At 58.9% G+C, this 57,671-nt stretch carries 49 protein-coding genes and 2 tRNA genes (1 of these 51 running past the window's edge); 26 read left to right on the plus strand and 25 right to left on the minus strand.

Going from position 1 to position 57,671, the window contains the following annotated elements; translation table 11 throughout:
• Window positions 1–900: 900 nt before the first annotated feature.
• The 8 genes from BF99_RS0100790 (at window position 901) to BF99_RS19905 (ending at window position 8,406) form a co-directional block, all read left to right on the plus strand.
• Window positions 901–1,755 carry a transporter substrate-binding domain-containing protein gene (locus BF99_RS0100790; protein WP_197018988.1) on the plus strand — a complete coding sequence of 285 codons (855 nt, stop codon included), beginning with the start codon at window positions 901–903 and terminating at the stop codon, window positions 1,753–1,755.
• A 94-nt stretch (window positions 1,756–1,849) separates the two neighbouring features.
• Window positions 1,850–2,602, plus strand: a complete 753-nt coding sequence (locus tag BF99_RS0100795; RefSeq protein ID WP_025769348.1) for an amino acid ABC transporter permease — start codon at window positions 1,850–1,852, stop codon at window positions 2,600–2,602.
• Window positions 2,603–2,648: 46 nt separating this feature from the next.
• Entirely contained in the window at window positions 2,649–3,524 is an 876-nt protein-coding gene (locus tag BF99_RS0100800) for an amino acid ABC transporter permease (protein ID WP_025769349.1), read from the plus strand.
• Window positions 3,525–3,566: 42 nt separating this feature from the next.
• Complete coding sequence (locus BF99_RS0100805) at window positions 3,567–4,316, plus strand: amino acid ABC transporter ATP-binding protein (protein ID WP_025769350.1); 750 nt, start codon at window positions 3,567–3,569, stop codon at window positions 4,314–4,316.
• A 357-nt stretch (window positions 4,317–4,673) separates the two neighbouring features.
• A complete protein-coding gene (locus BF99_RS0100815) occupies window positions 4,674–6,182 on the plus strand; it encodes a YifB family Mg chelatase-like AAA ATPase (protein WP_025769351.1) in 1,509 nt (502 codons plus the stop codon).
• Between the two features lie 187 nt (window positions 6,183–6,369).
• The gene (apaG, locus tag BF99_RS0100820) at window positions 6,370–6,771 is read left to right on the plus strand and encodes a Co2+/Mg2+ efflux protein ApaG (RefSeq protein ID WP_306699419.1); all 402 of its coding nucleotides are present in this window, start codon (window positions 6,370–6,372) and stop codon (window positions 6,769–6,771) included.
• 69 nt (window positions 6,772–6,840) lie between these two features.
• Window positions 6,841–7,665, plus strand: coding sequence for a symmetrical bis(5'-nucleosyl)-tetraphosphatase (locus BF99_RS0100825; protein ID WP_025769353.1), 825 nt, complete (start codon window positions 6,841–6,843; stop codon window positions 7,663–7,665).
• Window positions 7,666–7,713: 48 nt separating this feature from the next.
• On the plus strand, window positions 7,714–8,406 hold the full coding sequence (locus tag BF99_RS19905) for a dihydrofolate reductase (protein ID WP_197018989.1): 693 nt from the start codon (window positions 7,714–7,716) through the stop codon (window positions 8,404–8,406).
• A gap of 179 nt (window positions 8,407–8,585) precedes the next feature.
• Here the strand turns inward: BF99_RS19905 and BF99_RS0100835 are convergent, their stop codons facing one another.
• The 6 genes from BF99_RS0100835 to BF99_RS0100860 form a co-directional block, all read right to left on the minus strand.
• A complete protein-coding gene (locus tag BF99_RS0100835) occupies window positions 8,586–8,984 on the minus strand; it encodes a hypothetical protein (RefSeq protein WP_156013104.1) in 399 nt (132 codons plus the stop codon).
• A 195-nt stretch (window positions 8,985–9,179) separates the two neighbouring features.
• A complete protein-coding gene (locus BF99_RS19910; RefSeq protein ID WP_197018990.1) occupies window positions 9,180–10,193 on the minus strand; it encodes an ATP-binding cassette domain-containing protein in 1,014 nt (337 codons plus the stop codon).
• Window positions 10,186–11,433: a lipoprotein-releasing ABC transporter permease subunit gene (locus tag BF99_RS0100845; protein ID WP_025769357.1), complete on the minus strand. Its 1,248-nt coding sequence runs from the start codon at window positions 11,431–11,433 to the stop codon at window positions 10,186–10,188. The genes BF99_RS19910 and BF99_RS0100845 overlap by 8 nt, the downstream gene beginning before the upstream one ends.
• 117 nt (window positions 11,434–11,550) lie before the next feature.
• A complete protein-coding gene (gene tsaB / locus BF99_RS0100850) occupies window positions 11,551–12,267 on the minus strand; it encodes a tRNA (adenosine(37)-N6)-threonylcarbamoyltransferase complex dimerization subunit type 1 TsaB (protein WP_025769358.1) in 717 nt (238 codons plus the stop codon).
• Window positions 12,268–12,313: 46 nt separating this feature from the next.
• Window positions 12,314–12,709: a hypothetical protein gene (locus BF99_RS0100855; RefSeq protein WP_156013105.1), complete on the minus strand. Its 396-nt coding sequence runs from the start codon at window positions 12,707–12,709 to the stop codon at window positions 12,314–12,316.
• Window positions 12,710–12,917: 208 nt separating this feature from the next.
• Window positions 12,918–13,325 carry a hypothetical protein gene (locus tag BF99_RS0100860; protein ID WP_025769360.1) on the minus strand — a complete coding sequence of 136 codons (408 nt, stop codon included), beginning with the start codon at window positions 13,323–13,325 and terminating at the stop codon, window positions 12,918–12,920.
• A 240-nt stretch (window positions 13,326–13,565) separates the two neighbouring features.
• Here BF99_RS0100860 and sdhC point away from each other — a divergent pair, with 240 nt between their 5' ends.
• The 7 genes from sdhC to BF99_RS0100900 all read left to right on the plus strand — a co-directional run bounded on the left by sdhC (window position 13,566) and on the right by BF99_RS0100900 (window position 19,696).
• A complete protein-coding gene (gene sdhC, locus BF99_RS0100870; RefSeq protein WP_025769362.1) occupies window positions 13,566–13,949 on the plus strand; it encodes a succinate dehydrogenase, cytochrome b556 subunit in 384 nt (127 codons plus the stop codon).
• Window positions 13,950–14,012: 63 nt separating this feature from the next.
• Entirely contained in the window at window positions 14,013–14,396 is a 384-nt protein-coding gene (sdhD, locus tag BF99_RS0100875; protein WP_025769363.1) for a succinate dehydrogenase, hydrophobic membrane anchor protein, read from the plus strand.
• A gap of 5 nt (window positions 14,397–14,401) precedes the next feature.
• The gene (sdhA, locus tag BF99_RS0100880; RefSeq protein WP_025769364.1) at window positions 14,402–16,198 is read left to right on the plus strand and encodes a succinate dehydrogenase flavoprotein subunit; all 1,797 of its coding nucleotides are present in this window, start codon (window positions 14,402–14,404) and stop codon (window positions 16,196–16,198) included.
• A gap of 62 nt (window positions 16,199–16,260) precedes the next feature.
• Window positions 16,261–17,043, plus strand: coding sequence for a succinate dehydrogenase iron-sulfur subunit (locus BF99_RS0100885; protein ID WP_025769365.1), 783 nt, complete (start codon window positions 16,261–16,263; stop codon window positions 17,041–17,043).
• 110 nt (window positions 17,044–17,153) lie between these two features.
• Entirely contained in the window at window positions 17,154–17,555 is a 402-nt protein-coding gene (locus BF99_RS21715; protein ID WP_025769366.1) for an FAD assembly factor SdhE, read from the plus strand.
• A gap of 17 nt (window positions 17,556–17,572) precedes the next feature.
• Complete coding sequence (gene ygfZ, locus BF99_RS0100895) at window positions 17,573–18,634, plus strand: CAF17-like 4Fe-4S cluster assembly/insertion protein YgfZ (RefSeq protein WP_025769367.1); 1,062 nt, start codon at window positions 17,573–17,575, stop codon at window positions 18,632–18,634.
• A gap of 27 nt (window positions 18,635–18,661) precedes the next feature.
• Window positions 18,662–19,696, plus strand: coding sequence for a hydrolase (locus BF99_RS0100900; protein ID WP_051482729.1), 1,035 nt, complete (start codon window positions 18,662–18,664; stop codon window positions 19,694–19,696).
• A gap of 450 nt (window positions 19,697–20,146) precedes the next feature.
• On the opposite strand, the gene pnp is transcribed toward BF99_RS0100900, so the two are convergent.
• The 18 genes from pnp to BF99_RS0101055 form a co-directional block, all read right to left on the minus strand.
• Complete coding sequence (pnp, locus tag BF99_RS0100915) at window positions 20,147–22,234, minus strand: polyribonucleotide nucleotidyltransferase (protein ID WP_025769370.1); 2,088 nt, start codon at window positions 22,232–22,234, stop codon at window positions 20,147–20,149.
• Window positions 22,235–22,477: 243 nt separating this feature from the next.
• Entirely contained in the window at window positions 22,478–22,747 is a 270-nt protein-coding gene (gene rpsO / locus BF99_RS0100925) for a 30S ribosomal protein S15 (protein ID WP_025769371.1), read from the minus strand.
• Between the two features lie 216 nt (window positions 22,748–22,963).
• Window positions 22,964–24,100 carry a tRNA pseudouridine(55) synthase TruB gene (gene truB, locus BF99_RS0100930; protein WP_231471271.1) on the minus strand — a complete coding sequence of 379 codons (1,137 nt, stop codon included), beginning with the start codon at window positions 24,098–24,100 and terminating at the stop codon, window positions 22,964–22,966.
• Between the two features lie 123 nt (window positions 24,101–24,223).
• The gene (gene rbfA, locus BF99_RS0100935) at window positions 24,224–24,616 is read right to left on the minus strand and encodes a 30S ribosome-binding factor RbfA (RefSeq protein ID WP_025769373.1); all 393 of its coding nucleotides are present in this window, start codon (window positions 24,614–24,616) and stop codon (window positions 24,224–24,226) included.
• 168 nt (window positions 24,617–24,784) lie between these two features.
• Window positions 24,785–27,523 carry a translation initiation factor IF-2 gene (infB, locus tag BF99_RS0100945; protein WP_025769374.1) on the minus strand — a complete coding sequence of 913 codons (2,739 nt, stop codon included), beginning with the start codon at window positions 27,521–27,523 and terminating at the stop codon, window positions 24,785–24,787.
• 29 nt (window positions 27,524–27,552) lie between these two features.
• Window positions 27,553–29,280 (minus strand): transcription termination factor NusA, encoded by a 1,728-nt coding sequence (nusA, locus tag BF99_RS0100950; RefSeq protein ID WP_025769375.1) that lies wholly within the window; start codon window positions 29,278–29,280, stop codon window positions 27,553–27,555.
• 76 nt (window positions 29,281–29,356) lie between these two features.
• Window positions 29,357–29,839, minus strand: a complete 483-nt coding sequence (rimP, locus tag BF99_RS0100955) for a ribosome maturation factor RimP (protein ID WP_025769376.1) — start codon at window positions 29,837–29,839, stop codon at window positions 29,357–29,359.
• A gap of 169 nt (window positions 29,840–30,008) precedes the next feature.
• Window positions 30,009–30,085: transfer RNA gene (locus BF99_RS0100965), tRNA-Met, on the minus strand.
• Window positions 30,086–30,269: 184 nt separating this feature from the next.
• Window positions 30,270–30,992 carry a TIGR04282 family arsenosugar biosynthesis glycosyltransferase gene (locus BF99_RS0100975; protein WP_231471273.1) on the minus strand — a complete coding sequence of 241 codons (723 nt, stop codon included), beginning with the start codon at window positions 30,990–30,992 and terminating at the stop codon, window positions 30,270–30,272.
• Complete coding sequence (locus BF99_RS0100980; protein WP_025769379.1) at window positions 30,985–31,749, minus strand: TIGR04283 family arsenosugar biosynthesis glycosyltransferase; 765 nt, start codon at window positions 31,747–31,749, stop codon at window positions 30,985–30,987. Before BF99_RS0100980 ends, BF99_RS0100975 begins: the two co-directional genes overlap by 8 nt.
• A 239-nt stretch (window positions 31,750–31,988) precedes the next feature.
• Window positions 31,989–35,747, minus strand: a complete 3,759-nt coding sequence (locus BF99_RS0100995; protein WP_025769380.1) for an ankyrin repeat domain-containing protein — start codon at window positions 35,745–35,747, stop codon at window positions 31,989–31,991.
• A 428-nt stretch (window positions 35,748–36,175) separates the two neighbouring features.
• Entirely contained in the window at window positions 36,176–37,609 is a 1,434-nt protein-coding gene (locus BF99_RS0101005) for an NAD-dependent succinate-semialdehyde dehydrogenase (protein ID WP_025769382.1), read from the minus strand.
• A gap of 72 nt (window positions 37,610–37,681) precedes the next feature.
• Window positions 37,682–37,755 (minus strand) — tRNA-Gln (locus BF99_RS0101010).
• A gap of 381 nt (window positions 37,756–38,136) precedes the next feature.
• Entirely contained in the window at window positions 38,137–39,504 is a 1,368-nt protein-coding gene (gene ffh / locus BF99_RS0101015; protein ID WP_025769383.1) for a signal recognition particle protein, read from the minus strand.
• A gap of 312 nt (window positions 39,505–39,816) precedes the next feature.
• Entirely contained in the window at window positions 39,817–40,932 is a 1,116-nt protein-coding gene (locus BF99_RS19920) for a biotin--[acetyl-CoA-carboxylase] ligase (RefSeq protein WP_025769385.1), read from the minus strand.
• Between the two features lie 82 nt (window positions 40,933–41,014).
• Window positions 41,015–42,139: a 4-(cytidine 5'-diphospho)-2-C-methyl-D-erythritol kinase gene (ispE, locus tag BF99_RS23625; protein ID WP_051482730.1), complete on the minus strand. Its 1,125-nt coding sequence runs from the start codon at window positions 42,137–42,139 to the stop codon at window positions 41,015–41,017.
• A 115-nt stretch (window positions 42,140–42,254) separates the two neighbouring features.
• Entirely contained in the window at window positions 42,255–42,815 is a 561-nt protein-coding gene (gene lolB, locus BF99_RS0101045) for a lipoprotein insertase outer membrane protein LolB (protein WP_231471274.1), read from the minus strand.
• 174 nt (window positions 42,816–42,989) lie between these two features.
• A complete protein-coding gene (locus tag BF99_RS0101055; protein ID WP_197018992.1) occupies window positions 42,990–44,945 on the minus strand; it encodes a tetratricopeptide repeat protein in 1,956 nt (651 codons plus the stop codon).
• Window positions 44,946–45,495: 550 nt separating this feature from the next.
• Between BF99_RS0101055 and hemA the strand changes: the two genes are divergently transcribed.
• From hemA to rpmE, 8 genes are all read left to right on the plus strand, one after another.
• A complete protein-coding gene (hemA, locus tag BF99_RS0101070) occupies window positions 45,496–46,851 on the plus strand; it encodes a glutamyl-tRNA reductase (RefSeq protein ID WP_025769391.1) in 1,356 nt (451 codons plus the stop codon).
• The gene (prfA, locus tag BF99_RS0101075) at window positions 46,848–47,930 is read left to right on the plus strand and encodes a peptide chain release factor 1 (protein ID WP_025769392.1); all 1,083 of its coding nucleotides are present in this window, start codon (window positions 46,848–46,850) and stop codon (window positions 47,928–47,930) included. The genes hemA and prfA overlap by 4 nt, the downstream gene beginning before the upstream one ends.
• Before the next feature lie 39 nt (window positions 47,931–47,969).
• Entirely contained in the window at window positions 47,970–48,875 is a 906-nt protein-coding gene (gene prmC, locus BF99_RS0101080; protein WP_081759025.1) for a peptide chain release factor N(5)-glutamine methyltransferase, read from the plus strand.
• Window positions 48,876–49,117: 242 nt separating this feature from the next.
• Window positions 49,118–50,047, plus strand: a complete 930-nt coding sequence (locus BF99_RS0101085) for an endonuclease NucS domain-containing protein (protein ID WP_025769394.1) — start codon at window positions 49,118–49,120, stop codon at window positions 50,045–50,047.
• A 41-nt stretch (window positions 50,048–50,088) separates the two neighbouring features.
• Window positions 50,089–50,295, plus strand: coding sequence for a hypothetical protein (locus BF99_RS22725; RefSeq protein ID WP_156013107.1), 207 nt, complete (start codon window positions 50,089–50,091; stop codon window positions 50,293–50,295).
• A 24-nt stretch (window positions 50,296–50,319) separates the two neighbouring features.
• Window positions 50,320–51,087, plus strand: coding sequence for a HesA/MoeB/ThiF family protein (locus BF99_RS0101095; protein ID WP_025769395.1), 768 nt, complete (start codon window positions 50,320–50,322; stop codon window positions 51,085–51,087).
• 27 nt (window positions 51,088–51,114) lie between these two features.
• Window positions 51,115–52,614: a 4-hydroxy-3-polyprenylbenzoate decarboxylase gene (ubiD, locus tag BF99_RS0101100; RefSeq protein WP_025769396.1), complete on the plus strand. Its 1,500-nt coding sequence runs from the start codon at window positions 51,115–51,117 to the stop codon at window positions 52,612–52,614.
• 186 nt (window positions 52,615–52,800) lie between these two features.
• Window positions 52,801–53,004, plus strand: coding sequence for a 50S ribosomal protein L31 (rpmE, locus tag BF99_RS0101110; RefSeq protein WP_025769397.1), 204 nt, complete (start codon window positions 52,801–52,803; stop codon window positions 53,002–53,004).
• 40 nt (window positions 53,005–53,044) lie between these two features.
• Here the strand turns inward: rpmE and BF99_RS0101115 are convergent, their stop codons facing one another.
• Window positions 53,045–54,049 (minus strand): ester cyclase, encoded by a 1,005-nt coding sequence (locus BF99_RS0101115; protein WP_038096821.1) that lies wholly within the window; start codon window positions 54,047–54,049, stop codon window positions 53,045–53,047.
• A gap of 461 nt (window positions 54,050–54,510) precedes the next feature.
• Between BF99_RS0101115 and BF99_RS0101130 the strand changes: the two genes are divergently transcribed.
• The 3 genes from BF99_RS0101130 to BF99_RS0101140 all read left to right on the plus strand — a co-directional run.
• On the plus strand, window positions 54,511–55,560 hold the full coding sequence (locus BF99_RS0101130) for an ABC transporter ATP-binding protein (protein WP_025769400.1): 1,050 nt from the start codon (window positions 54,511–54,513) through the stop codon (window positions 55,558–55,560).
• A 79-nt stretch (window positions 55,561–55,639) separates the two neighbouring features.
• Complete coding sequence (locus BF99_RS0101135; protein WP_025769401.1) at window positions 55,640–56,869, plus strand: ABC transporter substrate-binding protein; 1,230 nt, start codon at window positions 55,640–55,642, stop codon at window positions 56,867–56,869.
• 138 nt (window positions 56,870–57,007) lie between these two features.
• Window positions 57,008–57,671, plus strand: partial view of a carbohydrate ABC transporter permease gene (locus BF99_RS0101140; protein ID WP_025769402.1) — the 5' portion only. The gene runs 365 nt beyond the window's last position; only the first 664 of its 1,029 coding nucleotides appear in the window; the start codon lies at window positions 57,008–57,010; its stop codon lies off the right edge, out of view.

A 57,671-nucleotide genomic window follows, 5' to 3' on the forward strand; every position in this document is an offset into this window, starting at 1 on the left:
GATGGAGGGGCTGAACCGCAAGACGGATCAGATCCGCATCGATATGCGAATCGCCATCCGCGAAAGCGATGCCGATCGATTGGTGGGACCCATCTCGATATCAGACTCCGAACATCGGCCTTGGAAGCGCGATCACGGTCGGGGGCTTGAAGTCATCGAGTAGGTAGGGCTCATCGGCGAATCGATCGCTCATCGAGTACGGACTCGGTCTCTTTCACCAAAATCTCCGGCAGCCGTGCTGCACGCAACGCAATGATCAGGCGCTCCCCGAGCGCCTGCCAAACCGATCCATCGAGGTGCCGAGGTCGCTCGAAGGTGGCGAAGCCTTCCAAGCACCGCAGAGGATTCGTGCCGCCGACATGCCTTGGCGGTGCCGACACGGATTCGGGGTGCGATCTCGTGCACCTAACCAAGACGCCGTCTCTCGATATGTTCATCTTGAGACACCACAATAATCTTGACCGGAAAGCCGACATCGACCTAAAAAGCCCGAAAAAGGCAAACTGGCCGCCCTTTAAGTAAGGGAAGCGATGGAAAATCGGCAATAAGGGCCAGGACGGGCAAAACCATCACCCTCGCAGGCTTTTAGCGTATATCGATGGATATCGACCCCGGGTTTTAAGGTGTAACATTCAAGTATTCGTTGCAAGTTTCAATATCCGCTCGTTTCAGTAAACGGTATGTTGATGGGCACCCTGAGCGGGGGGTTGCCGGATCATTTCCATGGCGAGCCGGTATTTCTTCGCTTTGCGTTGGGTGCGTTTCCATCGTCGAGCGATCATCGAAGCGATGCTTGCCGGGCGACGGTATTCGAATCGATCCGAAAAAAACCGGAAGAGAGATCGGCTCGTTCGCTTGACACCATCTCCGATACCACACCGTTAAAAAGAGGAGAGATCCATGATGAAGAAAATGTTGACATCGGCATTGATTTTGGTGCTGACGAGCATTCTCGCCTTTGCGCCTTTGGCGGCTTCGGCCGATGGTCATGCCTGCACGAACGATGTTTGGAACAAGGTCATGTCGCGGGGCAAGATCGTGGTCGGGGTCAAAGCCGACTACAAGCCATGGGGCTATCGGGATACCAGCGGCGATATCATCGGCATGGAAATCGATATGGCCAAGGATGTGGCGATGAAGATGGGTGTCGACTTGGATCTCGTCGCCGTCCAATCATCGAATCGGATGCAATTCCTCGAGCAGGGCAAGATCGACTTGATGATCGCGACCATGTCCGACCGCAAGGATCGCCGCGAGATCGTCGGCATCGTCGGCCCGAACTACTACACCTCGGGCACCAATATCATGTCGCCCAAAGCGCTGGGGCTGACCGATTGGGAAGACCTGCGGGGCAAGCCGGTGTGCGGCAAACAAGGTGCGTTTTACAACCAGATCGTCGAGGAGCGCTACGGCGCCGAGATCATCGCCTTTACCGGCAATGCCGAGGCCAAGCAGGCGCTTCGCGATAAAAAGTGCATCGCTTGGGTCTATGACGACAGCTCGATCGGCTCCGACTTGAGCTCCGGCGAGTGGGAGGAGTTCGAGATGCCGTTGAACTCCGAGGATGACAATCCTTGGGCGTTGGCCGTGCCGTCGAAGGAGCGCGATTGCGTCTTCGGCCGCTTCATGTCCGGTATGCAATATCAATGGCATCAGGACGGCACGCTGATCGAACTCGAGAAGAAATGGGGTATCAAGCCGACGCGATATCTCGCCGACTATCAAGAGCGGCTCGGGGATTGGTTGGCCGACTAGGCTTCCCCCAATCGGGCGTTTCCTACCGGGCATCGCATCGATAGCGGGCAAGCCATGGACCCCGCCGGAACGACCGGCGGGGTCGCATCGCACCATGGATCTACTGGCCGATTTTTTCCGGCAGATCGCCGAGGATCATCCTCGGTGGAATTTCATCTGGATGTACGAACCCGTGCAGCAGGGCAAGGTGCTTTCGGGGATCTGGATGACGATCGAACTCTCCATCGCCTGCCTTGCGCTGTCGATGGTGATCGGGGTGGTCGGCGCCTTCGCCCAAGGGAGCCGCAACCTCATTCTAAGAAGCCTTGTCCAAGGTTATATCCAGTTCTTCAGGAATACCCCGCCTTACGTCCAGTTGTTGTTTTTTTACTTCGCGCTCGGTCAGTTCACCCCGACTTATAGCCCCGATGGGTGGCTCGAGGTGCCGATCATCTCCAATGTCGGCTGGGCCATCATCTCGCTGTCGTTCTTCGCCGGCGCCTTCAATATCGAGATCTTCCGAGCCGGGATCGAGGCGGTGCCGGAAAGCACGCGAGAAGCATCGGAATCGCTCGGTTTCTCCCGCAAGCAAACCTACCGCTATGTCGTGCTACCGCTGGCCTTACGGGTCAGCCTGCCGGCGCTGAACAACAATCTCGTGAATTTGGTGAAGACCACGACACAGGCTTTCGGGATCGCGGTGCCCGAACTTCTATACCAATCGGTCACGATCTGGAACGACTATCCATCGGCGCTCTATCCGACGATGCTCTTGGTTTTCGTGGTCTATGTCATTCTCGTCGGCGTGCTCGTGATGAGCATGAGTCATTGGGAGCGGAGCATGAGGATCCCCGGCTATGGCGTTTAGGTTCGAAGATACCGAGCGAGGGGGACGAAGCCGAGGCGCACGGACCGTGCCCGGGCTCGGGTGCGCCGCGAAAAGCGATCTGGCGGTGATGAAGCCCATCCGTTTGCAAAATGGCGGGCGGGGGCCGACGGCGACGCAATGGCTTGCCGGATTACCTTGGTGGATCGGCCTCGTGCCGCTCCTGCCGCTGCTGCTGTGGCCGATTTACGCCCACGCTTCGGGCACGTTCACCATGGCCACGGCCTTCGCCACCTTGGTGAAATGGATCCCCTTCCTGTTCACCTCGGGCTTCCTTTTCAATATCCTGATCTCGATGTTCGCCATGCTCTTCGGCACCCTTGCCGGGGCGGCCTTGGGACTCGGTCAGATTTCCTTGTTCCGGCCGGTCAGACAGCTATGCTGGTTCTTCACCCAGCTCTTTCGCAACTCGCCCTGGCTGGTGATCTTGTTCATCGTGCTGCTGGCGTTGCCCTTCGAGATCGTGATCTTCGGCTACATCATCTCGATCCCGGATTGGATGAAAGCGGTTTTCGGCCTGTCCCTGCCGATCATGGCCAATATCTCGGAAATCGTCCGAGGAGCGGTGCTATCCGTTCCGATGGCGCAGTGGGAGGCATCGGAGAGTCTGGCTTTCGCTCGCCGACAAACGCTTTGGCGGATCATCGTACCCCAATGCTTCAAGCGCATGATCCCGCCTTGGATGAACTGGTATGCCATCCTCACGATGGCCACCCCGCTTTGCTCGCTTCTCGGGGTGGAGGAGATCATCACCTTGTCGCGCCAGGCGATGGAGGCCGAAAACAATCACCCGGAGCTGCTCGTTCCCTTTTACAGCTTCGCGCTCGCCTTGTTCTTCCTCTATTGCTATCCGATTGCACGTGCGACCATCGCCCTCGAACGCAGATTCGCGGTCAAACTCTAGCGGTCAAACTCTGGCAGTCAAAACTTCCCGGGAGGTTCTTTCGTGAGCGGTTCGAGCGACAAGGAGCCGATCGTCTCGATTCGGGACGTTCATAAATATTTCGGGGACCTTCAAGTCCTCAAAGGGGTCTCTTTCGAGGTGATGAAGGGCGAAGTCGTATGCATCATCGGTCCTTCGGGCTCCGGCAAATCGACCCTGATCCGGTGCATCAACGCGCTGAACGATATCCAAAGCGGGAGCATCGAGGTCTGCGGTATCGACCTCACCGATCCCAAGCTCGATCGACTGGCGCTTCGCAAGCGGGTCGGTATGGTCTTCCAGCAATACAATCTCTTTCCGCACAAGACGGCGATGGAAAATATCATGATGGCACCGATCCTCGTGCTCAAAGAAAAAGAGGACGAGGTGCGGCAACGGGCGCGGGCGTTGATGAAGAGGGTTCGGCTCGAGGGCAAGGAGGACGCCTATCCCGGCGAGTTGTCGGGCGGGCAGCAGCAGCGGGTAGCCATTGCCCGATCGCTGGCGATGAGCCCCGATGTGATGCTCTTCGACGAGGTGACCGCCGCCCTCGATCCGGAAACGGTCAAGGAGGTCCTCGTCACCATCAAGGAACTGGCGCAAGACGGCATGACCTGCATCCTGGTCACGCACGAGATGGGATTCGCTCGCGAGGTCGCCGACCATATCTACTTCACCGATAACGGCATCATCGTCGAACACGGGCCGCCGGCGACCTTCTTCACCGACGCCAAGGATCCTCGCACCAAGGAATTTCTCAGCCAGATTCTATGAAGTGCGCTTTTTGAAAGCGATCATCCGATGTCGATCCTACGAGGTGGGATCGTCCGAGACCGATCCACCGAAGCCGATTCCCGTCGGCGATATCCCTTTTTAGTTTTAGCGGATTTCCCTTTTTAGCGAGAGCGCGAGAGCGAAGGCAAGGGGATGAGCCCTCACTTGGGCCGGCATTCCTTCTGGTCGATTTTTTTTGCGCGAAATCCCGGATCCATCCGGCGGTCATCGTCTCGGTGATCGTCGAATGCGGTGATGTGCCCGGTTTTGCGCGCATTTATCGGCTTTGGAAGTCAATAAGACGAAGGGGGTATCGATAAGCCTCTTTTTCTCGTTGATCCTCCGAAGGAGATCGTCATGTCGCTTGCCATCGTCATCAGTCGGGCCAGTGCGGGGATCGAGGCCCCGGCCATACAAGTCGAGGTGCATATCACCGGCGGGCTGCCCAAATTCGCGATCGTCGGACTCCCGGAAGCGACGGTGCGCGAGAGCAAGGATCGGGTACGCAGCGCGATCATCAACACCCGCTTCGAATTCCCCCGGCGGCGCATCACCGTCAATCTCGCCCCCGCCGATCTGCCGAAGAACGGCGGCCGCTACGACCTGCCGATCGCGGTCGGGATCCTCGCCGCGACGGGGCAGCTGAAAAAAGATCGCTTGGAAGAGCACGAGCTGATCGGCGAGCTGGCTCTCGACGGATCCTTGCGCGGAACCGGCGGGGCGCTGCCGGCGGCCCTTTGCTCGCGCGAGGCCAAGCATATTCTGGTGGTGCCGCAAGACGACGCCCCCGAAGCCCTGCTGGCAACCGGAGCCCGCATCAAGGCCGCCCGTCATTTGGGGGAGGTGCACGCACACCTGAGCGGGGAGGATATCCCGGCTCCGAGCGAGGCGATGCAACATGCAAGACCGGCGGCGGCCGATGATCTACGGGATGTGAAGCATCAGTACCGGGCCCGGCGGGCGTTGGAGATCGCCGCGGCGGGCAACCATCATCTTTTGATGCTCGGACCGCCGGGAACGGGCAAGACGATGCTGGCGACCCGCCTGCCGGGGGTGTTGCCTCCGATGAGCGAAGGCGAGGCCCTCGAATCGGCGATGGTGCGATCGGTGAGCATGCTCGGCTTCGATGTCGATCAATGGGGGGTGCGCCCTTTCCGCGCTCCCCACCACTCCGCCTCGCCGGCGGCGATCGTCGGCGGCGGCGCCACCCCGAACCCCGGCGAGATCTCCTTGGCTCACCACGGCGTGCTCTTCCTCGACGAGCTCCCGGAGTTCTCCCGCATCGTCTTGGAGGCATTGCGCGAGCCGATCGAATCCGGGCATATCACCATCTCGCGGGCGAGCCGCAAGACGAGTTTTCCGGCCCGCTTTCAGCTGATCGGGGCGATGAACCCCTGCCCCTGCGGAACTTTGGGCGATCCCGCCGGTCTTTGTCGCTGCACCGATGAGCAAATTTCCCGTTATCGAGCCCGTATCTCGGGGCCTTTGTTGGATCGGATCGATTTGCATGTCGATGTCCCTCGTTTTCGAGCGGACGAGGATGCCTCGCAGTGCCCGGAATCCTCGGCGCAGGTGGGCGAACGGGTGGCATCGGCGAGAGCGAGGCAGATCGCCCGCAGCGGCAAGCCGAATCAAGGGCTGTCGGTCGGCGATATCCAACGCCATTGCCCGATCGACGCCGGGGGGCAGAAATTGCTGCGCGATGCCATGCAAAAACTCCATCTCTCCGCCCGCTCTCGAGACGGGTCGCTGCGCATCGCCCGCACCATCGCCGATCTCGCACAGCAAGAGCGGATCGAGGACGAGCACCTCGCCGAGGCGCTGAGCTTTCGAAGTTTCGATCGAGGAAAAAGCCCCGATATTTGATAGCCCGATAGGTGATAGCCCCGGATGTGTGATGCGCTCGCCCGACCTCCAAGTCGAAGTGGGGCAAGAGGCAAGATAGGTCGAGATGGGTCGATGCGGATATTGATGAGTATAATTTCGGCTCGTCGAATTGGACCGTCTCGTCATCCGGTTATCTCGCCATCTATTTCCAAGCCAAGGAATTCAAGTGTCATCCACGACCATGAATATCGATCATGAGCGCTATCGCATCGAAGTCAGCGCAAAAAGCGCCTATGTCGCCGAGCAATCCTCTCCGGAGAAGGAAAAATTCGTCTTCACCTATACGATCAGCGTGCACAACACCGGTGAGGTGGCCGCGCAACTGCAATCCCGCCACTGGATCATCACCGACGCCAACGGCCGGGTGCAAGAAGTGCACGGAGACGGGGTGGTCGGACAACAACCCCACCTCGCACCGGGCGAGCGCTTCGAATATACCAGCGGCGCCCTGCTCGATACCCCGGTCGGGAGCATGTACGGCAGCTATCGGATGGTTGCCGAAGACGGCATCGAATTCGACGCCCCCATCCCCGCTTTCAGGCTCTCGGTGCCGAATCTGATCCACTGATTCGAATCTTCAAGATCGCTCCCCTCGCCTTTCGAATCGCTCTATTATTTATCCGCGCCATAACGAGCCATGGCCACTTACGTCATCGGCGATGTGCAAGGCTGCTATGCCGAGCTTCGATCGCTGCTCGATACCATCGACTTCGACCCCAAGCGGGATCGCCTTCGTTTCGCCGGCGATCTCGTCAACCGCGGACCGAATTCGCTGGAGGTGCTGCGCTTCGTCATCGACCTGGGCGAGCGGGCGAAGGTGGTGCTCGGCAATCACGAACTGCATCTCATCGCAAGGGCCTTTGATCTTCGTTGCCGGTATCGCGGGGAGACCATCGACGATATCTTGGAAGCTCCGGATCGCGAGAGCCTGATCCGCTGGCTAAGAGAGCAACCGCTGATCCTGTGCGAACCGGAGTACGATCTGCTGATGGTGCACGCCGGTATCGCCCCCGCTTGGAGCGTCGATCAGGCGTTGACCGAGGCCGAGCGGTGGTCTCAGATCTTTCGCTCGGATGATTTTTTATCCTTGATCGACGATGCCCATGACGGTTCAGGCGATCGGTGGGATGAGGGTCTCGATGGGATCGAGCGCCTTCGCTTTACCTCCAATGCCTGCACCCGAATGCGTTATTGCTACCCGGATGGGCGGCTCGATTTCTCCTTTGCCGGTCCGCCCGGGGGGCAAGCGAAGGGGCTCGTGCCTTGGTTCTCGTTGCGCGATGCGAAGCGGGACGGGATGCGGATCGTTTTCGGGCATTGGGCTTCTTTGAGGGCGACGCCTCTTTCCCGGAATCTGCATGTGCGCTGCGTCGATACCGGTTGCGCTTGGGGCGGATCGCTCACCGCCCTTCGCTTGGATGACGATCGGGAATTCAGCGTCCCCATGAGCGCTCATTGTTGAAATCGCAGGATTCGGGCTCATCATCGAATGGAGATCGGATGGAATACCATGCAAACGATGCCCAATATCGACGATATCTCCATCGGCCTCATCGCCGCGGTTGCCCGGCGCGGCAACCAGGCGATGGGCACTGACTTGCCCGCAAGCGATGGGGGAAATCCATCGCTTGCGGGAGGCGGTCCGGCGCTTTTCGGGCAGGCAAGCGGTGGAATCATCGGACACGAACGATCGATTCCTTGGCGCCTTCCCGCCGACCTCGCCCACTTTCGAAAGTTGACCCTCGATAAAACCGTCATCATGGGACGATGCACCTACGAGTCGATCGGGCGCCCCCTCGACCGGCGAACCAATATCGTGATTTCAAGTCGCCCCGGTTATAAAGCGCAAGGTTGCATCACGGCTTCGTCCTTCGATGAGGCGCTCGAAAAAGCCGCCTTGAAAACTTGCGTCGATCTCGACTATACGAGCGCCGCAAAGAACGATGGTCAACCCAATATTCTGATCATCGGCGGCGAAAGCATCTATGGCCAAGCCCTTTCTTTGTTCGAACGCTTCCGTCTTTATCTTTATCTCACGCTGGTCGATATCGTCGATGTACCCGGGGATACCTTTTTTCCCAAGTTCGATACCGATGCGTGGCGGCAAACCAAGTATCGAGAACAAAAAGCCGATGAGCGCAATCCCCATGACATGCATTTTTTCGATCTGATCGAACAAAGCAATCCACATATCCCGATTTGAGTTCGGAGATCAATGCTCTTTGCGCTCATCGGGTGATAAGGGAGTCGCTCGAGGGACTCTTATTCGAGCATCCGCTTTTTTCGATCGAGTACGGAAATATTTGGGATTTATATCGGATAGTGCCGAAAGATAACCGAGAAAAAGGGGCTCGCACGGAGCCCCTTTTTCATTCGCCTACCTTAGAGTTGATTGAATATCCAGATAAGAATCGGGATAGCAACCTGCATATCCTCCCGCACTACCGTAGCGTCATGATCCGCTAGATGGAAGCAGGAGTACGGGTCGGTATCGCAAAGCGGGTCGGTGTTGAGTTTGATCGATTCGGTATCGGCAAACATCGTCGGCTGCTCGATGCTGGCTTGGCCCCCGTGATGCTTCTCGCAAGTCTCGTAGCAAGCCTGCGACCCGTCTTGGTATTCATCGCACTGCCACTTGCATTGATTCAACTGACTACCCGCAAGCATCGTGGGCTGCTCGGCGGATGCGCTCGGGGGGCATCCCTCGGCGTCGCAAGACACGCCGGCGTGAACGGCTCCGACGAAGCCGAAGAACATCGCAATCATCGCTATCTTTTTCATGGTTATTTCCTCCGTGGCTATCACTTGTGTACCCGTTCCTATACCCCTACTTTATTTCGATCGAAATGTCAAGATGTTTTTTCGGCACCATTCGATATAACTTCCAAATATTTATCTATTCATCAGCCGGATATTGCCCGGCAGGCCCTCCGGTATCGATAAGCGTTGGGGATTTGCAGCGACGAGTCGCCGGCTTCAAAGATCCGGGATATCCACCGGCACCAATCGGCCATCGGCGATACGAAATGCCCGATCCATTCGCTTGGCCAGCGAGAGATCGTGGGTCGCCACCACGATGCCGGTGCCGAGATCGCGGTTTAAAGAGCGCATCAGATCGAAGATCGTCTCCGCCGTCTGCCGATCCAAGTTCCCGGTCGGCTCGTCGGCGAGGACGCAAGAGGGCTCGGTTACCAGCGCCCGGGCGATGGCGGTACGCTGACGCTCTCCCCCCGAAAGTTCGGCCGGGCGGTGCATCGCCCGCGACTCGATCCCCGTCTTTTCGATCATCGCCTGCGCCCGACGTTTGGCTTCTCGCACCCGAAGGCCGCGAATCAACAAGGGCAACGCGACATTTTCCAAAACGCTGAACTCCGCCAGCAGATGGTGGAATTGGTAGACGAAACCGATCGCCTCGTTGCGCAAGCGCAGGCGCTCTCGCTCGCTTGCGCTCACCGTCGAATGTCCGGCGATCATCACCTCGCCCGCATCCGGCGTATCGAGCCCCCCCAGACAATGCAGCAAGGTGCTCTTGCCCGAACCCGACGATCCGATCAGCGCGATCCCTTCGCCGGCGCCCACGGTCAAATCCACCCCTCGCAGGACTTCGATCCTCTGCTGTCCTTGGCAGAAGGTACGAACCAAGGCCTTGGCGACGATCACCGCCGGGGCTCGATCCTCTTCGGGTTGCGACCGATCGCCTTCTTGCGCCGGCGCAGATGAAGGGGTATCGGCCGAGGGGGTATCCGTCGAGGGAGCATCGGCCGAGGGGGTATCCGTCGAGGGAGCATCCGCCGAGGGAGCATCCGCCGAGGGAACGTCCGCCGAGGGAACGTCCGCCGAATGCGCATCGGCCGAGGAAGCGTTCTCCGAGGGAGCGCTCGCTGGAGGAGCATCGGCCGAGGATGTATCCACCGAGGGAGTGTCGACCGAAGGGGTGTCGGTCGATGGACCATCCGCCGACGGTCCCAAAGACGATGAAATCCTACTCATGGCGCAAGGATTCCACCGGCTGGACTTTGGATGCCCGCCACGCCGGATAGATCGTGGCCAATACGGTCATCGTGAATGCCGCCGAGCTGGTCAGGGCGACATCTCGCCAACGCATCTGCGAGGGGACTTCGCTGATGATATAGATCTGCGGGGAGAGGAACTTCACGCTGAAGAGCTCTTCGATCGCAGGGACGATGGTCTCCACATTCATCGCCAACGATATCCCGCCCGCCACCCCCAGCAGCGTGCCGACGGTCCCTATCAAGAATCCCTGGGTGATGAATATCCACATGATGCTGCCGCGGCTCGCCCCCAAGGTTCTCAAGATCGCGATATCGGCCTCCTTGTCCGTCACCACCATCGTCAGCGCGGAAACGATATTGAAGGCGGCGACGGCGACGATCAAGGTCAAGATCACGAACATCACCGTCCTTTCGATCTTGAGAGCCCGAAAGAAATTCGCATGGTACTGCGTCCAATCGCGCAGCCAATAGACCCCGCCGAAAGAAAGGGCGAGATCGCGGCTGACGATCGGAGCCTGAAACATATCATCGAGCATCAGCCGCAAACCGCTGACCCCTTCGCCCAACTGGAAAACGCGCTGGGCATCCTCGATATGCATCACCGCCAGCGAGGCATCGTATTCGACATGGCTCACCTCGAAGATGCCGCTGACGGTGAATCGCCGCAGGCGCGGAATCATGCCCGCGGCGGTAAAGCGAGCCTGGGGTGCCAATAGGGTGATGCGCGAGCCGATCGAGGCCCCGAGCACCTGCGCCAACCCCTTCCCCAACAGGATATTGAAGCTCCCGGGGGTCAGGCTATCGAAGGAGCCTTCGACGATAAAGTCGTCGATCTTCGCCACCCGAACCTCCCGCTCCGGCAACACCCCTCGCACCACCACCCCCCGCACCTGCCCGGAATTGGTGAGCATCGCCTGCGATTCCACGAAGGGGGCGACCCCGACCACTTCCTTGTGCGCCTCGGCGATCCCGACCAGGGATCCCCAATCCTCAAGCGCTCCTTGGTAATCGGTGATCGTGGCATGCGATGCCATGCCCAAAATGCGCTCCCTCAACTCGCGCTCGAAGCCGTTCATCACCGAGATCACCGTGATCAAGGCCGTGACCCCGATGGCGATGCCGAGCATCGAACTCAAGTTGATGAAGGAGATGAAGTTATTACGCCTCTTGGCTCGCGTGAAACGCAAGCCGACACATAACTCGAAGGGTCGGAACATGGGGCGGTTATCTGGAATCTCTAATGAAAAGGGGATCGTCGAATGGCGATGAATGTTGACGGCCTCACCGCCGAAAAAGGGGGCAGGACAACGAATCGGCAGCGGCCCCGATAAGGCTCAGGCAAGGGGGATGCGTCGAGGCGATGCGGTGGCGACGTTGTTGCGAAGATAGACGGGGGCCGCCACCGAGGGCTCGAGAACATTTCCGTCCGCGAATTCATGCTTGGCAAGATCGAGCATGTCGACGGCTTCGGGCAAGCGATGCGAATGGCTCGAATCGTCGTCGATGACCGGTGCATCGATGCGTTCTCGTAAAACTTCGCCATATCTCTCCCATCCGGAGCCGACCCCGATCCAAGTGCCTCGGGCGGGGAGTTCCACCTCCTGGGCCGAGGCGACGACCTCGTTCGATACCGCCTCCATCGTCCCTTGTCGGCACTCGAAAGCGCCGAAGTAGATCTCTCCCATCCGCGCATCGAGCGCCACCAAGACGCGCTCGGCACCCGTGGCTCGATGGGCCCCGACGGCGAGGGTGCGCAAGGTCGAGACCGCCACCAGCGGACACCCGGCTCCGAAACCGATGCCTTGGGCGACGGCGCAGGCGATACGAAGTCCGGTGAAGGAGCCCGGCCCGCGGCCGAAGGCGACCGCATCCAAGGTGCGAAGGTCGGTGCCCGCCTCGTCGATAAGATCGCCCACCAACCCCGGCAGCAGGCGGCTATGGGCTTTGGGTTCCACGAGATGACGCGCCAGGGTTCTCTCGCCCTTGTCATCGACGACCCGAAGGGCGCACGAGCAGGCATCGGTCGAGGTATCGATGGCAAGGAGATTCATCTGGCAAAAAACCCACCATCGGTATCCGTTTGCGAAACTGCTTCTTTTAGGAAGAGACGATCGATCGGGCGCCGGTGCGCAGCAGGACCCTCAATTGTCTCAGGTCGTCGCGGGGTGCACACGAAGAAAAGACCAAGCATGCTCGGCGGCCGGCATCGACGATACCCAGCACGATCAACCCCCGATGCGAAAGGCGCACCGTCGGGGCCTCGATCCTCGCCACGCTTCCGTCGATGCGAACGATTCGCCAAGCGCCATCTTGGCAGCGAAGCTCCGTATATCGCCGAACCTGCAGTCGATATCGCTCCTTCGCGGACAATAACGCCGCCAATGCCGCAGCCTCGATGCCGGCGGCGATGGCGGCGGATATCACCGCTCCGATCAAAAGCACGGCGATGACGCCCTCGATCAGCGGATCGTCCTCGATGCGAATCGCCGACATTCTACCACTCGTCGCTTCGGCCACCATCCGCTTCCTCGGATCTTCGACGATTGACGCAAGCCCCCGCGCCCGCTTCGAAAAGCCGCGCTTCGAAACATCTTGCTCTTTTCGACGGCTCGCTCTTCTCGATATCGGATCCGTTTCGCAGCGAAAGCCGAGGACGGCTCTTGGTATCGAATCGATCGTCATCGACGATGGCGGGCGCCCATCAAGAACAGGTCTTGCGCTCTTTGGCTTGCTCGGACTTCTTCTTTGCCTTTGTTTTGCCGGCTTTCGTCGAGGGCTTGCTCGGCACGGAGCGATCTTCCAAAACCCTCGTATGCACCCAGCCGGTCGAAGAGGGCCCGTCATCGGGGGAGAAGCGAACGAAGGCGATGTCGCCGAGCATCCCTCCCGATGCGAGGTAATGCCATTTGGTTCGTCCTCGAATCGTCTTGCAATCTCCCGAACGATACACTTCCTTGCGATCGGAATCGGACAGGCTGCACTTGCGCAACGCTTGGATCGATCCACAGACCGGGATCGATTCGTTTTCGCCAAGCCATTGCGCATCGGTCTTGGCAGACGCCGATCCCGATGCGCATAGCAAGCCTACGGTCATGATGATCGCTCTCACCTCTTACTCTCCTTGGACTGCGCTGTATCGATACTTCTCCATGGGATATCTCGAGTGACTCGAAATTCGATTGTGATCGGATCATGCGATCGAATCATGCGATCGAATATCGAGCGCGCATTGAAAGTGCCTTTGAAAACCTCGATATAAGAGATCGAAAAGCCCCGAAGATGAATCCGCGCGATGGTCGATGGTCGGCAAATCGGCGAAAAAAAGCGCAAGAGATCGTATGATCTACACATGAATCGACATCGCCCCACCTCACCCCACCTCCAGATCTACCGTCTGCCGCTGGTCGCGTTGATATCCATCAGCCATCGTATCACCGGCGTGATTTTGGTCGCAGGCGCCATCGCTCTCGTCGGCTGGCTGGCGGCCATTGCAAGCGGAGCGGAGATTTACGCCTGTGCCCGCGCCTTTTTAGGATCCCTCGTGGGAAGGCTGCTGCTCTTCGCTTTCACCTTCTCCTTTTTCTTTCATTTCGCAAACGGCATCCGGCATCTGTTTTGGGATACGGGAGCGGGGTTCGCACTCGACAGCGCTCGCAAGAGCGGAATCGCGGTCATCGCCTTTGCCGTCGTCATGACCGTCCTCGCATGGATCTTGGGTTATGCGATGCGCTGATATGCCGATGCACTTTTCGATCCCCCTTGACTCGAAGCCATCGAAAGGAGCACGGGGAAAATCATGAAGGATTTCAAAAGCCCCCTTTCTCGGGCTCGCGGACTCGGCTCCGCTCGATCGGGCACCTCGCACTGGTGGAGTCAAAGGATCAGCGCCATCGCCCTGATCCCCTTGGGGCTATGGCTATGCCTGTCCTTGGTCATGATCGCATCTTACGATCATGCGCAAGCGGTGGAATGGATCCGCTCGCCGATCAACGGCATCGGCCTCACCTTGGCCATCATCGCCCTGTTCTACCATGCATCCTTGGGTCTGCAAACGATCGCGGAGGACTATCTTTCCGCCGAGTGGCTCAAAATCGGGGCGATCATCGTCATCCGGCTATCGGCTATCGCTTTGTCGGCCACCGCTGTTTTCAGCGTGCTGCGCATCGCTTTGGGAGAATGATCTAGATGCCGTCTTCCGCCGCCTATCCTTTGATCGACCACGAATACGATGTCGTCGTCGTGGGTGCCGGCGGTGCCGGTCTGCGAGCGACCTTGGGACTGGCCGCCAAGGGCCTCAAAACCGCCTGCATCTCCAAACTCTTCCCCACCCGCAGCCATACCGTCGCCGCCCAAGGAGGCATGAGCGCGGCATTGGGCAATATGGGCGAGGATGATTGGCGCTGGCATATGTACGATACGGTCAAGGGCTCGGACTGGCTCGGGGATCAAGATGCCATCGAATACATGTGCAAAGAGGCGATCCCCGCCGTGGTGGAGCTGGAGCATTACGGAGTGCCCTTCTCGCGCACCGATGACGGGCGAATCTACCAACGCCCCTTCGGGGGGATGACCACCCATTACGGCGAGGGGACGGCGCAACGCACCTGCGCCGCTGCGGATCGCACCGGTCACGCCATCCTCCATACCCTTTACCAGCAGAGCCTGCGCCATAATGCGGAGTTCTTCATCGAATATTTCGCATTGGATCTGCTGATGGACGATGAAGGCAGCTGCCTAGGAGCGCTGGCTTGGAATCTGGACGACGGCAGCATCCACCGTTTTCGCGCCCACCGCACGGTGCTGGCGACCGGGGGCTACGGTCGCGCCTATTTTTCCTGCACCTCCGCCCATACCTGCACCGGGGACGGCAATGCGATGGCGCTGCGCGCCGGACTGCCCTTGCAGGATATGGAATTCATCCAATTCCATCCGACCGGGATCTACGGCTCGGGATGCCTGATTACGGAGGGCTCCCGCGGCGAGGGCGGCTACCTGACCAACTCCCAAGGGGAGCGATTCATGGAGCGCTACGCCCCCAATGCCAAGGATCTGGCATCGAGGGATGTGGTCAGCCGGGCCATGACCATCGAGATCCGCGAAGGCCGCGGGGTCGGAAAGGACAAGGACCATATCCTGCTGCACTTGGAACACTTGGGCCCCGAAGTGCTCAAAGAGCGGCTGCCGGGGATCTCCGAAACCGCGAAGATCTTCGCCGGGATCGATACCGCGCGCGAACCGATACCGGTGCTCCCGACCGTCCACTACAACATGGGTGGGGTCCCGACCAATATCGACGGCGAGGTGGTCAGCCTGATCGACGGCAATCCGGAGGCGGTCATCCCGGGGCTGATGGCGATCGGCGAATGCGCCTGCGTCTCGGTGCACGGCGCCAATCGACTGGGCTCGAATTCCCTGCTCGATCTCGTGGTCTTCGGACGCGCCGCGGCCATCCATGCCGCGCGCTCGATCACCCCCGATTCTCCACACCCGCCGCTCGCCTCGTCGATAACGGATCGGATCCTCGATCGCTTCGATCGGCTGCGCCATGCCCGCGGCAGCGAATCGACCACCTCGTTGCGCTTGCGGATGCAACGGGTGATGCAAAATAACGCGGCGGTTTTTCGCACCGGGGAGACGCTGGCCGAGGGCTGCCAATTGATCGCCGAGGTCCAAGAGGCCTTCGACACCGTGCGTATCGAGGATCGCAGCCTGATCTGGAATTCGGATCTGGCCGAAACTTTGGAGCTCGAAAACCTCTTGGTGCAGGCGGTGGTCACGATGCATTCCGCCGCCAACCGCACCGAAAGCCGCGGCGCCCATGCCCGCGAGGACTTCCCCGAGCGCGACGATGAAAACTGGATGAAGCATACGCTGGCCTGGCTCGATGGCGAAGGGAAAACGCATATCGATTACCGGCCGGTACGCATGAATACCTTGAGCGACGAGGTCGAGGCGATCCCGCCCAAGGCTCGCATCTACTAGCCTCGCTTTTCGAAGGCCCGATCCCCCTTGTCCGGGATATCGACACCCAAGGACCATCTCGTATGGCGCAGCTGACCCTTCCTAAGCATTCCAAGGTCCGCGAGGGACACAACCATCCATCCTCCCCGGGGATGAAAAGACCGCGCACCTTCACCGTCTATCGCTTCGATCCGGATTCGAAAGAGAATCCGCGCCGAGATCGCTTCACCATCGATCTCGATGAATGCGGGCCGATGGTCCTCGATGCCCTCATCAAGATCAAAGGGGATATCGACTCCACCTTGACGTTCAGGCGCTCTTGCCGAGAGGGGATCTGCGGCTCTTGCGCGATGAATATCGACGGCCGCAACACCCTCGCCTGCATCAGCGCCATCGATGATATCGAAGGCGATATCTCGGTCCACCCGCTACCGCATCTGCCGGTGATCAAAGATCTGGTACCCGACCTGAATCATTTCTATGCCCAGTACGCCTCGACCAAACCGTGGCTGCGCAGCCAAACCCCGCCACCCCCGGGCCGAGAGCGGCGGCAATCGATCGAAGACCGGGAAAAACTGGACGGTCTCTACGAGTGCATCCTGTGCGCCTGCTGTTCCACGAGCTGTCCGAGTTATTGGTGGAACGGGGATCGCTATCTCGGACCGGCATCCCTCTTGCAGTCCTACCGTTGGCTGGTCGATAGCCGGGACGAGGAGACCGGGGAGCGACTGGACGATCTCGAGGACTCCTTTCGTCTCTATCGCTGCCATACCATCATGAATTGCGCAACGGTCTGCCCCAAGGGGTTGAACCCGGCCAAGGCGATCGCCGAGATCAAGAAAATGATGATCAAGCGCAGCCTTTAGCCCTCCCTTGAACCCGCATCGTCGGCAAGGCCGGATCGAAGCGGACCAACCGGGCAAGCGCAGCAGCGCCAAGCGGCTTTGCCGATCTCCTTTGGCTTTATTCGAAATCGATGGCATCCGAACCCAAGCCCGAATCGAAATCCGCCTCGGCTCTGCCCCGGCTACGCTGGCGTTGTCGCCGGGGCATGAAGGAGCTCGACGCCTTTTTCGAACCCTTCGTCCGCTGCGCTTTGGATGATCTTGCGAAGGATCAGCGCATCGCTTTGGAACGCCTGTTGGATCGGCCGGATCGGGAAATCCTGGATTGGCTCGTCGATGATTCCGATCGAATCCCTGGGGGCTTTCGCCGAATCATCCGCTCGATCCGCAGCTGCCATCCCTTCTATCGCTCGGCCTTCGACGATGCCACGGGCGATGGAAAAATCGCCGACATCGGGGAAGATAAGAGATGCACCGATGCGCCGTCGCCGGCGAGCGAGGATCGCAGGCGGACACAGATAGACGATCCTTGATTGGGAAACGATAAGAAATGACCGAATCGAAGCATCCGCCCGCCCACGATCCCGATCGCTGTTTCCTCACCGAACTCGAAGAATTCGCCATCCTTCGGATCCGAGGCGGCGAGGCCCTCGACTGGCTACAAGGACAGCTCAGCGCCGATATCTCCAAGGTCGCCCCTGATCGCTCCCTCCTCGCCGCTTGGTGCTCTCCCAAGGGAAGGGTGCTGGCTCTCTTTCGCCTGCTCCTCGATCCGCAAAACGACGGCTATGCGATGATCTGCGATCGGTGGTTCATCGATCGACTGCTGCCCCGTTTTCGCATGTTCATCCTGCGCGCCGATGTGCACATCGAGCAAGACGATCGCTTGGCCGTCTTCGGGATATCAGGTTCCTCCGAATCGATCGACAAATCGATGTCCGGCGCCCTCGGCACCACCACCGAGGCCATCGATCGACCGATCGCGAAATGGCTCTTGGAGGCGAAGAACGATGACACCCTTCGTTCGGGGGCCATCTCGCTGGTGAGGGTGCCGGGGACGCACGAGCGGCAGACGCGCTTGCTGGGGATTGCGCCCAAGGCTTGGCTCGAGGGCTTCGATGTCCTTAGGGAGCCCTCGGCGACCTGGCATCGGGCGGATATCCTCGCCGGTCTTCCTCGCATCACCTTGGAAGCCTCCGACAAGGAAGTTCCTCAATCGCTCAACCTCGATCGGCTGCAGGCGGTGAGTTTCGAAAAAGGCTGCTATGTCGGGCAGGAGATCGTGACCCGTCTTTCGCATCTGGGGCGCATCAAGAAACGTTGTTTCATCGGCCATACAAAAGGCGATATCGAGGTCGGGGCTCGGATCGTGCGGGATCCACCCTCCCTGTCGAATCCTCCGTCGGGCTCGGAATCGGCCGCGCACGATGCAAAGGGATTCAAGGTCGGCACGGTGATCTCGGCGGCATCGAAGCCCGATGGGGGATCGATCGCTTTGGCGGCGCTCGATATCGAAGCCGCTCTCGCATCCGATCTTCGGGTGGAGCGAATCGATGGACCCGAGATCCGATTTCGATCCCCCGCTTGGTTGGATCCCACCGACCCGTCCTGAACGCCTGTCGTTTCGAAGGCCTGCATCTTGGCCCGCCACGGAACCATCGTCGCCGGCGATTTCAAGCCCGCTTGGTGGCTTCGAGGCGCGCACCTGCAAACCATCTGGGCCGCCCGAATCCGACGCTCGATCCCGATAGCATGGAAGCGAGAGCGTTTGGAACTTGCGGACGGGGATTTCATCGATCTCGACTTCGCCCACCCGCCCCTCGCCGATCGACGCCCAAAATACCGGCAGGATCCGATGGCGGATCGAAGGCCGCTTGCGATCATCCTTCACGGGCTGCAGGGATCGAGTCGCTCTTTGCATATTCGCGGCCTGACCAAAGCCCTGTTGCGACAGGGATGGCACTGTCTGGTCATGCACTTTCGGGGATGCGGCGGGAGACCCAACCGGCTACCTCGCGCCTACCACTCCGGAGAGATCGAGGATTTCGCATCCCTCATTCGAAGCCTGCGGCGATCCCGTCCCCATACCCGGCTCGCCGCGGTGGGATTTTCCTTGGGCGGCAGCGTGCTGTTGAACTTTCTCGCGCGCCACGAAAATGCCGACGATATCGATGCCGCGGTCGGGGTTTGCGTGCCGCTTTGTCTGGCCAAATCCGCAAAAGCGCTCGATCGCAAAGGAATGTATCTCTATCGACGGCACTTCATCGATGATCTCCGCCGGGCGGCCATCGCCAAGTTCCGACAGCGACCCGGTTCGATCGACCCCGACCGTCTACGACGGGTTCGGCGCTTTAGGGAATTCGACAACCTCGTCACCGCGCCCTTGCACGGCTTTCGCGATGCCGATCATTATTACGAGGCCGCGAGTTCCCGCCCCCATCTGCATCGGCTGCGCTGTCCGACCTTGATCTTGCACGCGCTCGACGATCCCTTCATGACCCCCGCCGTGATTCCTAAGAGCCACGAGCTTTCCCCGTCGATCCGTCTCGAAATCAGCCCCGAAGGCGGGCATATCGGATTCGTCGAGGGTGGAACGCCGTGGCAGGCCCGCTATTGGCTCGAAGATCGAATCCCCGAATTTCTCTCGCAAGCGATTGGATCGCCCTTGCGATGACGATGACGATCCTCCGTCGAAAGCCCGGCCCGACGCAGGTATCGATCCCGCCGAAGGATGACTACGAAAGATCGATCGAGGATCGAGGATCGACGAGGCTCCATGGAGGACCCTCCAAGATAGCCCTTATGGAAAGGATCCAAGAAAAGACCCCTGCGAGCACCGCGCATGGGCGATACGGATAAGGGATTGAAATACAAACGCCGAAATCGCAGGCGTCTTAAGAGAAATTTCGGGGAAAAGCGAAGGAGATCAAGCCTTCATCGACGATGAATCGAAGAAGGCTTGATCGCTATGGGATGCAACTATCCGATACGAATACCCGATACGAATATCCGACATGAAGTCGGCGGCGATGATCGGCCAAGGGGCGAGCCTGCGATCCGATATCGCAGCCCCCTTCAAGGCGTAAACGACCCAAGGTCAGAACAGAATCCGAAGGATGCCGCCCTAGTCTTGGGGAACGGCCTTCATGCTCAAACGGATACGGCCTTGGCGATCGACCTCGAGCACCTTGACCTTGACCCGATCTCCCTCGTTCAGTTTGTCGCTGACCCGCTCGACCCGCTCTTCGGAAATCTGCGAGATATGCACGAGCCCGTCTCGTCCGGGGAGGATGTTGACGAAGGCCCCGAAGTCCATCAGCTTGGCGACTCGACCCGTGTAGACGGTCCCGACTTCGACATCGGCGGTGATCTGCTCGATGCGGCGGCGCGCTTCCTGACCGGCGGCGGCATCGACGGAGGCGATCTTGACCGTGCCGTCATCGCTGATATCGATGGTCACCCCGGTTTCGTCGGTCAGCGATCGAATCACGCTGCCACCCTTTCCGATGACATCTCGGATCTTCTCCGGGTGGATCCGAAACGATATGATGCGCGGCGCGAATTCGGACATATCCAAACGCGGGGCGGGCAAGGTCCGATTCATGTTCTCGATGATATGGATCCGGCCTTCGCGGGCTTGGGCCAAGGCGATTTCCATGATCTCGCGAGTGATCCCGTCGATCTTGATATCCATCTGCAAGGCGGTGATCCCTTGGCTGGTACCGGCGACCTTGAAATCCATATCGCCCAAGTGATCTTCGTCGCCCATGATATCGGAGAGGACGATGTATTCGTTCCCTTCCTTGATCAGACCCATGGCGATCCCCGCAACCGGAGCGGCGATCGGCACCCCGGCATCCATCAAAGAAAGGCTGGTGCCGCATACCGTGGCCATGGAACTCGAGCCATTGGATTCGGTCACTTCCGAGACCACCCGAATCACATACGGGAATTCGTCTATCTTGGGCATCACCGCTTGCATGGAGCGCTTGGCCAATCGCCCATGGCCGATTTCACGGCGGCGCGGGCCGAGCATGCGCCCGGTCTCTCCCACGCAATAGGGTGGGAAGTTGTAATGCAGCATGAAGGGTTCGCGACGCTCCCCCTCCAAAGCATCGACGATCTGGGCATCCCGGGTGGTGCCCAATGTGGTGGTGACGATGGTCTGGGTCTCGCCCCGAGTGAACAAGGACGAGCCGTGGGTACGCGGGAGCACTTTGACCCGACTGCTGATATTGCGTACCGTATCCTGAGCGCGTCCGTCGATACGCTGCCGGTGTCCGAGCACCGATCCGCGGACGATCGACTTTTCGAGCTTGCCGAAGACCGCCCCCACTTCCGACTCCGACCACTGCCCATCGCCGTCGCCGACGAGAGCGCTCACCGTCTCGCCATGGATTTGATGGACCTGATCGCGGCGGGCGAGTTTGTCGGTGATCCGATAGGCTTGTTCGATACCGCTGCGGGCGATATTGTCCACGGCGGCGACGAGGGCTTGATCGACCGGAGCGGGCTCCCATTTCATCGGCTCCTTGCCCGCATCGGCCGCCAGTTCGTCGATGGCCCGGATCGCGGTTTGCAGCTGCTGGTGTCCGTAGAGCACCGCATCGAGCATGACCGATTCGGGGAGGATCTTCGCCTCGGATTCCACCATCAAAACCGCATTCCTGGTTCCGGCAACCACCAGATCCAGCATCGATTGCGCGGTTTGGCGGAATGTCGGATTGAGCACGAACTGGCCGTCGATATAGCCGACCCGCGCCGCCCCGATCGGACCGGCAAAGGGCAAGCCGGAAATGGCCAATGCCGCGGAAGCCCCGATCATCGCCGGGATATCGGGATCGATCTGCGGATCCAACGACATGACGGTGAGGATCACCTGCACTTCGTTGCGATAGCCATCGGGAAAGAGCGGTCGCAATGGCCGATCCACGAGACGCGCCGTCAGAATTTCCTTCTCGCTCGGACGCCCTTCCCGCTTGAAAAACCCGCCGGGGATTTTGCCGGCGGCATAAGTCTTCTCGACATAATCGACCGTCAACGGAAAGAAGTCCCGACCCGGGGAGGCGGACTTGGCACCCACCACCGTCGATAACACGACCGTATCACCCAAACTCGCAAGCACCGCACCCGATGATTGGCGGGCGATCTCGCCCGTCTCCAGCACGAGGTTGTCAGGACCGAATGGAACCGTCTTCTTGATTGAATTCATGGATAGGACCTTCTAATGTACGAAGGGGAATCGAACCGGTCCGTCATCGACCATGTGACCGGGGCGAGCGCTCCGAAGGCGCAACGAGAGCGATATCGAGAGGGGAAAAGCGAAAAAACAGCATGGACCTCGAGCCGATCGCATCGGGAGATCGAAGACCGACCGGCGGGCAAGACGAATAAGTGAAGAGCGATGGCAATGAGCTCGCTCTTTTCGAGTCGCGATCGAACGAAGCCCTTGTTTTCAACGACGCAAGCCTAGCCCGGAAATCAAGGTGCGATAACGCTCGACATCCTTGCGCCGCAGATAGTCCAGTAACTTACGGCGTTGGCTGACCAGTTTGAGGAGCCCTTGCCGGGAATGGAAATCATGAACATGGGTGCGGAAGTGCTCGGTCAGATGTTTGATCCGACCGGTCAGGAGCGCGACTTGAACCTCGGGCGATCCCGTATCCTGTTCGCTTCTTCGATAGGATTCGACGACCTCTGCTTTTTGTGCGGCGGACAACGACATGACTTGCGATCTCCTTGTGGATCCTTATCCATCCCGATATGGCAGACTATCGACAAGACCCCTTGGAGGCTCTTGCGCGTACCCTGCGAGTTGCGAAGTCTAACAGATAAAGCGCCGGTTGCAGGCGTTGCGTGAAAAACCCGCTTCGCATCGAGGCTCCGAGCCGCGATGTTCGAGGATGAAAACACTCTCTTCGGCCCATCTTCGACCCCATCTTCAGCCCGATCCGAGCAGCCGTCTCGGGGCGATGCGACCGTCGTCGAGCACCTCGCCGACCCCGATGAATCCCGTTTTCTCGACATGCAAACGCACCCAACCCTCGGTGGGGGCATGGGGAACGAGCACCGGCTGACCCTTGCGCAGGTAGAAGGCGACCCCCTCGGGCAAGGGGACGACGGGCCAGTGGCCAACCGCCGACTCCATCGACTGCAACCGAGCATCGAGGGCATCGAGCCCCCCTTGGACGACCAAGGATTCCAAGGTGGCCATATCCGTCATGTCTTTTTCGGTGAAGGGCCCGGCCCCGATCCGGCGCAAGCTCTCCACGCTCGCTCCGCAGCCCAAGGCATCCCCCACATCCTCGGCGAGGGTTCGGATATAGGTCCCCTTGGTGCAAAGAACCTCCACTTCGATCCGGTCGCCTTCGAAAGCGAGCAGGTCGAAGGCGTGGATGGTGATCCGACGCGGAGCCCGCTCGATTTCGATACCCTCATGAGCCAGCTGATAAAGACGTTTTCCCTTGTGCTTGAGGGCGGAATACATCGGCGGGATCTGCTCGATCTCGCCGCGGAAGCCATCGATCACCCGCTCGATATCCGCCTGCGTGAAATCCGGCACCGGGACTTGCGAGCGGATCTCGCCCTCGGCATCGCCGGTGGTGGTGACCACTCCGAGGCGGAAGGTTGCGACATAGCGCTTGTCGGCGTTCAAAAGATAGGCCGATAGGCGGGTGGCATCGCCGAAGCAGATCGGCAGCAGACCGCTTGCGAGCCGATCCAGACTGCCGGTATGTCCGGCTTTCCGGGCACGGTAAAGACGCTTGACTCCTTGGAGAACCTCGTTCGAGCCCTTCCCCACCGGCTTGTCGAATACCAAAATGCCGTGCACCGGGCGTCCGCGCTCTCGTTGTCTTCTTGCCACTTCGATCCTTCGGGGGAAACCCCTCGTTTTTTCTTCGACGATCTCGCCTGCCGCGAAAAAAATCGGATATCGAGCACCGACATCCTCATCCGACGATTCGATGCCCTTGGCCTGTTCGCCCCACTCATCTACCACCGGCACTTCCCATCGACACTTCCCATCGACACTTCCCATCGACACTGCGAAGACGAAGGGATCGCTTCTTTCGATCATCGACGATATCGCAAAATCATCACATCGATGACATTGCGCACGATATTCGCTTTCGAAACTCGTTTTCGAGTCTTGCTTTCGAGCCCGAGGGAGAGGATCCGGTGCGAGAAACGGACGGAACGCTTAAGACGAGGCTTGGCTTTCCTCGGCGGGCGCTTTTTCGGATGGATCGAGATCGACTCCTTGGAGCAGCGTATCGATGCGCAAGGCGCGCTCCAAGGTGAGGTCGTGCTCGAATTCAAGTCGAGGGAGGTAGCGCAGGCGAATGCGACTTGCCAAGCGGGATCGCAAAAAACCGGCGGCGCGATTGAGGGCCGAGGCCGCGGCATCGCCGTCGGTGGTTCGCCCGGGGGTGATCAACACCTTCGCCCGGCGCATATCGGGTGATAGATCGACCCCGGAAACCGTCACCTCGCCGATGCGCGGGTCGGCGATCTCATGCGCAAGGAGCAATGCGACCTCGCGCTGGATCCGCTCCGCCACCCGAATCGAACGACTGTACTCGCGCTGACCCAATCTCTCGTCTCTTTCGGATCTAGAGCGTTCGGCGAAATCCGGCCATCGGGGAAGATCCGGATCCCAAAAAAACCCGATCGAAGATCCCTTGCGATCTCGCGCTCGGCAGGCGGTCGGAGGCGATCGAGGCTCGGGGGAACGGCGCAGGAAGGGGGATCGTCGATCGCATCAAATCGTCCGTTCGACCTGAACCCGCTCGTAGATCTCGATTTGATCGCCCACTTTGACATCGTTGTAATCGCGCACGCCGATACCGCATTCGGTTCCCGCGCGCACCTCGGCGACATCGTCCTGGAAGCGACGCAAGGATTCGAGTTCGCCTTCGTAGATGACCACGCTATCTCGCAAAACCCGGATGGGGTTGTCCTTGCGCACCAACCCCTCGGTCACCCGACACCCGGCGATATCGCCGAATTTGCGAGAGCGGAAGATATCTCGCACCTCGGCAAGCCCGACGATCGTCTCTTTGAATTTCGGTGCGAGCATCCCGGTCATCGCCTGTCGCATATAGTCGATGACCTCGTAAATCACGCTGAAATACTTCAAATCGACCGTGCCATCCTCGATCACCCGCCGAGCGGCGGCATCGGCTCTTACATTGAATCCGATGATGGTCGCATTCGATGCCACCGAGAGATTGACATCCGTCTCGCTGATCCCTCCGGCGGCGGCGGCGACGATATTGACCTTGATCTCGTCGGTGGATAGCTGAAGCAGAGCGTCGACGATGGCCTCCACCGATCCTTGCACGTCGGCCTTGACGATGATATTGATGGTGCTGGTCTGGCCCTCTTGCATTTGCTCGAAGACATTTTCGAGTTTGGTCACCCGGCGAGCCAAGCGCAGATCGCGTCGGCGATTCTGGCGCCTCTCGGCGATCTCCCGCGCCTTGCGATCGTCGGATACCACCACCGCCTCGTCGCCGGCCTTCGGCGGACCGGACAATCCCAAAACCTCCACCGGCATCGACGGACCGGCATGTTTGACTTCCCGGCCGGATTGATCGAAAAGACCGCGCACCCGCCCGAATTCCTGACCGGCGAGCAGGGTATCGGAGCGGGAGAGTGAGCCCGATTGCACCAATACCGTCGCCACCGGGCCGCGGCCGCGCTCGATTCGCGATTCGATCACCACCCCGCGAGCGGGGCCGTCGATCGCGGCTTTGAGTTCGAGCACCTCGGCCTGCAAATGGATGGCTTCGAGGAGTTCGTCGATCCCCCGGCCATCCAAGGCCGAAACATCCACGAAGATATTCTCGCCGCCCCAAGGTTCGGGGATCACCCCGTGCCCCGATAACTCCTTTCGGATTCGCTCGGGATCCGCATCCTCTTTGTCGATCTTGTTGACGGCGACCACGATCGGCACCTTGGCATCGCCGGCATGGGCAATGGCCTCGATCGTTTGCGGCATCACCCCATCGTCGGCGGCGACCACCAAGACCACGATATCCGTGGCTTGGGCGCCGCGCGCGCGCATCGCGGTGAAGGCGGCGTGCCCCGGGGTATCGAGAAAGGTAACGCTCCCCTGGGCGCTTTCGACCCGATAGGCGCCGATATGCTGGGTGATACCGCCGGCCTCTCCCGCCGCCACTCGCGTCGTCCGAATATGATCGAGCAGCGAGGTCTTGCCGTGATCGACATGCCCCATGATGGTGACGACCGGAGGGCGAGACTTGATATCCTGTCCGATATCGCCCCGGGCCTGCACGATATCCTCCTCGATCGTGCTCTCGTGCACCGGTTTGGGCACATGACCGAGCTCGCCGACCACCAGCACCGCCGTATCCTGATCGATGGTTTGGCTCGTGGTGGCCACGATGCCTTGGGTCATCAAAAAGCGGATCAATTCCGGGGCTTTGAGCGACATTCGCTGTGCGAGTTCTCCCACCGAGATCGTCTCGGGGATCGTCACCTCCCGCACCATCGGCTCGGTCGGCATCTCGAAGCCGTGGCGAGTCGGCGCGGATTGCACCGATCGCCGCGGTTTCGGCCTCTTGCGCCGATACCCGGCCTTGTCCGAGGCGACATGCAACTCCTCTCGACTCTTGCGGCCGCGATCTCCGCGTCGCCCGGAGCGATCTTGCCGTTCCGAATGTCTCGCCTCGCCACGCCCTCCCGCGGCGGGCTTGGCCCGACCCCGACCCCGGCTCTCGCTTTCGGTCGCAGCCGGCTTGGCGGCCGAGGAAGGCTTCGCCGTCGCCGGGGCCTCTCTTTTCGGTTTCGACTTGGGCTTGGCCTTTTCTTTTTCCTTTTCCTTCGCCGGAGCGGCTTGGCGCGCCCCGGCGGGTTTTTTCGAAGGCGATGACTCTTCTTTCTTTTCGATTTTCTTTTCGACGGCTTCGGCCGGGGCGGGCTCGGATTTCACCGCCTCGTCGCTTTTCGCCGAAACGCGATCGGCTTCCGGCTCCGGGACGGGCTCTTTCTTTTTGCGCTTGGGAGCGATCTTTTCTTGTCTTTCGCGCTCTTCCGACTCGATCCGCAAATGCTCGTCGAGATCTTGCTGGCGTCGGCGCGCTTCTTCTTGCAAGGCGCGTTTGGCGTCGTTCATCCGCGTGCCGGCATCGCCCTCGGGGGGCGAATCGGTCGCGGTCGATGCGCGGTCGAGGGTGCTGCGAGAGGCGGAGCGACGTTTGCGGACCTCCACCGTCACCGTCTTTTTTCTTCCTTGCGCGGAAGCGATCTTGATTTCGCTGACGGATTTACGCTTGAGGGAGATTTTGGGCCTTGCCGGGGTATCGCTCTTACCCTGACGAAGATTGATATGCGCCGTGAATCGGGCTTTTTCCTGCTCGCTGATACCCTGCCCCGCCTCGGTATGAGGGAGCCCCGCCTCCCCCATCAAAGCGAGCACGCGATCAACGGGGATGCCGACCGCTTCCGCCAGTTCCCGTACCGTTGTTTCGGACATCGAATCAAACCTCCCTCAAACTTCCACCTTCAATCCGTGCCCGAAGCCCGGGGGGTGTCCCCACCCGATGGATCCATCCCTTGCGAGGATGGAGCTATCGCTTGTGACATATCGGAAGACTCGGACTCGTCTTCCTGATCGAACCATATCTTGCGAGCGGTCATGATCAAGGTTGCGGCCCGCTCTTCGTCGATCTCGACCTTTTCGGTGAATTCGTCCACATCGAGCTCCGCAAGATTCTCTCGGGTGATGATCCCCTCCTCCGCCAACTCCCGGGCAAGATCCATATCCATCCCTTCGAGCATCAATAAATCCTCGGCCGGGGAATTCATCGCAACGCCCTCTTTTTGGGCGATCCCCCTCACCAATAAATCATCTCGAGCGCGCGACTGCAATTCATTGCAGACATCGTCATCGAATTCATCGATCTCCAACATCTCGTCGCGGGGTACATAAGCGACATCCTCGATGCTGGAAAAACCCTCCTCCACCAAAATATTCGCGACTTCCTCGTCGACACCCAGATGGCTCATGAACAAGGAGAGGAGTTTTCCGGTATCTTGTTCTTTCTTCTCTTCCCATTGCTGGGGGGTGAGCACATTGATATCCCAGCCCGTGAGCTGGCTTGCCAGTTTCACGTTCTGCCCGCCGCGGCCGATGGCCTGCGGGAGCTGATCCTCTTGCACCACCACATCCATCTTCATGGATTCCTCGTCGATGTAGATCGAACTCACCTCCGCCGGTGACATCGCCTTGATGACGTATTGGGCGGGATCTTCGTCCCACAACACGATATCCACCCGCTCGCCGGCCAGCTCGTTCGATACCGCCTGCACCCTCGATCCGCGCATGCCGACACAGGCCCCCACTGGATCGATCCGCGTGCTCTTGCTACGCACCCCGATCTTGGCTCGCGATCCCGGATCCCGAGCGCAGCCCATGATTTCGATCATGCCCTCGGCGATTTCGGGGACCTCGATGGTGAAGAGATTGACCATCAACTCGCTATGGATTCGGCTGATGAAGAGCTGCGGTCCGCGGGACTCCGAGCGAACCTCCTCCAAATAGCCACGCAAGCGATCCCCGGTGCGGATGATCTCGCGCGGGATCTGATGATCTCGTCCGATCTCGGCCTCGGCTCGAATCGGATCGCCGACGGACTCCCGGCGAGAAGAAGCCGGGCGATCCTCGCTGAGATCGAGAATGACCCGCCCGTTGCGATCCTTGCGCTTGACCACTCCCGAAACCATCTCGCCCACCCGATTGCGGTAGGCTTCATAAACTTGGGCCCGCTCGGCCTCGCGTATCTTTTGGATGATGACCTGTTTGGCCACCTGAGCCGCTATTCGGCTCCCGATATTATTCTCCATGCCCTCTTCGACAAACTCCCCGATACCGTCATCCGGCCATTTGTCGCGGCTTTCGCTGAATAGAATATGAGTCTCGGGGTTGAAAAGGCGCGTGGTCGAAGCGTCGGGATCGTCCTCGCTTGCGTTCTCGTCCTGGGCATCTTTGGTCGCTGCGTCGTATTCTTCCTTGGTAAAGACCACTTGGCCATCATCCAGAATTTCCCAGCGCCTGAAGGTCTCGAAATCCCCGGTTCGACGATCGAAACTGACGCGTACATCGATATCCTTGGCATGACGCTTACGGGTCGCAAACTCCAAAGCGGATTCGATGGCATCGAAAATGGCATCCGCCGACACGCCTTTTTCCGCCGAGAGCGACTCGACGGCGTTCAGAATATCTTTGCTCATCTTGGGATATCCGCAGTGTTGAGCGCACATCGACGCGATCGTCGAGCCGAGCGAATCGTTCGGTATCGAAACCGGTTCACCATTGCGGCACCAAACGGGCGCTTTTGATCGCCGCAAGTTCGAAACGATGCTCGATACCCCCCTCCTCCACCATCACCACCACACCGTCATCGCAACCACCCAGCTCGCCGACGAAGCGACGACGACCCTCGATGGCTTTGCGCAAGACGATCTCCGATTCCGATCCGGCAAAGCGAACGAAGTCTCGCTCCCGACACAAAGGGCGATCCGCTCCCGGAGAGGACACCTCGAGATCGAAAGCATCGGGCATCTCGATCTCGACATCGAGCAGCCCGCCGATTCGGTGGCTGACCTTCGCGCAATCATCCAAGGTGACGCCGCCCGACTCTTCCGAGCCTGCTTTGCGATCGATCAGGACTTGCATCGAAGCGCGGGTCGACTTGCCTGCTCGCTGCAAAAAAACGCATACCAGATCGAAACCGAGGGAAAGCACCGTCGGTTCGATCAGCGCATAAAGCCGCTCTTCTTGGGCACGCATCGCTCTTGTCGATCCGACAACCTCTTCATCCTCGGCGTTTTTCGATATCGACGCCTTTTCGACATCGATATCCGATCGCCGCCAACCTTGGCCGTCAAGGATTCCTACAAAAGAAAACCCCTTTTGATAAAGGGGCTTTTCTTTCGCCCCCGAACAAAGGGAGCGATATTGGTAGCGGGGGCAGGATTTGAACCTGCGACCTTCGGGTTATGAGCCCGACGAGCTGCCAGACTGCTCCACCCCGCACTTGATGATGGGGATTATAGGGCAAGTTCGCATCCAATTGCAAGCCATCGGGATATTTTTTTCAAATGACGGGTTCGAAGGACAGGGATTCGAAATCGTCGGCGACTACGATTCTTGCGAATCCCGTCATCGGTTTTTCGCGCGAGATCGGCGAAGGGCGGATTTCGAGGGGATCTTTCGAAGATCATGCACCTTGATCGAGCGATCCGAAGGCGAAGGGGGCGAAACGATCGGATGCGGCCAAGAAGCGAAGGTCCTCGGGGCGATCGATATCCCGCTTGGGAGCGAGTTCGTGCAAACAAAGACCGGCGGTGCGAGCCCGCTTTCGGGTCTGATCGAGAACGCGATCGCTGCCCCAGTCGATATCGACGAAGAGGGCGGGCTGCGGCCGAGCGGAGGCGATCAGAACGTAGCCGCCGTCGAAGGCCGGAACGATCACGGCATCGATCCGATCGTTTCGCAAACACCGAGCGCATTCGATGAAATCCGAGGGATGCAAAAAAGGACAATCCGTACCGATCACCACGCCCGGACCCGATGCGGCGCCAAGAGCACCCGACATCCTCGCCCCGAGATCCGGCCCTTGTTGTCGATACCACTTCAACCCCGGTAGGGATTTGAAATCGGCAAAGGCGGCGTGATCCGGATCCGGGGTACACCATAGTTCCACGCCGCCGATCCCGCTTGCGCGCGCGACATCGACCGCATGTCGAATCATCGCCCGGTGCAAGGCCGCCGCTCGCTCGGCGCCGATGGCGGGGATCAAGCGTTTCTTGGTCTGCCCGGGTTGCGGAGCCCGGGCCATCACCACGATCCGGCACGGCGGACCGGCAGGCATCGGGGGCGGGATCCGGGTATCGCTCACCGCGGCCTCGATCGGCGAGGGCGATTCGAAGGCATCAGCCATTGCGATAGATCCGCGCCAGATCTTTCGGATCGGCGCCGAAGAAATAAGCCAAGCGAAGCCACCACATCAGCCCGATCGTGCGCAGGACTCCTTTCGTTTCCCAACGCCGGCCGGAAGTGATCACCCTTTTACGCAAGCAGGCGGGGACTGATCGGGCTTTCAACATTCGACTCATCGCGATATCTTCCATCAAGGCGATCTCCGGAAAGCCGCCGAGAGCGCGAAAGACCTCGCTTCGCACGAAGATCGCCTGATCCCCGGTGGCGATGCCGCTCAGGCGCGAACGAAGATTCATGGCGCGCTCGACGATCCTCAACAGCGGATGACGCCCATCGAGACGCACATCGAAGCGACCCCAGTCGGCGATCGCCTTTCGCCCTTTGGCATCGTCGCTGGCAAGCGCACCGCTCACCGCCCTCTCCCATCCGCGGGGAAGGAGGGTGTCGGCATGCAAAAACAGCATCAGACTCCCTTTGGCCACCTCCGCCCCGGCGTTCATCTGACGGGCGCGGCCGCAAGGAGCGTCGATCAAGCGATCGCAAAGAGAAAGAGCGATATCCCGGCTGCGGTCCTGGCTTCCCCCGTCGGCAACGATGATTTCGATATCGAGCCTTTCGCCCAAGAACTCGTTTTGCACTTCCAAATTCAATTCATCTTTCCCGATCCGCAGATGCTGAAGCGGATCCAAGGTGCGGGCAAGCGAGGCTTCTTCGTTCAATACCGGCACGATGACCGAAATGCTTGGCAAAAGGCTCATCTATGGATCTCCTTCGACGAGCCGGTCGATGCCGACAAATCCATCGCAAACGATCGTCAAGAGATGCGAATCGCGAAAAGACATTCTTTATTCGCTTCATCCAAAAGGGATGGCGGTGTCGCTTCGATCCTGGATATTCATCCGATCGATCTTTTTTCGAAACCCTAGAGCGAGTCTATCGGGGGCGACCAAAAACCCCCCGTCGTCTTTGCCTTTGGAATCATCGAGGCGATCGTCTATCAACAATATCTATTTTGTCTATCCTTTACATAGATCTGTATTATCGACTCCGCGGAGTAGCCATCGCCCGCTTTCACTTTGAATGTGGTTCGATCGCAATCATCATCGTCGTCGGGGGAGGTCGTGAAACTGATGGTTTGTGCTTGGTTATAATTGGTCGGGGTGAAGGTCAACGATGTCTTCGAGAAATCAAGATCGGAAGGAATGGCTCTCCCGAATTTCTCGATTAAGGTCACGATGATATCGGCCTTCGGCTTGGTATCGAGTTTGACGGTGAACGATTTTGTTTTATTCCGATCCGTGGCGCTGATAAAATTCGTGGACAATACAACATTGCCATCGATATCGTCATCTTCGATCGGGGGGAATCTTACGATCATCCGACCGGCGCCTTTGATATAAGAGCCTGCATCTCTATGTGCATTTTCGTCGAATTCCACTTCGAAGGTGTCTTCGTCCGCATCATCGTCTTCCAAGGTGGTTATCGTAAACGTCACGGTTTCATTCCAGTTGTATTCAGTGAAATGCCGGACACGAGGTGAGAGGGTGGCCTTGTCGTTGCCCGCTCGAATATTCGTATGCATCCTGAAATTATGCTTGTTCCACACATTGAATCCCGATGATGTATTCAAACTTTCCTTTTCCCATGTGGCGGGGATCGGACCGCTCAACTTCAATGTCATGGTATATTCTTCGCCCTCCTTCCACTTGATATTTCCGAAATCGGTTTTCCAATCGGCAGGCCTTTGATTATAGTTGAATCTTTCGCTGGTTTGAAATTGATGCCCTGCGACATTGAAGAGAAAGAAGAGATATCGATGCTGGCCGGCACTGATTATATCGACCGGTATGCTTACCGGAGTGGCGATAAAACCACCGGTGGTACTCAATGTGAGGTTGGTGATCGTATCGTTATTGCCCGATGTATACTTGGCCTCGAGGTCGAGTACTTGGGGGGTATCCCAGTTATCGGGGGTAAAGGTCATGGAGCTCGGAGTGAGGGTGAGATTGTTGTTGTTCTTGGCAATCGTCAACGTGGTATTATAATTGGGCTTTTCGTCGAGGCTGATGGATATCCTCCCCGGTCCACCCTCGCTGACCTTGACCCTTCCGCCGACGGTGATTTTATTGGTTTGTACGATGGCGCCCTTGACTTCCGGATCTTCCTCGGTGACTCCTATCGTCATCGTCGGAGAGGTCAGACCATCGGCCACTCGAAGGACGATCCTGCCCGTTTCATCCTCATCGTCTCGTATGTTTTCGGATTCCTCATCCGTGGAAATGACCCTGAGTTGATAGGACTCATTCCAATCTCGGGGAGCGATGGTGAACTCATCGGCGGAAAAACCGATCCGAGGCAAATCGGATTCCGTGGTTATCCTGATAGTCTGTTTCGGCTTGGCACTCAAGGAGATCGACAAGGTATTCGAACCACCCTCGGGCACCTTGAATACGGTCGGGGAGAAGCGTATCTGGCCTTGGATATCGTCATCCGTTGTCCGAATCGGATATCGGGTAGATTGACCTTGAGTGGGGGTCGAGTATTCGGCCGACCAAACCGACACGTAAACATCACCTGCTTCCGATATTAAATTCGAATCCTCGGGGGCGGCGACGGTGATTGTCTGAGGTCTATCCCAGTTGCTCTGCGTGAATATGACTCTCCCTTGGCCGATCTCCGTCGCCCATTGCGGATCGTTGCCCGTGGGGTATGTCACGTCAAAATATCTTATGGTGGGGCGAAGGACTACCACTGCACAGGGTGGCAAACGAGAAGAATTCTGACATGTACTGTCTTCACTTTGATTCTGACGTTCTCTCGGTTTCTTTCCCAACCTCAATGTGAAGGTCTTGCTTGTCCCCTCGGGGATCGTCAGACCCTGAAAGGGGTTGAATACCGGTTTGGCCACATCGTCCTCTCTGGAAATGATGGCAAACTCGAAGCTTGCACCATCATACTCATGGCCTTCGCGTCTCACACCGTAGACCATTTGCCCAAAATCGTCCTTATTATTGGAATCGTGTGTGGCATCTATCCTGACCGTCTGCGGCACATTCCAGTTCTGGGGGGTAAATGTCGGATACCAGAGCGAATTCAGGAAAGGGAAACCCTCCCCTGGAGTATAAACGTACGATATCTCGAGATTCACTGTTTTCGTCGGTTGCGATGATAATTTTATCGTCTCCTCGATATATTGGCCCTCTTTGATCTGAAGCCTTGCATTCAAACTGCTAACACTCCCTTTTCTAGAAACCACGAAACCGACTTCCTCGTCATCGTCCACCTTGGCCCTCTTTATGAAGACCTCCGACGGTTTGGGGGTGAATCCCGAGTTGCCCTCGGCGATGACGGTGATGATGAGACCTTCGATATCCACCGCATCATCGTCGATCGTCGTGCTTTCAACCGGAACGGCTTGAAAGGTGTTCCAGTTAGATGGAGTGAAGGTCAGATCCCCGTCGGTGATAGCGAGCCTGCCTTCATAGTTGATTACGGGAGGATCCGTATTCGGTACTCTCGTATAACTGCCCGCACTGACAGTGACATCCCTATCCGGTTTTACGCCGAGTTTGATATTGAGATCCGTCGATCCTCCCTCGGGGACGATCAGCGTTCCGGAGGGAGAAAAAACGAGACCGCCCTCCGGCACCCCCGTGGCCCCGGCGGCAATCAACGCTTGCTCCGCTTTGTCGTTATTTCGGTTGCGAGCGATCGTCAGCGGTCTTAGCGCTCCGAGCGACGTGCCCCCGAGCAAGTTGACGTCGATGCCATCGGCAGCGATCAAGTCCTTGACGATATCGAGCAAATTCTTTCCGGCGGGGGTATCGGCATCGCTGTCTTGATGGTGAACCGCCAGATGCAAAGGGGCGTAGCCTCCCGATTCCTTGGCGTTGACATCGATGCCGTTGGCGGCAAGCAGCACCTGCAGAACATCTCTTCGTTTACGAGCGACCGCCAAGTACAAGGTCGGCTGCCCGGCGGAATTTTTCTCGTTGACATCGGAATAACCCAACGCTATCAAATCCCTGACTTCATCGACATCGTCATCCGCCACCGCATTGGTCAGCGCCGAGGGAATCAGCGGATTCAAAATATCGACGATCGCTCGTTGGTTTCTCTCGAAGGCATATTGCCAAGGCTTTCGGTCTTGCGCTTCTATATTGCGGTCGGCTCTTTTGTCGCGCAGCAACCGCACGCTATCCAAATGCCCTTGCGTCGTTCCGTGCGCCGCCAAATGCAGCGGTGTCCACCCCCCGGTGGCTTTGTCGTCGATCGCCGCATCCTCTTCGAGCAGGGCCTCGACGACCTCCGAATATCCACCCCAAGCCGCGATATGCAGCGCCGTCCTTCCTCCGGGGGCTTTTTCGTCGACCTCGGCATCGGCTTCCAACAAGGATTCGACCACCTTCAAATGGCCATCGGTTCCGCCCACCGCCGCCAAGTGCAACGCCGTATAACCATCATTGGTCTTGGCATCGACATCCGGGCTCACGGTGGTGGCCAGCAAAGCATCCACCGCCTCGGGGAATCCATCCACCGCCGCTTGGTGCAATGGCGTATAACCATCGGCATCCTTCACATTGGGATTGACGCCTTGCTGGATCAATGTCCTGACCCGATTGACGCTGCCGGTCTTCACCGCCAGGCGCATCTGCGAGGAGTCGATGCTCGACAGACCTTGAGAATTGGCCCATTGCACCGCGCCCATACCGAGCGCCGCAACCATGACGATCAGAGCCGTCGATAACTTCCTCATCTCGATTCACTCCGATCTCGTGCACGCATAGCCTTCTTGCCGGGTCGATTTCGCATACCAAGTCATACAGGTAATGTATATCTCGTATAGCATAATAATACAATAAAATCAAAGCGATGAAAGCGAGAGCCCCGTCTTTCGACAAGGAGACGAACGCTTGGCAAAAAGCGAACGAACCCCCTTATCGAAGGGCGAAGCGAATGCCTCGGATCCAAGGATCCGAATCTCGATGGCAAATAAAAGACCCGTACCCGGCCCTTTCGAGCCTCTTAGGTACGGGTCTTGACCGGACGGTCGATCGCCACCGCTTGACGAATGACGAGGCCTTGGGGTTCAATCGTCGAATTGCCGGATAAAAGGACACCGACAACGGCGACGATGCAACCTGATAGTATCTGCGACGATAGGAATTCCCTTCGAGGGTCTGTTCAACCGTCCATTTGGGTCACGAACTTGCTCGTCAGATAGGCATCCAAACCCTCGATACCCCCTTCGTGACCGTGTCCGCTTTCTTTCACCCCTCCGAAAGGGGTCTCGGCGAAAGAAAGCGCGCAGTGATTGACCCCCACCAAACCGCTTTGCAAACCGTCCGATACCCGCGCTGCGCGCTCGCTTCTGGTGGTGAAGGCATACGCCGCCAAGCCGAACTCCAATCCGTTGGCTTTTTCCATCACCTCGTCGATATCGCTCCACGACTGCATCGGAGCGACGGGACCGAAAGGCTCCTCTCGCATGATCCGCGCTTCGTCCGGCACATCCGCCAAAACCGTCGGCTTGTAGAAATATCCTTGATTTCCCGCTCGCTCTCCCCCCGTCGTCAGCCGCGCTCCCTTCTCCTGGGCATCGCTCACCAACTCATCCACCGCATCGATGCGTCGACGATTCGCCAACGGACCCATCGTTACCCCCTCTTCCAGTCCGTTGCCCATCTTCAATCCCGATGCATGCTCGCTGAACTTCGATACGAATTCGTCGTAGACCTTCTCCTGCACGAAAAACCGTGTCGGCGATATGCAAACCTGTCCGGCATTGCGGTATTTGCCTCCGGCGATGATCGGAACCACTTTCGAAACATCCACATCGTCGAAGATCAAGACCGGTGCATGCCCTCCGAGTTCCATCGTCGTCCGCTTCATCCCATCGGCCGCCAGACGCGTCAGTTCTTTGCCCACCGGAATCGAGCCCGTGAACGTCACCTTGCGCACCTTCGGCGATGCCAATAAATGCCGCGACACTTCGGCGGGCTTTCCGAAAACCACGTTCAAAACCCCCTTCGGCAATCCCGCATCCACCAACGCTCGCGCCAATGCCAACGCCGTCCCCGGTGTCTCTTCCGAGGGCTTGAGGATGCAAGAACATCCCGCCCCGAGCGCCCCGGCAACCTTCCTCGCCGGTGTCACCGCGGGGAAGTTCCAAGGAGTGAACGCCGCGACCACTCCCACCGGCTCCCGCAATACCATCTGCCTCGTCCCCGGCAAGCGACTCGGGATGATGCGGCCATAAGCCCGCTTCCCTTCTTCCGCATACCACTGGAAAATATCGGCCGATACCTTCACTTCCATCACCGCCTCGGCCAACGGCTTTCCCTGCTCTTGCGTCATCGTCCGACCGATATCGTCGGATCTCGACCGCATCAGCTCCCCGGCTTTCCACAATATCCCCGCTCTTTCATAGGCCGAGGTCTCTTTCCATTCCTGAAATGCCCGCTCGCCGCTGTCCAAGGCGGCATCGAGATCCGATGTCGAAGCATGCGGGAGAAAACCCAACTCATCCTCCGTCGCCGGATTCAATACCCGCTCTCCCTGCCCCTCGCTGCCTTGTCGGAATTCCCCGTCGATATACAAGGCCAACTCTTCGTACATGTCTTTCTCCTTTTCCTTCGAAATTCAAAAAGAATGTACCCTCGCTCTTTAATCGCAAGGGACTCGCAATATTGGCTGGGGTGCCAGGAATCGAACCTGGGATGCGGGAGTCAAAGTCCCGTGCCTTACCGCTTGGCTACACCCCATCTATCTTGTTATCCGGATTGCTACTTGCTATCCGGTGGTTTTCGGATGCTCTTTCGTGCTCTTTCGGGTGTCGCATCGAAAAAACACCCCTTCGATGCGCATCCCTTTTCAGGACCCTTATTTCAAGACCCTTACTTTTAAGACCCCTAGGATGCACTCGTTTCCAAAGGCCGCAAGATCGAGCGACCCCGCCGACGGCAGCCGATATGCGTATTCTAGCCTTGGCCGATGAAGTATCGTGGAAAAAATGCAAGTTTCCTCTTGCCGTCCATCTTGCCTTCCATGATTTCAAGGGTTCTTCCGAGCGGACCATTGCAAATCCCGCAACCTCGGGAGGGGATCGAAAAAAAGGGGATCGAAAAAATCGCTCGGGCGCCGATTCAACCCAGGCCGGGCGGCAAGCCCCCGCGGAAATTATTCATTCCCGGCAACCCTTGGAGCATGCGCCCCATCCCCCCTTTGCGACTCATCCGCTTCATCATCTTTTGCATCTGCGCGAATTGCTTGAGCAGCTGATTGACGTCTTGCACCCGAGTGCCGGATCCGGCGGCGATGCGACGTTTGCGCGAACCCTTGATCACCGCAGGATAACGGCGCTCTTGCGATGTCATGGAAAAGATGATCGCTTCCATGCGCAGGAAGTGACGGTTATCGATGCGATCCTCCAAGCCTGCGGGCATTCCGGGCATCTTCTCGAGCACGCTCGAAACGCCGCCCATGTTGCGCATCTGCCCTAGCTGCTCGGCGAAATCCTGCAGATCGAAGCGTTTGCCCTTGGCGAGCTTTTCGGCGAATTTCCCGGCCTTTTCCTGATCGACCTTTTGCTCCGCCTCCTCGATCAGGCTGAGCACATCGCCCATGCCGAGAATGCGAGAAGCGATACGGTCGGGATGGAAAACCTCGAGGGCGTCGGTTTTCTCGCCGCTGCCGATGAATTTGATCGGCTTGCCGGTTATTTGACGCACCGAAAGAGCGGCGCCGCCTCGAGCGTCGCCATCGACCTTGGTCAGCACGATCCCGGTCAACGGCAGGGCTTCGTTGAAGGCCTTGGAGGTCGTTGCGGCATCCTGACCGGTCATGCTATCGACCACGAAGAGGGTTTCGATGGGGGAAACCTCGGCGTGGATCGTTCTCAACTCGTCCATCATGTCGGTATCGATATGCAAGCGACCGGCGGTATCGATCAACAAGACATCGGCGGCAGCGCGGCGGGCCTCGACAAGGGCGGAGCGGGCGATGGCAACCGGATCGTCGCTCGATTGCCGGGGCACGAAATCGATTCCCGCTTGCTCCGCCAAGGCATGCAGCTGATCGATCGCCGCCGGGCGATAGACATCGCAACTGACCACCAGCGTCTTCTTGCCCTCGCGCTCTTTCAACCGGCGAGCGATTTTGGCCACGGTCGTGGTCTTCCCCGCTCCTTGCAACCCGGCCACCAAAATCACCGCCGGCGGCTGCACATTGAGGGCGATGTCGCTCCCCGAGCCGCCCATCAGTTGCGTCAATTCATCGCGAACCACCCGCACCAAGGTCTGCCCGGGCGTGAGGCTCGAGAGCACTTCTTGGCCCACGGCCCGGCTGCGCACCCGCTCGATGAACTCGCGCACCACCGATAGCGCGACATCGGCCTCGAGCAAGGCCATTCGCACCTCGCGCAGGGCTTCGGCGATATTGCTTTCGCTCAACCGCCCCCGGCCCCGCAAGCGATCGAAGGTGGTGGCGAGTCGGCTCGTCAGATTTTCAAACACGCGACTTTTCCTCCTGCCGTTTGCGTCAAACTGTCTGTGTCAAAGCACGAAAATCATAAGGTTCGAATTCCGATCGTCGATGATTGACCATCAAGCCCCCGATCGTCGAACCCCGATCGTTAAACCCCAAGTGCCGAGGCCATTGTATTCGCTCGGTCTTTTCCAAGATAGGGCTCTCAAGATCGGTGATGACTGCCGGAGCGAGACTCCATGAGCGAAAAAAAGCGGCGACGGGATCGCTTGCAGGGCGTATCCGGAGAAGCGGTGCTGCCCCCCGCCTTTGCGCGCCGGGATTCATCGGATACGAGCGCGTCATATTCGATCGCTCGATCGCCCCTGTCCGCAGACGCGATTTTGCGTCGAAGCGGCGGAGCGGGCGATCCGAATGCGGATCCCCTCGGGGTCGGCGACGGTGTCATCATCGACGGTCCGGACCTCCCCGCAAACGATCGCCACCGGCTCGGCCGCCCCATCGACGCAGAGCATCAAGGCCCCGTTCTCGCCGAGCCCCGAAGCGCGGCCATGCAATCGACCCGAAGGCCCCTCGACCTCGATATCTCGCCCCGCCAATAGATCGAGATCGCCGAAGGCATCTTTGAAATGGCCGAACCCCGCTCGCTCGTAGCAATGCAAGGTTTCGATCAGCGCATCGATCAGCCGGGCGGCGAAGGCGTTGCGAGGGGGGGTATCCCCGAACAAGTCGAATAGATCGCCCACCGGCTGATCGATCCTCTCGACCACTGCCGGGGACAAGCGCAGGTTGATGCCGACCCCGATGATCACGATGCACTCTTTGGATACCCGGTTGGATACCCGGCTGCTCTCGATCAAGATGCCGCCGAGTTTTCGGCCTCGGGCATGGATATCGTTGGGCCATTTGATCTTCACTTGCGCATCCACCGCTCGATCTCTTCCGGCGAGGATGATGGCCTTGGCCACGGCGACGGCGACCGCCGGGCTCAAACCCGAAAGGCTCGATCCCTCGAGGGTCGTCCTCGCCGCCAGCGATAGATAGAGATTGCCTCCCAAGGGGGAAAGAAAAGTGCGTCCGTTGCGCCCTTTGCCTGCGCTTTGCATCTCCGCCAAGCAGGCGAAGGGCAAGGACTCGCCGCTGCGAGCGAGATCCATCGAACGGCGATTGGTGGAATCGATCTCGAAATGCACCTCGATATCGTTCAACCGACGACGAGCGTTTTCGCCCAAGGCATCTCGGATCCGCCGGCGATCCAAAAGATCGAAGGCGAAGGGATGGCGAAGCCGACCCCCGGGACAGGCCTCGATCTCGAATCCCTCGGATACGAGCGATCGAATCCCGACTTCGATCCGAGCCGGGCTTTGTCCCGAAAGCCCGGCAAGTTCGTCGATGGAGCGCTCCTTGCCGTCGGCCAGCAAGCGCATCAACGCAAATCCTTCGCTCGGATCGCCCATCTACCGAAACCGCTCGATTCGAATATTCGATATCCCGGGGATGCTTCCTTGCATATCGGTCTTCTGCATCTCGGGCTGCCGCCTATCGAGGCGCATCCGCCAAAGCATTCTTGCCTTCATTGCCTTGCACCATCGTTTTTTTCGATAGCGGCGAGCGGTTGCAGCCCTTGACCACTTCCGTGCGCCATATCGAGGGCAATTGCCGAGCCATCGAGCGCGCCCCTTGCGGATCGGCGAAGGGGGCGAAGATCGTCGATCCCGTTCCGGTCATGCGAGGATTGGCCCCGATGTCTTCGAGCAGATCCAGCGCTTGGGCGACCAAGGGATATTCCCGGCGCACCACCGCTTCGCAGTCGTTGCCCGTTCGTTCCATCACTTGACGCACCGCTATGGGGCGAGCCTTCCCGGATGGAGATTCGCCGCCCGGATATCGCGGATCGACGAGGTCGGCGGGGGTTCCGTCGGGATCGGGATAGGAATCGGGATCGAGCAAGGAATCCCTTTGCAAATCCTGCAAAAAATCCCGCATCGACAATGCGGGGGTATCGCGCGGCAACGAAGGGGCATTGAAAATATCGGCGGTGGAGATGGAGCAAGACGGCATGACCAACAGATACCAAGGCTCCTCGAGGATAAAAGCCGAGCCTGCGATGCCCGCCGGTGATTCCCTTCGCCCCGGCAAGAGCGCATCGCCTCCTTCGGCGCCCGAAGAGGAATCGCCGGATGGAGGATCGACCATCGGATAAAGCCGATCGCCCGTTCCCTCGGCCCACGCCGCCAGCCCGTGCACGAAAACCGGCACATCCGCTCCCAATCTCGATCCCAAATCCGCCAAGCGATCACGACCCATCCCGATCCCCCAAAGACGATCGAGGGCGACCAATACCGTCGCGGCGTCGCTGCTCCCGCCACCGAGACCGCCGCCTTGCGGTATCCGCTTATCGATCTCGATATCGGCCCCCTTCGATGTGCCGGATGCCTCTTGTAGGCAAAGGGCGGCGCGGATCGCCAGATCGCTTCTTTCGTCGAGAACCCCGGGGGTGGGGGTCTTGCGCCTTATCCGACCATCCTTGCGAACGGCGATCGACACTCGATCTTCGAGATCGACGAATTGAAAGAGGGTTTGAAGATCGTGCCGACCGTCCCGGCGGCGACCCGTAATATGCAAAAAGAGGTTGATCTTCGCCGGGGCGGGGAATTCGATCATCGAGATCGCCTCACCCGCACCATCGCTCGAAGAAGTATCGATGTGTTCGGAATCGGAATGATCGAAGTCGAGTTGATCGAAGTCAGGACGATCATCGATCCGAAAGCGCGAGATATCAAACCTTCAAAGTCCAAGCGTGGACCCTGACCTCCGCGCTCACCTCCCCTTTCGAAAAATGAATGCGCTCGGGCAAGGAGAGGCTGCCCGATAGCTGGTAGTTTTCATAGCGCACCGTCCAGCCCGACTGCTTGAGGCTGACCACTCGGCCTTCGGCATCCAATAGAATTTCCGCCGCCGGGTCCGCTTGGGGCGATACCGCCCCGACAATCCAATAGCGAAGATCGGAAAAGGGAGCCGACCATCCGATCTCGCTTTCCAAAAGACGATCGGGGGATTGCGCTTGCCGCCGCCGACCATCGGCGAATCTTGCCTCCACCTCGCCCGATTCCGAACCGCGGACCTCGAACAGGCCGGTGCCCAGCAGGCCGGTGAAGCGCAGGGTGTAGTTGGCGGGATTTTGCCGCCACAGCACGGTGGCTCGGGACGCCCTTTGCGCGGTGCGCACGACGAGTCCGGCGCGCAAGGTCCACGTATCGATGGGCGAAGAGGCCGCCGGTGCAAGAGCCATGGGCTCGGGCGGGGACGAGGCGCATCCGATGATCGACAACGAGAGCAAGGAGGCGATCGACAAACGAATGCACGATCGAAAAAACGCGATTTTCGACGAAGGGTTCGACTGCATGCACATCGAGAGGATCGCTCGTTTGGAGGGAAGTTCGACGAATGCAATCACGCTGATCCGACGGCGATGTCCATGATCGGGACTTCCGTCCACCAAGCGATGTGCATCTTACATCCCGAAGCGTCGAAGGCTGTCGAGCAGTTCCTCGTCACCGGGATTCATCTGCAACGCCGCCTCCAGTACGTTGCGGGCCTCGTCCTTGCGATTCAAGGACCATAGCACCTCGCCGAGATGGGCGGCGATTTCCGCATCGGGATTTCTGGTCAGCGCCCGGCGAAGATAGTCCACGGCCCGCTCCGATTGACCCATGCGATAAAGCACCCAACCCATCGAATCGAGGATATAGTGGTTATCCGGAGCGAGTCTCAACGCTCGCGATATCAGCTCGTGTGCCTCTTCGTATTGATCGGTACGGTCCGCCAAGGTATACCCCAAAGTATTGAGGGCATCGACATTGTTCGGATCCGCTTCGAGGATGGCTCGCATATCGCTTTCCATGATATCGAAGCGATCCAAGTACTCGATCGCGAGTATTCCGCGCTGATAAAGCAGTTCCAAATTGCCTTTGAAACGATTGATGGCTTTATCGTAGACCGCCAAGGCATCCTCGTAGAGTTCGGCGTCGACCAAAATCCGCGACTCCAGTTGGATGATACCCATCACATCCTGCCATGATCTGGGCCGAATCGTGCGCAGGTGGTTGCGCGCCAAGACGACATTCCGGTGTTCCGCCAACAGCTCGACCGCCCGCACCTGCGCAGTGAAGCTGTTATCGCCTTGCCGCACTCGGCGGTAGAGGCTGATGGCCTCGATGAATTCCCGTCGAATCTCCGCGATACGGGCAAGGTAGAACAGCGCCGCATAGACCTCGTTGGTCTGCCCTTCCTCGGTAATGAATTTGAACTGCTCGGCCGCTTCGTCGATCTGATTGCTCTGCAACAAAAGGATGGCAAGCGCATAACGCGCGTTGATATCGCTCGGGGATTTGGCCACGATATCTTCGAAAACGGCACGGGATTGGTCCCGTCGTCCGCTTTCGAAGAGGGTGTGGCCGTAGATGATGCGAACATCGTTGTTATCCGGTGAGCGCTCGATGAATTCCTCGAGGATCGAAAGGGCGTCATCGCTGCGGCCGTTGGCGTGGAGCAGGCGCGCCAAGGGGACGGTGATCTGATCGGCGGGGGGTGAATCTTTCGGCAGCGCCGAGTCCTCCATGCCACTGCCGGAAGCGCCGGCTTCGTCATCGAGCGATGCGATATGGATGGCGCGGTCTTCCTCCAAAGCGGCCGACGATGAATCTTCCATCTCGCCCTCGGGAGCGCCGGTTTCGGATTCGTCGTCGAGCGATGCGATATAGATGGTGCGGGCTTCCTCCAAAGCGGAGATCGCCTCCATCGGTCGCTGAAAATGCCCGAGGATGGTGCCCAAGGCGAGCAATGCCCAATGGTCCTTTCGACCATCGTATTTTTCGATATGGCGCCTCAGCACCCGAGTCGCGATATCGGGGTTTTTGGCCTCGATCAGGATCGGAAGCGATTCTTTGAGCGCTTGCCCCCGCGTGAGACCCTCGGCTTCGAAGCGCTGCAATATTTTCTCGAGTTGCACGGCCGCCTCATCGACCCGTCCGACCATGACGAGGGTACGGAAAAGCGCCTTGGTCGGCTCGTCCCCTTCGGGGGAGAGTTCGGCCCAACGGTAGACGGATTGAATGGATTTTTCCGCATCCTTCGCTTGGCGGGCGTATTTCAAGGCGAATTCGGCGGCGGCGGGATCCCCCGACAAGCGCGCGACATCCATATAGATCTGCCATGCGTACAAGGGATAATCCTCCCCGGCAACGCTGGCAACCAATACGCTGTAAATAATATCCGCAACCATTTGATCGGTCAGATGCGATGAAGGCGATTCGCCCTTCGCTTCCGCCACCGATGCGTTTTCCTGCATGCTTTCCTGCATGCTTTCCTGCATGCTTTCCGACTGCGCCATCATCGGCAGCGATGAGGGTGGCGAGACGGCGGCCCCCGCCGACACCACACTGCCGGAAAGATACAAAATCGCGCCCAACAACCCTCCGAGAAGCGACGAGCGACCCGTTCCTTGCAAATCGCTTCGAGACGATCGATATTCGATCGAAGGGAAATCGAGATTTTTATCGATCATTGGACGTCTCTTTGTGTCGCTGTCGATGTCGCTCGATCATGATGTTTCGTCTTCGATATCTTACGGGTTTCGCTTCCCGCCGGGGCAAGCGATCATCATCCAAGGATCCGACGAAAGCATCGACCGAGGAAACGATCATGGGGCGAGATTCGAAATACCCGCTCGAACCGACAATCCGGCGATCTTCGAATCCCGCAATCGTTTTCCGCGATTCTTTAAAAAACACCTCGGGTTTTTTGGAACTATACTTTAAAGAGCGGGGCTCTGGCAAGGGGCTTGCCGATCGAATCCGATTCGATCGATGCCCTCGAAGCGGCGAAAACAGCCACCGAGTGCGAGGCGAATCGCGAGATCATCTTTTTCGAGCACCGAAATTTCGAACGCGCCCGACAATCTTCTTCGAGATGTCGAAAATATCCTGTTTGACATCGAATATCGCCGGTAACCCACGCTCATGTCGATCATCGCCTTGGGATTGAGCCACGCCACCGCCCCTTTGGAGGTGCGCGAACAAGCGGGCATCGGCGCCGATCGAATGCCGCAGGCGATCCAGACCCTGAGAAACTGCCCCGGGGTCAACGAAGCGGCGATCCTCTTCACCTGCAACCGTACCGACCTCTACTGCGACTTGAGCGGGGGATCCGAAGGCGACCCCGCCCCCCTTCCGATGCTCTGGTTCGATCGTTTTTTGGGGATCGATCATCGCCGCCTCGAACGCCACCTCTATGTGCATTTGGAGGACGATGCCGTTCGGCATGTGATGCGGGTGGCGAGCGGATTGGATTCGATGGTGCTCGGGGAGCCGCAGATTTTGGGCCAACTCAAACGGGCGTGGACGATGGCCCGCTGCGAGGGGGCCTTGGGAACGGTGCTGGACCGGCTATTCCAACGCTCTTTCGCGGTGGCCAAACGGATACGCAGCGATACCGCCATCGGCAAACACCCGGTCTCGGTGGCTTATGCCGCGGTCAGTCTCGCCCGCCGCATCTTCGAAAAACCCGAGGATCGCACCGCCTTGCTGATCGGGGCGGGAGAGACGATCGAACTTTGCGCACGTCATCTGGCGGCGCAAGGGATCGGGCGCACGTTGATCGCCAACCGTACCTTCGAGCGCGCCCGGCGTCTGGCCGCCGATATCGGAGCCCACCCCATACCCTTCGATGCCATCCGCCACCGCCTCGCCGATGCGGATATCGTCATCACCTCGACCGCAAGCCCCGAGCCGATCCTCAAGGCGGATGCGATCTCCAAGGCGCTGCGGATCAGACGTCGGCGACCGATGTTCATCGCCGACCTTGCGATCCCCCCGGATGTGGAACATGCCGCCGAGCGTCTTGCGGATATCTACCTCTATCGAGTCGACGACCTTTCGAACGTGATCGAAAAAGGCAAGCAAGAACGCATCGCCGCGGCGCACGAAGCGCAAGGGGTCATCGAACGGCAGGTCGGGGAATTCATGGCTTGGAAGCGCGGGCTCTGCGCGGATTCCACCGTGGTGCAAGTGCGAGAGGCGGCCTGCGAAATCCAAAAAGAGGTACTGAAAAAAGCCCTTTCGCGCTTGCATGCCGGGGAGCCGGCGGAAAAATCCCTCGAATACCTTGCCCATACCCTCACGAGAAAATTTCTGCATCGGCCCAGCGTCGGCTTGCGCTCCGCCGCCGCCGACGATCGACCGGGAGTTTTGGAAGCGGCGACGACGATCTTCGGCCTCGATCCCCGAAGGGTCGATCCCTCGCCCTCGACATCCGAGATCGACATCGACGAGGCGGAAAAGGCGCCGGATTCCTCGAAGACGGCATCCGGATCGTGAACCCGTCATTGACCCGCAAGCTCGAAGGATTGCACGATCGCTTCCAAGAGATCGGCATCCTCCTTGCCGATCCCGATACCCTCGCCGATATCGACCGCTTGAAGGCTCTGGCGCAAGAGCATGCCGAGCTGAGCAAGGTGGCCGAATGCTTCGAGCGATACAACCACATCATCGGATCGATCGACGAGGCCCAGGGCGTTCTGGATGGCCCGGACAAGGAACTCCACCCTTTGGCGCACGAGGAGATCGAAAGCGCCACCTTGCAACGCGATCGCTTGGAGCACGAGATCAAGCTCCTGCTGATCCCCACCGATCCCGCCGACGACGGCAACGCTTGGCTCGAAATCCGAGCGGGAACCGGCGGGGACGAGGCCGCACTCTTCGCCGGCGATCTCTTTCGCATGTATCTGCGCTACGCCGCTTCGAGACACTGGCAAACGGAAATCGCCGGCGAAAGTCCGGGGGAGCTCGGCGGCTACAAGGAGATCGTCGCCCGGATCACCGGCCCCAAGGTCTATTCGCGGCTGAAGTTCGAATCCGGTGTGCATCGGGTACAGCGGGTGCCGGAAACCGAATCCCAAGGAAGGATCCACACCTCGGCGTGCACGGTGGCGATATTGCCGGAGGCCGATGCGATCGAGACCGTCAAGATCGACAGCGCCGATTTGCGGGTCGATACCTTTCGCGCCTCGGGAGCGGGCGGACAGCATGTCAATAAAACCGATTCCGCCATCCGCATCACCCATCTGCCGACCGGTACCGTGGTGGAATGCCAGGACGAGCGATCCCAGCATAAGAATCGGGCGCGGGCGATGTCGCTGCTCGGCTCCAAACTACTCGATGCCCAGCGCCGGAAGCAGGACGCCGAGCGGGCCCGAACCCGTCGGCTCCTGATCGGCAGCGGCGATCGTTCGCAGCGCATCCGCACCTACAACTTCCCGCAAAAGCGGGTCAGCGATCACCGCATCAACCTCAGTCTCTACAAGATCCACGAGATCATGGCCGGCGATCTCGACGAAATCGTCGATGCTTTGATCAACGAGGATCGCGCCGATCAGTTGGCGACGCTCGCAAATTGACGATTCGAAGGGCCAAATCGAGCCCCATCGAGGGCCACGATGCCCGATGACACCATCGCGCGCACCCTCGCCGAGGCCTCGACCCGGCTCGCCCTCGCCCGGCGCCCGGCAGCAGGCCGCGGGATCGAGGGGATTGCGGGCAGCCCCGATGCCGATCGATCCGCCACCCGTCCCGAGGCGGAAATCCTGCTCGGATTCGTGCTCGGCAAGAGCCGCACGCAACTGCGCATGTATCCCGAGGCGCCGCTTTCGCCCGAGACGCTCGCTCGTTTCGCATCGCTGATCGGACGAAGGGCCGAAGGCGAACCCATCGCCTACCTCACCGGGCGGCGCGAATTCTGGTCGCTGGATCTCATGGTTTCTCCCGATACCCTGATCCCTCGCCCGGAAAGCGAACACTTGGTCGAGGTGGCGTTGGAGTCGATCGATCCCGGCGAATCGGCACAGGTGGCCGATATCGGCACCGGGGCCGGACCGGTGGCTTTGGCGATCGCCTCCGAGCGTGAGCGAGCGACGGTGCTGGCCACGGATCGATCCTTGGCGGCGCTGCACATCGCCCGGAAAAATGCAAGGGGATTGGGGATTCGAAATGTCTCCTTCGCCCTCGCCGATTCCTGCGCGGCGCTGAAAAACGCCCACTGGTCGATGATCGTCTCCAACCCCCCCTATATCGCAAGCGACGATCCGCACCTCCTTGCCGGGGATCCCTCATTCGAACCCCGAGATGCCCTCGTCGCCGGATCGCAAGGACTCGATATGCTCACAAGACTCGCCCGCCAAGCCCCGGCCCGACTCGTCCCCGGCGGCCGATTGGCCTTGGAGCATGGCTGGCAACAAGGGGAGGATGTTCGCCGCCTTCTCGCCGAAAACGGCTTTTGCGAGATCGAAACCCGATGCGATCTGGCGGGACACGAACGCATCACCTCGGGGCGCAAGAGGACTTGAACGACGAGCGATCGCCCATGGACCGCCGACGAGACATCGAAGCGGGCGCATGAATCGCATGATGAAAATGCAAAGCACAGCGCGGATCATCGGCCGACCGACAAACGTGCATGAATGCCGACCCATTCGAACACGAAGATAATGAACTGTATGAGGATGTCGATTGATTAATCCGGATGCGTACCCATCTTTATATTGCGTCGAGGGTGCGTACCCCGATACCACATACCAAGGAGCGTGTTATGGGCGATATCAAATTCTTTCGGTTGGAAGGACAATCCGTCAATGAAGTCATCGGTACTTCGATGTCTTTGGAGAAGGATTTACAAAACCTGTTCCAAAAAAATCTCCGATCACTGATGGAAATCGATTTTTTGAAATCCGAATACAAGACCACCAATGGTCGGATCGACATGCTGGGGCTGGATGAAAATAAATGCCCGGTCATCATCGAATACAAACGAGACTCGAATGCGAATATCGTCACCCAAGGACTTTTTTATCTCGATTGGCTGATGAATCACCGAGACAGTTTCCATCGGCTGGTACAAGAAAAGATCGATCGAGAAACGGCCGACGATATCGACTGGTCCGCTCCTCGCCTCGTCTTGGTAGCGGCGGATTTCAATCGCTACGACGTTCATGCCATCAAGCAAATCGACCGCAATATCGATCTCGTTCGCTATCGGAAATTCGAAGACGAATGGCTGATGCTCGATTTATTGACGAGGACCGCTGCCAAGTCGCCGACCGCAGCCGTGGAAAAAGTGGCGACCGCGATCGGTGATAAGCGAGACTTCTTTCCGCGCAAAAACCACAAGATAGTCATGGAGGAGGCGAGCGATGAGTTAAAAGATCTTTACGAGAGCCTCAAGGAATTTTTATATGATTTGGGAGTGGATGTGCAAGAAAGGCATCTGAAATACTACGTCGCCTTCAGGCGCATCAAGAATTTTGCCTGTGTCAATCTACGCAACCAAAAAGGCAATATCTTGGTTTTCGTGAACGGGGATATCGGGGATATCGATGATATCGAACCGGACTGTAATTTTATCCGGGATGTCAGCGATATCGGCCATTACGGCACCGGCAATATCGAAATCACCATCGCCTCGAATGATGATTTGGAGCGAGCCAAACCCATCATCCGCAGATCCTACGAAAGGGCATGACCGCTTGGGTTTGGGGTTCACGCCCATGAAACGAGCCCCCGATGGCGGTGGATCTCGGTGCTGCCACCGACATGGGTCGATCTACGGTCGACAACTACATCGCCGAGATGATCGTCGAAGCGCAAAGAAGCCGAATCTGCGCAAACGGCTTTGAAAAAAGCGAGAATGCGCATCGACCGAATCGCGGGTCGTCTCTTGCGACCACATCATGTCGGGGGCTGCTTCGAGAATGCCGAACGAGCCCTTGATAGGAATCTCGATGGAGAAAACGAGTGGAACCCCGGATTGCCGAACGCTACGGTCGTCATATTCTTCTTAGGGAGATCGGCGAGGTCGGCCAAGAGCGGTTGAGCGCAGCGCGGGTCTTGATCGTGGGTTTGGGCGGACTCGGATCGCCGGTGGCGATGTACTTGGCCGCCTCCGGCATCGGTCATCTGGTGCTGAGCGACTACGATCATGTCGAGCTATCGAACTTACAGCGGCAGATCGTCCATGGTAGCCGGGATATCGGGCGCAACAAGGTCGATTCCGCGCGCGATACCCTGCTGGCTCTCAATCCCGAGATCGAGGTCACCGCCCTTGATCGGGCCTTGGACGACGATCTGGATGCGCAGGTCGCGGCGGCGGATGCGGTGGTGGATGCCACCGACAACTTCGAAAGCCGTTTCGCCCTGAATGCGGCGTGCCGGCGTCAACGCACCCCCTTGGTATCGGGGGCGGCCATTCGGATGGAAGGACAGATCGCCGTTTTCGATCCCAACGATCCGAAATCGCCTTGCTATCGCTGCCTTTATCGCGACGACGGCGGGGCGGAGGGCGAGCCCTGTGCGCTGGTGGGAGTCCTGGCCCCGCTGCTGGGCATCATCGGCAGCGTGCAAGCCACGGAGACCATCAAATTGATCGCCGGTTTCGGAACCTCGCTGGCCGGAAGGCTGATCGTGCTCGATGCGGCCTTGATGGAATGGCGCGAACTCAGATTGCCCCGGGATCCGGCCTGCCCGGTCTGCGGCCCGCCGTCCCCCACATCGATCGAATCTTGAACCTATCGAGCGGAGCCTTGGCCTTCCATGCAGTATCACGATCTTCGTTCCTTCATCGCCGCCCTCGAAAACCGAGGAGAGCTGCAACGGATTCGGCAATCGGTGGATCCCTTCCTCGAGATCACCGAGGTCTGCGATCGCACCTTGCGCGCCGGCGGACCGGCCCTGCTCTTCGAACGCCCGGGGAAAAGCGAGATCCCCCTGCTCGCCAATCTCTTCGGCACCCCGCAGCGGGTGGCTTTGGGCATGGGCGCCGAATCCGTCGAAGCCTTGCGCGAGATCGGTCGCCTGCTCGCCTTCCTCAAAGAACCCGATCCCCCGAAGGGGATACGAGAGGCATTCAAGGCCCTGCCCGTTTTCAAGCGCGTGCTGGATATGGCGCCGCGCACCGTGCGCAGCGCGCCTTGGCAAGCGAAAACGATGCAAGGCGACGAGGTGGATCTGGGATGTTTTCCCATCCAGACCTGCTGGCCCGACGATGCCGGGCCCTTGATCACGTGGGCGTTGGTCATCACCCGAGGATCCGTCGGCAACGATCGAGAGCGCATCAATATCGGCATCTACCGCCAACAGGTCATCGCTCGCAATCGCACCATCATGCGCTGGCTGGCGCATCGGGGCGGGGCTTTGGATTTCAAGCGATGGCAACGAGAGCGACCCGGCGAGGACTTTCCCGTGTGCGTGGTCTTGGGGGCGGATCCGGCGACGATGCTGGCGGCGGTGACCCCGGTACCCGATACCCTCTCCGAATTCGCCTTCGCCGGATTGCTGCGCGGCAAGCGCACCGAACTCGTGCAAACCGAATGCGGATTGCCCGCTCCCGTCGGGGCCGAGATCGTCATCGAGGGGCATATTTCCCCCGGGGATACCGAACTCGAGGGGCCTTTCGGGGACCATACGGGTTATTACAACGAGGTGGAGCGATTCCCGGTGCTGACCATCGACCGCATCCATCAACGAGAAGCGCCGATCTACCACAGCACCTTCACCGGCCGACCGCCGGACGAGCCCGCGGTATTGGGACTGGCGCTGAACGAAGTCTTCGTCCCCTTGCTGCGCAAACAATTCCCCGATATCGTCGATTTTCATCTGCCGCCGGAGGGCTGCTCCTATCGGGTGGCGATCGTCGCCATCCGCAAGGAATATATCGGCCATGCCAAGCGGGTGATGATGGGGGTGTGGTCTTTCCTGCGGCAGTTCATGTATACCAAGTTTGTCATCGTCACCGACGACGATATCGATATTCGTGATTGGAAGGATGTCATCTGGGCGATCTCGACCCGGGTCGACCCGGCAAGGGATACCGTCTTCGTCGAGAACTCCCCCATCGATTCCCTTGATTTCGCCTCGCCGATCCCCGGGCTCGGATCCAAGATGGGGATCGATGCCACCTCCAAATGGCCCGGGGAAAGCGATCGGCCGTGGGGGCGAGCGATCACCATGAGCGAGTCGGTGAAAAGGCGAATCGATACGATCTGGGCCGATCTCGGCATCGAAACGCGGCCGAAAAAAGCCCTCGACGATTGATGGCGGATCGATGGTGGATCGACGGATGATCGACGAAAGATCAATGAGCGATCGAAAAGATTCGCCCGACCGACACCTAAGGTACAATTCCCGCCCGATCGATCGCCCTCGTTACCGGTTCGCCCTAGGCAGCCGGGCATCGAATTTCGAAACCGCAACCCTCTAACGATTCTTTGGACGAGCACCATGAAAGACGATATCCATCCCGCCTATCAAGACCTCACCGTCAAATGCAGCTGCGGACATAGCTTCGTTACGCGCTCGACCCTGAACGAGGAGCTGCACCTCGAGGTCTGCTCCAAATGCCATCCCTTCTATACCGGCACCCAGAAGATCGTCGATACCGCAGGCCGGGTCGATAAATTCCGGCGGCGCTACGCCAAGGATTGATCGAAGCGAGAAGCGCACCGAACGCCGGTGCGCCCTTCGATCAGCCATCGTTCGGCAATCGGGGGTCGATGGGGCTTGGAAGATCGATCCCTTGCAAGTGCCAAAGATGGAGAAGGTCGATGAATACCCAGTTCTCGACCAGCCGATCCCCCTCGCGGCGATAGATATCGATCACCCGAAATTCCACCCTTTCGTCGCTCGCCGGCATCCCCATGAAACCGCCGGCGGGACGCACGGTGAAGTTGGGCCACCCGAAGAATCCGCCGTAATGCCCCTCGGCCAAGCGGGCGCGATGCACGGTTCGGCTGCGCTCGGAAAATCCGGCGCGGAAAGGCCCGGCATGCTGCTTGGCATATCGCTCGATGGTATAGGTCGCCCCGATACCGGTCGGTCCCCACCAAATCATCCGCTTCGACCAGCAGCGGCGAAGCTCGTCTTCGAGGCTCAAGCGGCCTTGCCACCGACCGATATCGGTGATCATCTCGTTGATCAGAGACAACGTGGTCTTGCCCTGAATCGGGGGGCAGGGTTCGTAAAGGAGTCCGTCGTGGGTCGCCGGTCCCGGCTGCACCAGCTGCGCCCCGGTTTGCGGCGGAAAGGGATTTTGTCCCGCCTGCACCATCAGATGAGGGATATCGAAAAACATCGCGCTTTCTGCGATGCCCTCTTCCGTCACTCGATCGAACTCGCAAAAACGCAACATGACCAACTTGCCGGTGGGACGAATCCCCAACCACGAGTGATCGAAAAGCCCCATCAGATGCCCCATCGAAACCACCCAAACGCTTCGATGGTCGTCGATCTCGTTGCTCCCGGCAAAGAAGATATCGAGCCTGCGCTGCATCGCACCGAGCGCATATCGCAAGGGTCGCCAAAAACGCTCGGCCACGCCTTGGGCATCTTGCTCGCCGAAAGGGTGATAGCCGCGCCATATAAACCCTTCGCAACAATGGCGAGCCAGCGTTCTCGCCGGATCCGAATTCTCTCGATCGAGCTCGGCATGGAAGCGCCGAACGAGGTTTTTTTCCTTTTGAAAGTCGCTCATGATCACCATGACTCGTATCGTTTGGAGGATCTCGTTTGGAGGGTCGAGATCTTTCGATCGGGATGCTTTCGGCTCGATCCGCCCATCGATCGCCGGCTGCCGCCCATCGAGCCCGGATCGAGATCGAAAGATACCTTAGGAAATCCATGACGAGAATCCATCATAAGCGCTCATCTGGCCATGATCGAATCGCCAAGGGCGATCTTCGATCGCTTCTCGATGGCTTGCCTGCGATCTTGCGATGCCCGAAGGACTTGGAGCCCGAAAAACACAATCGGCACCGGATCGTATAAATTCCGGCGCATTGCAAGGCTTCGCCCTCGGTCGATAAGGTCGGGGGGGCTCGTCGATCGATATGAAAGCACCCTCGACGGCGCTCGAGCCAAGGGTTGCGAGGATCGTCCGCCATCTTCGATGGACGGGGATCGAAAAAATACGATCAAGCGACATGGAAGGAGAAGATGGCCGATATTCAACTGCGGAACTTGAGCAAGCGTTGGGGGGATTTCGTCGGCGTTCATCGCCTCGATCTCGATATCGCGGATCGGGAATTCCTCGTGCTTTTGGGTCCCTCGGGCTGCGGCAAGACCACGACCATGCGGATGATCGCCGGACTCGAGGAGCCGAGCGAGGGGGATGTGATGATCGGGGGTCGGCGCGTCAACGATCTCGAGCCCAAAGATCGCGATGTGGCCATGGTCTTTCAAAGCTATGCCCTCTACCCGAATATGAATGTCTACGAAAATATTCGTTTCCCCTTGAAAGTCCGCGGTACGGATCCGGCAAGCCATGACGAAAAGGTGCGAAAAGCCAGCGCCATGGTCGAACTCGATGAATTCCTGCATCGCAAACCCGCCGAACTATCGGGGGGGCAGCGCCAACGCGTGGCCTTGGCCCGCGCCATCGTACGAAAGCCCAATGTCTTTTTGATGGATGAACCCCTTTCGAATCTCGACGCCAAGCTGCGGGTCTCGACCCGAGCCCAGATCAAGAATCTGAGCCATGAGATCCAAGTGACCACGGTCTATGTCACCCACGATCAGATCGAGGCCATGACCCTTGCGGATCGCGTCGTGGTCATGAACCGAGGAGTGGTGCAACAGGTGGGATCCCCGGGTGATATCTACGATCGGCCCGCCAACGCCTTCGTTGCAGGCTTTATCGGAAATCCGGCGATGAATCTGATCGAGGGCCATATCGACAACGGCGTTTTCCAAGCGCCGATGGTTCGCATCGAGGGTTTGCGCATGCAAGATGGACCGGCCACCTTGGGATTTCGCGCCGAGGATGCGCAAATCACGGATGGTGGCGGCAATATCGAGGCCCCGCTTTATGCCTTGGAACTGCTCGGGGATGCAACGATGGTCTCTCTGCGGCCCGGGGGTACGATCGTCTCCGTTCGCTCGGAAAAATCATTCCGCGCATCGATCGGCGATCCGGTATCGGTGCATATCGCCATCGAGCACTGCCATTTTTTCGATCCGCAAAGCGGGGCTCGGATCGGGGAGTGAATCGATCGTTTCCATCGGATCGAGAGGCGAATCTCGATCACTGTTTTTTTGAGCGTTCAACCAAAGGAGAAAGAAGAATATGAAAGGCATCCATTCGATGATCGCATCGGGAGTGGCGTTGATGCTGGCCGCATCCGCAGCGAGCGCCTGCACCATCTCGGCGAGGGTCAGCATCGTCGGCAATGAATTCCCCGCGATCCAAACCATCGGGGCGCAGGCCAAGGAATGTACCGGAGCCGAGGTCAGCACCAACCTGACCAAGGACCACCAAACGATCAATGTCCCCGGCATGCAGGGCAACCCCGCCGAATACACCTCGGCCATCATCGCCAACTCATCGATCGTGGCCCTGATGAACGAGGATGTGATTCGACCGCTCGACGATCTGATCGAGAAGCACGGACAGGGCCTGAAACCCTCTCAGCTGATCACCATCGACGGCAAGGTGATGGCGGTGGCCTTCATGGCCAACGCTCAGCACTTGGTCTATCGCGCCGATATCTTGAAGAAGATCGGGGTCGAGGCGCCGAGAACCTACGAGGAGATGCTGGCGGCGGCCAAGATGATCCGAGACCAAGGGATCATGGAAAATCCGATCGGCGGGGCCTATAAGGCGGGCTGGGGTCTGGCGCAGGAATTCAACAATATGTTCTTGGGACACGGCGGACGGCATTTCAAAGCCGGGTCGGCGCATCCGAATATCAATACCCCCGAAGGCATCAAAACCTTGGAGATGATGAAAAGCCTCTCCGAGTACATGAATCCGGATTTCCTCACCCACGATAACAACGAGACCAACGCCGAGTTTCGCGCCGGGAATGTCGCCATCATGAATATGTGGGGAAGCCGGGCCGAGACCTTGGTGACCGCCGATGGCGTCTCGCAGGAGGTGATCGACGGCTTTGCCATCAGAGGGCCGATGACCGTCGACGGCGGAACGACCCCGGCTTCCACGCTATGGTGGGATGGCTGGACCGTGGCCAAGAATATCCCCGACGACGAAGCCGAGGCGACCTTCATCGCCTTGATGCACGCCATCCGCCCCGAGCTGATGGAAGACGATGGCATCGCAAGGCAGGCGGTTTGGCTGATCGACGGCTACAAGCCGACCTCGGCCTCGGCGGGGGTGATCGAAGCCGCCGAGATGAAGACCATTCCCTATCCGATGATCCCCTACATGGGTCTTTTGCATACGGCCTTGGGCAACGAACTGGCCGATTTCCTGCAGGGCAAGGAAAGCGCCGAGCAAGCGCTTTCGGATGTCGAAGCCGCCTACCGCGCAGCGGCGAAGGAAAAGGGCTTTCTTTGAACGGATCTCGAAGCCGGGAGGGGGTCATGCACCCCTTCCCCCTTCGATCCTTGCGGCACCCTCACCGCACCTGATACTTTCGGTTAGGGACTGACGGGCGAAAACTTCAAGGATTTTGAATCTCATAGCCGGGATCGGATGAAACATCGCTCTTTTTTCTGGTTCTTCTTGCCCACCGGGCTGGCGATGCTGCTATTCATCGCCATGCCGATCGTCTCGGTGATCATCCAATCGCTTTATGCCCCGCATGAATCGGTGCTGATCACGGTCGAGAACTGCGGCCCTTTCGGGTGCACCGAAGAGACCACCATCGACCAAGAGGCCACCCGCGCCCTCGAAGAGGCAAAGCCCTTGGGTCGCTTCGTCGGCTTGGATATCTATCGCGATCGCGGGCATCTGGCTTTCGCCGAACTGCGCGAGGCTTGGCAATCCGGTCAAGGAATCCGGGGGGTAATCGATACCCTGGGGAATCTGCCTTTTTATCGGGCGATCACCTTCACCTTGGTTTTCACCTTCACCGTTACCCCCTCGCTGATCGTTCTCGGCCTGCTGATCGCCTTGGCCGTCAATTCCCTGCACCGCCATCTCAAGGGCTTGATGATCTTCTTCTCCCTCCTGCCGATGATCGTCACCCCGCTGATCGGCTCGTTGATCCTCTTTTGGATGATCGACAGCCGCGGCATCTTGGGAACCGCTTTGCAATCGATTTTCGAAAACCCCGATCTCTCCCTCAAGGCCTCGAGCGAGCTGACTTGGCTGGTGTTGATCATCTACGGAATCTGGCATTCCGCCCCCTTCGCCT

Source organism: Thioalkalivibrio sp. HK1 (assembly GCA_000583135.1).
GTDB lineage: Bacteria > Pseudomonadota > Gammaproteobacteria > HK1 > HK1 > HK1.

Coding starts and splice junctions, on each gene's coding strand:
- BF99_RS0100790 (WP_197018988.1), top strand. CDS start 901: ATGATGAAGAAAATGTTGACATCGGCATTGATTTTGGTGCTGACGAGC.
- BF99_RS0100795 (WP_025769348.1), top strand. CDS start 1,850: ATGGATCTACTGGCCGATTTTTTCCGGCAGATCGCCGAGGATCATCCT.
- BF99_RS0100815 (WP_025769351.1), top strand. CDS start 4,674: ATGTCGCTTGCCATCGTCATCAGTCGGGCCAGTGCGGGGATCGAGGCC.
- BF99_RS0100825 (WP_025769353.1), top strand. CDS start 6,841: ATGGCCACTTACGTCATCGGCGATGTGCAAGGCTGCTATGCCGAGCTT.
- BF99_RS19905 (WP_197018989.1), top strand. CDS start 7,714: ATGCAAACGATGCCCAATATCGACGATATCTCCATCGGCCTCATCGCC.
- BF99_RS0100835 (WP_156013104.1), bottom strand. CDS start 8,984: ATGAAAAAGATAGCGATGATTGCGATGTTCTTCGGCTTCGTCGGAGCC.
- BF99_RS19910 (WP_197018990.1), bottom strand. CDS start 10,193: ATGAGTAGGATTTCATCGTCTTTGGGACCGTCGGCGGATGGTCCATCG.
- BF99_RS0100845 (WP_025769357.1), bottom strand. CDS start 11,433: ATGTTCCGACCCTTCGAGTTATGTGTCGGCTTGCGTTTCACGCGAGCC.
- tsaB (WP_025769358.1), bottom strand. CDS start 12,267: ATGAATCTCCTTGCCATCGATACCTCGACCGATGCCTGCTCGTGCGCC.
- BF99_RS0100855 (WP_156013105.1), bottom strand. CDS start 12,709: ATGTCGGCGATTCGCATCGAGGACGATCCGCTGATCGAGGGCGTCATC.
- sdhC (WP_025769362.1), top strand. CDS start 13,566: ATGAATCGACATCGCCCCACCTCACCCCACCTCCAGATCTACCGTCTG.
- sdhD (WP_025769363.1), top strand. CDS start 14,013: ATGAAGGATTTCAAAAGCCCCCTTTCTCGGGCTCGCGGACTCGGCTCC.
- sdhA (WP_025769364.1), top strand. CDS start 14,402: ATGCCGTCTTCCGCCGCCTATCCTTTGATCGACCACGAATACGATGTC.
- BF99_RS0100885 (WP_025769365.1), top strand. CDS start 16,261: ATGGCGCAGCTGACCCTTCCTAAGCATTCCAAGGTCCGCGAGGGACAC.
- BF99_RS21715 (WP_025769366.1), top strand. CDS start 17,154: ATGGCATCCGAACCCAAGCCCGAATCGAAATCCGCCTCGGCTCTGCCC.
- ygfZ (WP_025769367.1), top strand. CDS start 17,573: ATGACCGAATCGAAGCATCCGCCCGCCCACGATCCCGATCGCTGTTTC.
- pnp (WP_025769370.1), bottom strand. CDS start 22,234: ATGAATTCAATCAAGAAGACGGTTCCATTCGGTCCTGACAACCTCGTG.
- rpsO (WP_025769371.1), bottom strand. CDS start 22,747: ATGTCGTTGTCCGCCGCACAAAAAGCAGAGGTCGTCGAATCCTATCGA.
- truB (WP_231471271.1), bottom strand. CDS start 24,100: ATGATCGAAAGAAGCGATCCCTTCGTCTTCGCAGTGTCGATGGGAAGT.
- infB (WP_025769374.1), bottom strand. CDS start 27,523: ATGTCCGAAACAACGGTACGGGAACTGGCGGAAGCGGTCGGCATCCCC.
- nusA (WP_025769375.1), bottom strand. CDS start 29,280: ATGAGCAAAGATATTCTGAACGCCGTCGAGTCGCTCTCGGCGGAAAAA.
- rimP (WP_025769376.1), bottom strand. CDS start 29,839: ATGCGTGCCCAAGAAGAGCGGCTTTATGCGCTGATCGAACCGACGGTG.
- BF99_RS0100975 (WP_231471273.1), bottom strand. CDS start 30,992: ATGGCTGATGCCTTCGAATCGCCCTCGCCGATCGAGGCCGCGGTGAGC.
- BF99_RS0100980 (WP_025769379.1), bottom strand. CDS start 31,749: ATGAGCCTTTTGCCAAGCATTTCGGTCATCGTGCCGGTATTGAACGAA.
- BF99_RS0100995 (WP_025769380.1), bottom strand. CDS start 35,747: ATGAGGAAGTTATCGACGGCTCTGATCGTCATGGTTGCGGCGCTCGGT.
- BF99_RS0101005 (WP_025769382.1), bottom strand. CDS start 37,609: ATGTACGAAGAGTTGGCCTTGTATATCGACGGGGAATTCCGACAAGGC.
- BF99_RS19920 (WP_025769385.1), bottom strand. CDS start 40,932: ATGGGCGATCCGAGCGAAGGATTTGCGTTGATGCGCTTGCTGGCCGAC.
- ispE (WP_051482730.1), bottom strand. CDS start 42,139: ATGATCGAATTCCCCGCCCCGGCGAAGATCAACCTCTTTTTGCATATT.
- hemA (WP_025769391.1), top strand. CDS start 45,496: ATGTCGATCATCGCCTTGGGATTGAGCCACGCCACCGCCCCTTTGGAG.
- prmC (WP_081759025.1), top strand. CDS start 47,970: ATGCCCGATGACACCATCGCGCGCACCCTCGCCGAGGCCTCGACCCGG.
- BF99_RS0101085 (WP_025769394.1), top strand. CDS start 49,118: ATGGGCGATATCAAATTCTTTCGGTTGGAAGGACAATCCGTCAATGAA.
- BF99_RS22725 (WP_156013107.1), top strand. CDS start 50,089: ATGGCGGTGGATCTCGGTGCTGCCACCGACATGGGTCGATCTACGGTC.
- ubiD (WP_025769396.1), top strand. CDS start 51,115: ATGCAGTATCACGATCTTCGTTCCTTCATCGCCGCCCTCGAAAACCGA.
- rpmE (WP_025769397.1), top strand. CDS start 52,801: ATGAAAGACGATATCCATCCCGCCTATCAAGACCTCACCGTCAAATGC.
- BF99_RS0101115 (WP_038096821.1), bottom strand. CDS start 54,049: ATGAGCGACTTTCAAAAGGAAAAAAACCTCGTTCGGCGCTTCCATGCC.
- BF99_RS0101130 (WP_025769400.1), top strand. CDS start 54,511: ATGGCCGATATTCAACTGCGGAACTTGAGCAAGCGTTGGGGGGATTTC.
- BF99_RS0101135 (WP_025769401.1), top strand. CDS start 55,640: ATGAAAGGCATCCATTCGATGATCGCATCGGGAGTGGCGTTGATGCTG.